This is a genomic window from Phytoamicus setariae (assembly GCF_016722925.1).
In the GTDB taxonomy this organism is placed as follows: domain Bacteria; phylum Pseudomonadota; class Alphaproteobacteria; order Rhizobiales; family Rhizobiaceae; genus Rhizobium_E; species Rhizobium_E setariae.
Genome location: NZ_JAEQNC010000001.1, coordinates 510,632 through 567,575, shown reverse-complemented (window position 1 = coordinate 567,575; position 56,944 = coordinate 510,632). Strand labels below are relative to the sequence as shown.

The 56,944-nt window shown below is 58.8% G+C and carries 52 protein-coding genes, 1 tRNA gene and 2 pseudogenes (2 of these 55 cut by a window edge); 28 read left to right on the top strand and 27 right to left on the bottom strand.

Translation table 11 applies throughout. The features are described 5' to 3' along the window. Together JJB09_RS02665 and JJB09_RS02660 are read left to right on the top strand one after the other, a co-directional pair. Window positions 1-260 carry the final stretch of an ABC transporter ATP-binding protein gene (locus JJB09_RS02665; protein WP_201652735.1) on the top strand. It extends 520 nt beyond the left edge of the window, so 260 of the gene's 780 nt are visible here — the last part of the coding sequence; its start codon lies off the left edge, out of view; the stop codon is at window positions 258-260. 3 nt (window positions 261-263) lie between these two features. Beyond that, on the top strand, window positions 264-1,166 hold the full coding sequence (locus tag JJB09_RS02660) for an ABC transporter permease (RefSeq protein ID WP_201652612.1): 903 nt from the start codon (window positions 264-266) through the stop codon (window positions 1,164-1,166). 632 nt (window positions 1,167-1,798) lie between these two features. Here JJB09_RS02660 and JJB09_RS02655 read toward each other — a convergent pair. Beyond that, a complete protein-coding gene (locus tag JJB09_RS02655) occupies window positions 1,799-2,488 on the bottom strand; it encodes a Crp/Fnr family transcriptional regulator (RefSeq protein ID WP_201652610.1) in 690 nt (229 codons plus the stop codon). A 339-nt stretch (window positions 2,489-2,827) separates the two neighbouring features. On the opposite strand from JJB09_RS02655, the gene JJB09_RS02650 reads away from it, so the two are divergent. From JJB09_RS02650 to JJB09_RS26880, 4 genes are all read left to right on the top strand, one after another. Further along, window positions 2,828-3,619, top strand: a complete 792-nt coding sequence (locus tag JJB09_RS02650; RefSeq protein ID WP_201652608.1) for a hypothetical protein — start codon at window positions 2,828-2,830, stop codon at window positions 3,617-3,619. A 152-nt stretch (window positions 3,620-3,771) separates the two neighbouring features. After that, entirely contained in the window at window positions 3,772-4,797 is a 1,026-nt protein-coding gene (locus JJB09_RS02645) for a DUF1254 domain-containing protein (RefSeq protein WP_201652606.1), read from the top strand. Next, window positions 4,794-6,161 carry a DUF1254 domain-containing protein gene (locus JJB09_RS02640; RefSeq protein ID WP_201652603.1) on the top strand — a complete coding sequence of 456 codons (1,368 nt, stop codon included), beginning with the start codon at window positions 4,794-4,796 and terminating at the stop codon, window positions 6,159-6,161. Before JJB09_RS02645 ends, JJB09_RS02640 begins: the two co-directional genes overlap by 4 nt. A gap of 425 nt (window positions 6,162-6,586) precedes the next feature. Next, on the top strand, window positions 6,587-6,712 hold the full coding sequence (locus tag JJB09_RS26880) for a hypothetical protein (RefSeq protein WP_281431809.1): 126 nt from the start codon (window positions 6,587-6,589) through the stop codon (window positions 6,710-6,712). 241 nt (window positions 6,713-6,953) lie between these two features. Here the strand turns inward: JJB09_RS26880 and JJB09_RS02635 are convergent. Then, a pseudogene (locus JJB09_RS02635) lies at window positions 6,954-7,507 on the bottom strand (IS3 family transposase); the annotation flags it as partial. 141 nt (window positions 7,508-7,648) lie between these two features. Further along, window positions 7,649-8,209 carry a hypothetical protein gene (locus JJB09_RS02630; RefSeq protein WP_201652600.1) on the bottom strand — a complete coding sequence of 187 codons (561 nt, stop codon included), beginning with the start codon at window positions 8,207-8,209 and terminating at the stop codon, window positions 7,649-7,651. A gap of 907 nt (window positions 8,210-9,116) precedes the next feature. Here JJB09_RS02630 and JJB09_RS02625 point away from each other — a divergent pair. Both JJB09_RS02625 and JJB09_RS02620 read left to right on the top strand, forming a co-directional pair. Beyond that, complete coding sequence (locus JJB09_RS02625) at window positions 9,117-10,829, top strand: arylsulfatase (protein WP_281431808.1); 1,713 nt, start codon at window positions 9,117-9,119, stop codon at window positions 10,827-10,829. Window positions 10,830-10,895: 66 nt separating this feature from the next. Beyond that, entirely contained in the window at window positions 10,896-11,894 is a 999-nt protein-coding gene (locus JJB09_RS02620) for an HAD family hydrolase (RefSeq protein WP_201652597.1), read from the top strand. Window positions 11,895-11,911: 17 nt separating this feature from the next. Here the strand turns inward: JJB09_RS02620 and JJB09_RS02615 are convergent. Further along, a pseudogene (locus JJB09_RS02615) lies at window positions 11,912-12,542 on the bottom strand (tyrosine-type recombinase/integrase). 569 nt (window positions 12,543-13,111) lie between these two features. Here JJB09_RS02615 and JJB09_RS02610 point away from each other — a divergent pair. Then, a complete protein-coding gene (locus tag JJB09_RS02610) occupies window positions 13,112-14,089 on the top strand; it encodes a L,D-transpeptidase family protein (protein ID WP_201652595.1) in 978 nt (325 codons plus the stop codon). 353 nt (window positions 14,090-14,442) lie between these two features. Here the strand turns inward: JJB09_RS02610 and JJB09_RS02605 are convergent, their stop codons facing one another. Further along, window positions 14,443-17,412, bottom strand: coding sequence for a hybrid sensor histidine kinase/response regulator (locus JJB09_RS02605; RefSeq protein ID WP_201652592.1), 2,970 nt, complete (start codon window positions 17,410-17,412; stop codon window positions 14,443-14,445). Window positions 17,413-17,611: 199 nt separating this feature from the next. Between JJB09_RS02605 and JJB09_RS02600 the strand changes: the two genes are divergently transcribed. From JJB09_RS02600 to JJB09_RS02585, 4 genes are all read left to right on the top strand, one after another. Then, on the top strand, window positions 17,612-18,103 hold the full coding sequence (locus JJB09_RS02600) for a hypothetical protein (protein WP_201652589.1): 492 nt from the start codon (window positions 17,612-17,614) through the stop codon (window positions 18,101-18,103). After that, window positions 18,100-18,810: a response regulator transcription factor gene (locus JJB09_RS02595; RefSeq protein ID WP_201652586.1), complete on the top strand. Its 711-nt coding sequence runs from the start codon at window positions 18,100-18,102 to the stop codon at window positions 18,808-18,810. Before JJB09_RS02600 ends, JJB09_RS02595 begins: the two co-directional genes overlap by 4 nt. A 9-nt stretch (window positions 18,811-18,819) precedes the next feature. Continuing rightward, window positions 18,820-20,172 (top strand): sensor domain-containing phosphodiesterase, encoded by a 1,353-nt coding sequence (locus JJB09_RS02590; RefSeq protein WP_201652583.1) that lies wholly within the window; start codon window positions 18,820-18,822, stop codon window positions 20,170-20,172. 456 nt (window positions 20,173-20,628) lie between these two features. Beyond that, window positions 20,629-21,024, top strand: coding sequence for a GFA family protein (locus tag JJB09_RS02585; protein ID WP_246748534.1), 396 nt, complete (start codon window positions 20,629-20,631; stop codon window positions 21,022-21,024). 54 nt (window positions 21,025-21,078) lie between these two features. Here the strand turns inward: JJB09_RS02585 and JJB09_RS02580 are convergent, their stop codons facing one another. Next, the gene (locus tag JJB09_RS02580) at window positions 21,079-22,005 is read right to left on the bottom strand and encodes a LysR family transcriptional regulator (protein WP_201652580.1); all 927 of its coding nucleotides are present in this window, start codon (window positions 22,003-22,005) and stop codon (window positions 21,079-21,081) included. A gap of 131 nt (window positions 22,006-22,136) precedes the next feature. Here JJB09_RS02580 and JJB09_RS02575 point away from each other — a divergent pair, with 131 nt between their 5' ends. From JJB09_RS02575 to JJB09_RS02560, 4 genes are all read left to right on the top strand, one after another. Continuing rightward, window positions 22,137-22,616, top strand: a complete 480-nt coding sequence (locus JJB09_RS02575) for a carboxymuconolactone decarboxylase family protein (protein WP_201652577.1) — start codon at window positions 22,137-22,139, stop codon at window positions 22,614-22,616. Between the two features lie 75 nt (window positions 22,617-22,691). Continuing rightward, window positions 22,692-23,444 carry an SDR family oxidoreductase gene (locus JJB09_RS02570; RefSeq protein WP_201652573.1) on the top strand — a complete coding sequence of 251 codons (753 nt, stop codon included), beginning with the start codon at window positions 22,692-22,694 and terminating at the stop codon, window positions 23,442-23,444. Window positions 23,445-23,482: 38 nt separating this feature from the next. Next, on the top strand, window positions 23,483-23,905 hold the full coding sequence (locus JJB09_RS02565; protein ID WP_201652571.1) for a cupin domain-containing protein: 423 nt from the start codon (window positions 23,483-23,485) through the stop codon (window positions 23,903-23,905). A 76-nt stretch (window positions 23,906-23,981) separates the two neighbouring features. Then, entirely contained in the window at window positions 23,982-25,010 is a 1,029-nt protein-coding gene (locus JJB09_RS02560; RefSeq protein WP_201652568.1) for a mechanosensitive ion channel family protein, read from the top strand. Here JJB09_RS02560 and JJB09_RS02555 read toward each other — a convergent pair. Continuing rightward, window positions 24,993-25,481, bottom strand: coding sequence for an RrF2 family transcriptional regulator (locus tag JJB09_RS02555; RefSeq protein WP_201652565.1), 489 nt, complete (start codon window positions 25,479-25,481; stop codon window positions 24,993-24,995). The two genes, JJB09_RS02560 and JJB09_RS02555, sit on opposite strands and share 18 nt — an antisense overlap. A gap of 220 nt (window positions 25,482-25,701) precedes the next feature. Then, window positions 25,702-26,001 carry a hypothetical protein gene (locus JJB09_RS02550; RefSeq protein WP_201652562.1) on the bottom strand — a complete coding sequence of 100 codons (300 nt, stop codon included), beginning with the start codon at window positions 25,999-26,001 and terminating at the stop codon, window positions 25,702-25,704. 457 nt (window positions 26,002-26,458) lie between these two features. On the opposite strand from JJB09_RS02550, the gene JJB09_RS02545 reads away from it, so the two are divergent. After that, window positions 26,459-26,830: a nuclear transport factor 2 family protein gene (locus JJB09_RS02545; protein ID WP_201652560.1), complete on the top strand. Its 372-nt coding sequence runs from the start codon at window positions 26,459-26,461 to the stop codon at window positions 26,828-26,830. A 208-nt stretch (window positions 26,831-27,038) separates the two neighbouring features. Here JJB09_RS02545 and JJB09_RS02540 read toward each other — a convergent pair whose 3' ends face one another. The 8 genes from JJB09_RS02540 to JJB09_RS02505 all read right to left on the bottom strand — a co-directional run bounded on the left by JJB09_RS02540 (window position 27,039) and on the right by JJB09_RS02505 (window position 36,532). Next, window positions 27,039-28,451 (bottom strand): DUF1254 domain-containing protein, encoded by a 1,413-nt coding sequence (locus tag JJB09_RS02540; RefSeq protein ID WP_201652557.1) that lies wholly within the window; start codon window positions 28,449-28,451, stop codon window positions 27,039-27,041. Between the two features lie 116 nt (window positions 28,452-28,567). Then, window positions 28,568-29,611: an alpha/beta fold hydrolase gene (locus tag JJB09_RS02535; RefSeq protein ID WP_201652554.1), complete on the bottom strand. Its 1,044-nt coding sequence runs from the start codon at window positions 29,609-29,611 to the stop codon at window positions 28,568-28,570. Next, window positions 29,578-30,987: a DUF1254 domain-containing protein gene (locus tag JJB09_RS02530; protein ID WP_201652551.1), complete on the bottom strand. Its 1,410-nt coding sequence runs from the start codon at window positions 30,985-30,987 to the stop codon at window positions 29,578-29,580. Before JJB09_RS02530 ends, JJB09_RS02535 begins: the two co-directional genes overlap by 34 nt. A 630-nt stretch (window positions 30,988-31,617) precedes the next feature. After that, window positions 31,618-31,932, bottom strand: coding sequence for a hypothetical protein (locus JJB09_RS02525; RefSeq protein WP_201652548.1), 315 nt, complete (start codon window positions 31,930-31,932; stop codon window positions 31,618-31,620). A gap of 492 nt (window positions 31,933-32,424) precedes the next feature. Beyond that, window positions 32,425-33,198, bottom strand: coding sequence for an ATP-dependent metallopeptidase FtsH/Yme1/Tma family protein (locus JJB09_RS02520; RefSeq protein WP_201652545.1), 774 nt, complete (start codon window positions 33,196-33,198; stop codon window positions 32,425-32,427). Further along, window positions 33,189-35,171, bottom strand: a complete 1,983-nt coding sequence (locus tag JJB09_RS02515; protein WP_201652542.1) for an ATP-binding protein — start codon at window positions 35,169-35,171, stop codon at window positions 33,189-33,191. The genes JJB09_RS02520 and JJB09_RS02515 overlap by 10 nt, the downstream gene beginning before the upstream one ends. A 3-nt stretch (window positions 35,172-35,174) precedes the next feature. After that, complete coding sequence (locus JJB09_RS02510; protein ID WP_201652539.1) at window positions 35,175-35,579, bottom strand: hypothetical protein; 405 nt, start codon at window positions 35,577-35,579, stop codon at window positions 35,175-35,177. Between the two features lie 80 nt (window positions 35,580-35,659). After that, the gene (locus tag JJB09_RS02505; RefSeq protein ID WP_201652536.1) at window positions 35,660-36,532 is read right to left on the bottom strand and encodes a hypothetical protein; all 873 of its coding nucleotides are present in this window, start codon (window positions 36,530-36,532) and stop codon (window positions 35,660-35,662) included. 23 nt (window positions 36,533-36,555) lie between these two features. Here JJB09_RS02505 and JJB09_RS02500 point away from each other — a divergent pair, with 23 nt between their 5' ends. Continuing rightward, a complete protein-coding gene (locus tag JJB09_RS02500) occupies window positions 36,556-36,702 on the top strand; it encodes a hypothetical protein (RefSeq protein WP_201652533.1) in 147 nt (48 codons plus the stop codon). 435 nt (window positions 36,703-37,137) lie between these two features. Here the strand turns inward: JJB09_RS02500 and JJB09_RS02495 are convergent, their stop codons facing one another. From JJB09_RS02495 to JJB09_RS02480, 4 genes are all read right to left on the bottom strand, one after another. Further along, entirely contained in the window at window positions 37,138-38,256 is a 1,119-nt protein-coding gene (locus JJB09_RS02495) for a hypothetical protein (protein WP_201652530.1), read from the bottom strand. A 547-nt stretch (window positions 38,257-38,803) separates the two neighbouring features. Then, window positions 38,804-39,094: a helix-turn-helix domain-containing protein gene (locus JJB09_RS02490; protein ID WP_201652527.1), complete on the bottom strand. Its 291-nt coding sequence runs from the start codon at window positions 39,092-39,094 to the stop codon at window positions 38,804-38,806. A 70-nt stretch (window positions 39,095-39,164) separates the two neighbouring features. After that, window positions 39,165-41,189 (bottom strand): site-specific integrase, encoded by a 2,025-nt coding sequence (locus tag JJB09_RS02485; RefSeq protein ID WP_201652524.1) that lies wholly within the window; start codon window positions 41,187-41,189, stop codon window positions 39,165-39,167. A 142-nt stretch (window positions 41,190-41,331) separates the two neighbouring features. Further along, window positions 41,332-41,406: transfer RNA gene (locus JJB09_RS02480), tRNA-Gln, on the bottom strand. Between the two features lie 215 nt (window positions 41,407-41,621). Between JJB09_RS02480 and JJB09_RS02475 the strand changes: the two genes are divergently transcribed. Continuing rightward, window positions 41,622-41,918: a cupin domain-containing protein gene (locus tag JJB09_RS02475; protein ID WP_201652521.1), complete on the top strand. Its 297-nt coding sequence runs from the start codon at window positions 41,622-41,624 to the stop codon at window positions 41,916-41,918. Between the two features lie 2 nt (window positions 41,919-41,920). Further along, the gene (locus tag JJB09_RS02470; protein ID WP_201652518.1) at window positions 41,921-42,829 is read left to right on the top strand and encodes an MBL fold metallo-hydrolase; all 909 of its coding nucleotides are present in this window, start codon (window positions 41,921-41,923) and stop codon (window positions 42,827-42,829) included. Window positions 42,830-42,918: 89 nt separating this feature from the next. Here JJB09_RS02470 and JJB09_RS02465 read toward each other — a convergent pair whose 3' ends face one another. Next, window positions 42,919-43,818 (bottom strand): DUF1499 domain-containing protein, encoded by a 900-nt coding sequence (locus JJB09_RS02465; RefSeq protein WP_201652515.1) that lies wholly within the window; start codon window positions 43,816-43,818, stop codon window positions 42,919-42,921. A gap of 310 nt (window positions 43,819-44,128) precedes the next feature. On the opposite strand from JJB09_RS02465, the gene JJB09_RS02460 reads away from it, so the two are divergent. The 3 genes from JJB09_RS02460 (at window position 44,129) to JJB09_RS02450 (ending at window position 46,821) form a co-directional block, all read left to right on the top strand. Next, a complete protein-coding gene (locus JJB09_RS02460) occupies window positions 44,129-44,527 on the top strand; it encodes a hypothetical protein (RefSeq protein WP_201652512.1) in 399 nt (132 codons plus the stop codon). A 177-nt stretch (window positions 44,528-44,704) separates the two neighbouring features. Then, on the top strand, window positions 44,705-46,168 hold the full coding sequence (locus tag JJB09_RS02455; RefSeq protein ID WP_210341634.1) for an amidase: 1,464 nt from the start codon (window positions 44,705-44,707) through the stop codon (window positions 46,166-46,168). Then, on the top strand, window positions 46,153-46,821 hold the full coding sequence (locus JJB09_RS02450) for a TetR/AcrR family transcriptional regulator (protein WP_201652507.1): 669 nt from the start codon (window positions 46,153-46,155) through the stop codon (window positions 46,819-46,821). The genes JJB09_RS02455 and JJB09_RS02450 overlap by 16 nt, the downstream gene beginning before the upstream one ends. Here the strand turns inward: JJB09_RS02450 and JJB09_RS02445 are convergent. After that, complete coding sequence (locus JJB09_RS02445; RefSeq protein WP_201652504.1) at window positions 46,799-47,374, bottom strand: OmpA family protein; 576 nt, start codon at window positions 47,372-47,374, stop codon at window positions 46,799-46,801. The two genes, JJB09_RS02450 and JJB09_RS02445, sit on opposite strands and share 23 nt — an antisense overlap. Window positions 47,375-47,395: 21 nt before the next feature. Beyond that, a complete protein-coding gene (locus tag JJB09_RS02440; protein ID WP_201652723.1) occupies window positions 47,396-47,821 on the bottom strand; it encodes a hypothetical protein in 426 nt (141 codons plus the stop codon). A gap of 435 nt (window positions 47,822-48,256) precedes the next feature. Between JJB09_RS02440 and JJB09_RS02435 the strand changes: the two genes are divergently transcribed. Further along, window positions 48,257-49,174 carry a DMT family transporter gene (locus tag JJB09_RS02435; protein WP_201652501.1) on the top strand — a complete coding sequence of 306 codons (918 nt, stop codon included), beginning with the start codon at window positions 48,257-48,259 and terminating at the stop codon, window positions 49,172-49,174. Between the two features lie 12 nt (window positions 49,175-49,186). Here the strand turns inward: JJB09_RS02435 and ppdK are convergent, their stop codons facing one another. The 4 genes from ppdK to mutY form a co-directional block, all read right to left on the bottom strand. Then, on the bottom strand, window positions 49,187-51,859 hold the full coding sequence (gene ppdK / locus JJB09_RS02430) for a pyruvate, phosphate dikinase (protein WP_201652498.1): 2,673 nt from the start codon (window positions 51,857-51,859) through the stop codon (window positions 49,187-49,189). Between the two features lie 259 nt (window positions 51,860-52,118). Then, entirely contained in the window at window positions 52,119-52,484 is a 366-nt protein-coding gene (locus tag JJB09_RS02425; RefSeq protein ID WP_201652495.1) for a nuclear transport factor 2 family protein, read from the bottom strand. Next, window positions 52,484-53,095 (bottom strand): HAD family hydrolase, encoded by a 612-nt coding sequence (locus JJB09_RS02420; protein WP_201652492.1) that lies wholly within the window; start codon window positions 53,093-53,095, stop codon window positions 52,484-52,486. Before JJB09_RS02420 ends, JJB09_RS02425 begins: the two co-directional genes overlap by 1 nt. Window position 53,096: 1 nt before the next feature. Further along, window positions 53,097-54,194, bottom strand: a complete 1,098-nt coding sequence (mutY, locus tag JJB09_RS02415; protein ID WP_201652489.1) for an A/G-specific adenine glycosylase — start codon at window positions 54,192-54,194, stop codon at window positions 53,097-53,099. 70 nt (window positions 54,195-54,264) lie between these two features. Between mutY and JJB09_RS02410 the strand changes: the two genes are divergently transcribed. The 3 genes from JJB09_RS02410 to JJB09_RS02400 form a co-directional block, all read left to right on the top strand. After that, window positions 54,265-54,768, top strand: a complete 504-nt coding sequence (locus tag JJB09_RS02410; protein ID WP_201652486.1) for a DUF721 domain-containing protein — start codon at window positions 54,265-54,267, stop codon at window positions 54,766-54,768. Between the two features lie 136 nt (window positions 54,769-54,904). Then, window positions 54,905-55,672 carry a DsbA family protein gene (locus tag JJB09_RS02405; RefSeq protein WP_201652483.1) on the top strand — a complete coding sequence of 256 codons (768 nt, stop codon included), beginning with the start codon at window positions 54,905-54,907 and terminating at the stop codon, window positions 55,670-55,672. Between the two features lie 75 nt (window positions 55,673-55,747). Next, window positions 55,748-56,944, top strand: partial view of a chromosome segregation SMC family protein gene (locus tag JJB09_RS02400; RefSeq protein WP_201652480.1) — the 5' portion only. 2,262 nt of this gene lie beyond the right edge of the window; only the first 1,197 of its 3,459 coding nucleotides appear in the window; it begins with the start codon at window positions 55,748-55,750; its stop codon lies off the right edge, out of view.

Genomic DNA, 56,944 nt, shown 5'->3' with positions numbered 1-56,944 from the left:
AGCATACGGCCGCACTTGACCCGCGCACCGCCGATCTCGTCATGACCATGACGCGCCGCCTCGTCGCTGAACAGGCGCTGACGACGCTGATGGTAACGCACAACATGCGCCAGGCGATCGAGACCGGCAACCGGCTGGTGATGATGGATGCGGGCCGCGTGCGCGACGACATCCATGGCATCGAGAAGTCCTCGCTGACCCCCGCAGACCTTGTGGACAAATTCAAGATCGAGAACGATCGCATGTTGTTGGGAAGCTGACCGATGGATCTCATCCACGCATTCCTGAACCTGGTGCCGGTGACGCTGTCGCAAAGCCTCATCTATGCCTTCGTGGCGCTCGGCATCATGATCCCGTTCCGGCTGCTAAGCTTTCCCGACCTGACCAGCGAGGGTGCATTCCCGTTGGGCGGCTCCGTCTGCGCGGCATTCCTCCTCGCCGGCCATACGCCGCTGCTCGCGACCGTCGCCGGCGCGCTGACGGGCGTTGCGGCCGGCGCTGCGACAGCGCTGATCCATCTGCGCTTTCGCATCAACCCGTTGCTTTCTGGTATTCTGGTCTTTACCGGCCTCTACAGCATCAATATGCGGGTGCTGGGGCGCTCCAACGTGGCGCTCTTCGGCGCCGACAACATCTTCGCCCGGATCAATCCCGACATATTGACCAATGTCGGCCTGCAGATCGTGACGTTTGCCATCATTCTCAGTGCCGCCTTCCTGGCCCTGCGCTGGTATCTGATGACCCGGTCCGGTGCGGCCATGCGCGTCATCGGCATCAATCCGGAACTCGCGCCCTCGCTCGGCATCAATCCGTGGACCTACACGATTGCCGGCCTCGGCATCGCATCAGGCCTCACCGCGCTTGGCGGAACTCTGGTCGTACAGTTGCAGGGCTATGCCGATGTCGGCATGGGCGCCGGCATCCTGATCAACGGCCTCGCCTCGTTGGTGATCGGCGAAACCCTGACCGGCCGGCGCACCGTTCTGAGGCAGTTGCTGGCGCCCGTGGTCGGCGCCATCGTCTACTATCAGCTCCTCTCGCTGGCGCTCTCGCTCGGCCTCCAGCCCAGTGACCTGAAGATCGCTACGGCGGCACTCGTTCTCGTTACGCTCGGCTTGCCTCTTGCCCGTGGGCGCACCGCGATGCGCGAAACGATGCAGGCATAGGGGGAAGGCACCCGCGACTGCGCGGATGTCCGGCCCTCCAGGTCTTCGACCCCGTAGGCCAGAAAGCGATCATACCAACCGTAGAAAAGTCGGCCGGGGAATGCCGAGCGGTAGCCGACAAGGTGATGTCGCGCCAAGCTGTCATGCCAGCTGTACGGCATGCGCGATGCTGAAGCGCTGAGAAGTTTGCGGCGCAGATCCAGACGAATGGCTACCGCGTCAGCATGGCCGAAAATGCCACGCAGGTTCGCCAGAAATTCTCGGATTCAATCGACCTCATCCTGCTCGATCTCGGCTTGCCCCATGATGACGGTTTGACGCTGGCGCCATATCCGGGCCTTTTCCAAGACCGCGATCATCATTGTCGCCGGACGAACGGACGACATGGATCGCATAATCGGACTGGAGGTTAGTGCAGACGACTACATTTCCAAACCGTTCAATCTGCGCGAAGTGCTTGCCCGCGTCAGGAGCGTACTGCGGCGGACGCAGGCGGCAGGCCAGCATGTCCGCCATGGGGCCGGAAGCGGACTGCCGGCGATCAGCCGCAGGAACATTGAAAAATGTCATTCGGCTGCTGACCCAATCTTCAAAGCCCTCACACAAACCCGGGTCCAGTTTTCCGCTGCTCCTTACTCAGTTCCGTCGCCTTCAGAAAACTGCCCCAGCGCCTGGGGGTTGGTGACTGTGACCGATCGATAGGTGTAATCCACCCAACCGGCGGCAGCAAAGCGCCGCATGGCCATGTTGACCTGCTGCCGCGACGCATTCGCCATGACGCCAAGTTCGCTTTGCGACAATGGAATGGGCACGTCGCCGAGCCAGCCAGCCCGTTGGAGGACAGAGGCAATTCTCCGACCGACGTTGCGCTTCTGCAAGTCATGAACGATGCGAATGAGAGCATCGACGGTGAAAACGGTGTTCAGTCCCACGGCACGCAATACGTTGGGATCGCGAGTCGCCATCTGCTCCAAGGCATCGAGCGGCACATGCATCATCCAGGAGTCGCCAAGGGTCCGTAGTTCGATCCGGCGTGGCTGGCCGGTTAGGAACGGGCCTTCTCCCGTCCATGCACCAGGAATCCCGAGATGGATCAGACGAGGAACCGCGTCAGGTGGCGCGGAATTGATCGTCAGCGAGCCAGCGACAAGCCCGTACATCCCGCCGGTCGGATCACCATAACGGTAAATGATCTGATCGGGAGCGAAGCGCTGCAGCCGAGCATTGCGCATCAACTCCGTCCGGAATGGCTCAGTCATGTTCCCGAGCCAGGTGCCCGCGCGCATGATTTGCTCGGCCTTCTCCCGCGTCAAATCCAACATCGCTCCTCCATATTTTCAGAATTCCCACGACATATCTTTGGCAGATCCGTTACAAGACAGCCAAGTATACGCACAGTTCCGTCATGACCGCACAAAGACAACCCGCTCGACCGGATTCTTGATGTGGCAATCTAATATTTTGCAGATTGTCCGGATTCAGACAATCCTGCCCTATCCAATATGCAATCTCGTCGCCACCGATGATGATTGGCGGCGGTGACCCGCAAGTGTTGATCCCGGTCAGAAAGGCTTGGTCTCGGACTGACAATCTCGTTGGACGGTTTCCGCGGCGAATGCGCGCGGACCGGGATTGATATCTGATGGCAGCGAGTCCAGTTGATGAAAGCTCATGCAATAGTTGCAGTCGCATTACTGTCCGGCGTTGTCGCGGGTTCATCCGCAAGGGCCGCCGATCTCCAGCAGCCCTTCATCGTTCCCGAGGCCAAGCCGGCTGAAGATGGCGGCTGGACGTTCGCCGTGAGCCCTTACTTCTGGGGCGCCGGCGTCTCGGGCGACGTCGGGCAATTCGGTCTGCCCGCGATACATCTCCAATCCGACTTCAGCGATATCCTTAAAGATCTCGACTTCGGTTTCATGGCTGTCGGCGAAGCGCGTTACGACCGCTTCAGCGTCTTTGGCGATGTAATTTATACCAAGGTATCGTCCGGGGGAGCCACACCGCTCGGCATCGTCGCGGGCCGTGTCGATGTGACGTCTCAGACGTTCGCCGGACTTGCCGGTGCGGGTTATGCCATTTTCCAGGACGGGCGCAGCAATCTCGATGTCGTGGCAGGCGCGCGCCTCTGGCATGCCAGTACGGAAATCTCCTTCTCCGGCGGTCTGCTGGACGGCGCTTCGGGCCGGGATAGCGCCACATGGGTGGATGCAATGGGCGGTTTTCGCGGGCGCTATTTCATGACGGGCAACGTCTATCTCAGCGCCTGGGGGCTGCTCGGTGCCGGCCAGGCCGATCTTGACTGGGATGTCGCCGCCGGCGTCGGCTACGAGTTCAATGAAACGATCTCGGCCGTTGCCGGCTACCGTTCACTCGGCGTCGACTACAGCAAGGACGACTTTGTCTTCGACGTGGTGCAGAAAGGTCCGATTTTCGGCCTTGTCGGGCGCTTCTGAAGCAGGCGGTGGAACTTTGGGATAGCGGCCTCCAGCTTTGACGCCTGTTCTTCAAATTTCTCCGAAAACCGGCGGCTCGCTTTCGACAGAAACACGCCACCGTTCGTTTGCCTAACTGTGAGGCTTTAGTGTCCAACCTTGGAGGACTTTCAATGTCTATTGCCAGATTGAATGTGTCGACGATCGCCATCGCAGCGCTTTTTGCCGCGCATGCAGCCGCAGCCGAACCGGTTCAGGTCAACAGCGACAATTTTGTCCGCGCCGAGAGCGACCTGTATTTTTCGGCCGTGGCTGCCCGCGGCCGCTTCGGCAAGTTCGGCCACGACCGCGAGATGACGCCGCTGGACAAGCAGGCCATCATCCGTATGAACCGCGACACACTCTACTCCTCAGCCGTGTTCGATCTTGATGCCGGGCCGGTGACGGTCACGCTGCCAGAGACCGGTGGGCGGTTCATGTCGATGCAGGTCTTTGATCAGAATCATTATACCCATGGCGTCTATTATAAGCCCGGCACCTACACCTTCACCCGTGAGGAGATCGGAACGCGCTATGTCTTTCCGGGCATCCGCATCCTTGTCAATCCGGAGGACCCCAAGGACATGACGGCCGTGCACGAGTTGCAGGACAAGATCACCGCGGAACAGCCTGGTGGCCCCGGCGAGTTCGAGATCCCCGACTGGGATAGCGCCAGCCGCGACAAGACCCGCGCAATCATCCTGCAACTGGGCGAGCCGCTGCCGGATACGCGGGGCATGTTCGGAGCCAAGGATCAGGTCGATCCAGTTCGTCATTTCATCGGCTCGGCCATTGCTTGGGGCGGTAACCCTGAAGAGGACGCCTTGTACCTGAACCGCACGGTGGCCAAGAACGACGGCAAGACCGTATACGGCGTCAGGGTCGCCGATGTGCCGGTCAAGGGCTTCTGGTCAATCAGTATCTACAACGCCAAGGGACTTTACGAACCGAACACGTTGAATGCCTACACGATCAACAATCTCACCGCCGCCAAGGACGCCGACGGTGGCGTGACCGTCCAGTTCGGCGGCTGCGATGGCAAGATTGCCAACTGCCTGCCTACACCGGAGGGATGGAACTACATGGTCCGTCTGTATCGGCCCGAGGCGAACATTCTCGATGGAAGCTGGAAGTTTCCTGTTGCGGAGGAGCTGAAATGAAGCGCCGGACCTTTCTGGCGGGCTCCGCTGCCCTGATCGCATCGTCGCCGTTTCCGGCCACCGCGCAGGATGACATCAAAGCAGCAGCCCGCGAGGCTTACATCTACACCTATCCGATGGTGAAGAACTACCTCACCATGTATCAATACGCGTTGGAGCCGGGCGGCAGCCAGTACAAGGGCCCCTTCAACACGATGGCCAGCATTGCTCGGGTCTATGCGCCCGAGGACACGGCTATTATCACGCCGAATTCGGACACGCCCTATTCCTTCATTGTCTTCGATCTCAGGGCGGAACCCGTCGTCGTGACGATGCCGTCGATTGAAAAGGAACGTTACTACTCGCTGCAATTGATCGACCTCTATACCAACAATGTCGACTATCCGGGGACGCGCGTCGACGGCAATGAAGGCGGCGATTTCCTGATCACCGGCCCCGGCTGGAAGGGCAGTGTGCCGAAGGGCATCAAGCGCGTCATCGAAATGCCGACCGCGCTCGCCATCGGCATCGTCAGGACGCAGCTCTTCTCCGCTGCCGATCTCGACAAAGTGAAGGCAATTCAGGCAGGCTACAAGGCCACGCCCCTCTCGGCCTATGCCGGCGGCCAAGCGCCCGCGGCTCCACCGTCGGCCGATTGGCCGCCGATCTCTGACGAAAGGATGGTTTCCGATTATTGGTCGATTGCCGCCTTCCTGCTTGCCTTCGCTCCCCCTTATCCGGGCGACGAGGCGCAGCGGGAGAATCTCGCCAGGCTCGGTATCCGGCAAGGCGTGAAGTGGCCGGGAGCGGATGTGCCGCCCGATAGGCTGGCATTGATGAATGCGGTGGCGGTCGCGACGGAGAAGGAAATTCGTGACAATGCCGGCCGTCTGACGGATTCATCCAAGCTGTTCGGCACGCCGGAGATCATGAAGGGTCAGTACATGGTTCGTGCCGCCGCCGCGCAAGGTGGAATCTACGGCAACTCTGTGCAGGAAGCGCTCTATGTCATCTATGTTTTCGACGCAAAGAAAGCGGCGCTCAACGGTGTAACGGGAAAATATACCCTGACCTTCACGCCGGAGACGCTTCCTCCGGTCGACGCGTTCTGGTCGCTGACTATGTACGACAGGCCAAAACAGTTGCTTGTCGACAACCCTATCGATCGCTACCTGATCAACTCTGCGATGCTTCTCGAACTCAAGAAAGACGGCAAGGGAGATATCGTCCTCTATCTGCAGCACGAAAGCCCCGGATCGTCATTGGAAGCGAACTGGCTTCCCGCCCCGAGCGAAGCTTTCTATGCCGTCATGAGACTTTACCTGCCCAAGGCCGAAGCGCTGGACGGACGCTGGAAACCGCCGCAGATCGAATTCGCGCACTAGCCATCTTTGGCGCTTGGTCGCCAACGCTCACTAATCTAATGCGCCGCACCTGGATCATGTATCCGCTGTCGGCGCAATCGCGACCCGCATCGTCACTGCGTCATGTCCGCTTTGCAGCAACAGCGACCGGTAGCTCGATGACCATTATGCGGGCGCGAAGCGGACATATGTGCCAAGAAGCGGAAATGATTTCCGCTTCCGAGCCGGTTACTTCTCTGAATTTGCAAGTCTCTGTGGACTCAGGCCCGAGCCCTGAACCTGGGATCAATGCGCGTGCCTGGATCTTATTTCCGCTGCCGGTCCGAAGACTATGTTCCCACGTCGGAGTTGTTAACGGCAGCTTCGCACCAATAGCGGACGTCGTTCCTGATGATCCGGCCGGATAGCAAAACGCTTGTAGTTCGCAGCGTTGCACAGAGACCTTAATGCAACCGGGTGGCAACACCGATCCGGGCGAGACACCCGAGATGGGACTGGCACGAGAGAACTCGGTCTCGATGACGATCACCTCCTATTCGAAGCTCTCAGGTGGTTCGAGGCAATGGTCGTGAACGAACCGGGGAGTGCTCGGCTGACAGATGAATCCATGATGCGAACCAAAAGGCGGTTCATCTATCCTGCCGCCTAAATTGAGGAAGCGGTTTGGGTCTAGCCATTCAAACCCTCAGATATAAACTCGCCCCGCTCACGGAGCATCATATTTTCCCAAACTACCGATCGCGGATCAGACGAGCAGAATAGTCTGAGTTTCTGCGGAGATGAATAGCCCCGAGTTTCGTAGACACCCTCAGGTTACGTTTTCTGCCGCTTTTCGAACTCGACGGGCGACAGCATTCCGTTTCTGACATGCTTGCGCTTCGGATTGTAGAACATCTCGATGTAGTCGAACACATCCTGCCTGGCTTCGTCCCTTGAGCGGTAGACCTTTCGGCGTATCCGCTCTCGCTTCAGCAGATTGAAGAAGCTTTCAGCAACTGCATTGTCGTGGCAGTTCCCGCGTCGGCTCATCGAATGAACCAGATTGTGGTGCTTCAGGAACGCTGCCCAGTCCATGCTGGTGAATTGTGAGCCTTGATCGGAATGGACCAGCACCTGTTCCTTTGGCTTTCTCCGCCACACCGCCATCAGCAATGCCTGCAGCACGACATCGGTGGTCTGACGGCTCCGCAGCGACCAACCGATGACACGGCGGGAATAGAGGTCGATGACGACGGCCAGATAGGCGAAGCCTTCACCGGTCGGATGTAGGTGATGTCTGTGACCCAGGCTTTGTCCGGAGCCTCGACGTCAAATTGCCGATCCAGCGTGTTGTCGATGACAACGGAAGGCCTGCCGCCATAAATTCCAGTGGTCACATGATCGAGCCCGAGGAGGGGAAGGAGCGATGGCTTGACATCAGATTGGGGCTCACAATTTTTGTTCCCTGAACATCGCTGCTACCGATCGTGGAGCGACTTGGCAACGCGCCAATGCGTTGATCGAGACTGTCAGTCGTTAAACTGCTTTTGCAAGAACTGCTGGCCGCGCGATAGAGCGCTGGCTACAGTTTCTCCATCCCAAGAGAACTGAAGCAATTTCTGATGCCCGTTCTTGGTAACGCTTAAGGTCATGACATTGGGCTCAACTCTGGTGGAGCTCCAGTCGAACGCGTAACCATCGCCAGTCTTCCTGCCAGCGAAGATCTCGTTGAGGTGACGCTCAACGGTTCGTCCCACCGGCTCCCAACTGTTGTCTTTGACCAGCGTGGCGACGAAGCTGTCGAAATGCTCTGCATCGAAAACCGCGGACTTTCGATTGAGGCACGACCATTCCACTGAGTACAACTTCCTCTGAACGTCAACGACAAGATCATCGCATCCCAAGACCCCGCAGCCGCAGCGGCCTATTGTGAGGTGGTTTCGATGCTCTCTGGTAAGCTCTCTGACGAGGTCAGGTGGATCGAGACCCAAGTGACCCGCTTCTATCCAGTCTATGCCATCAACGAACAATCTCACCTCATGGGTGTTGTCGTCCGGATTAGGAAGAATTTGATACGATAGGTTGCTCATGATGAGGTGACACTAATTGCCCATCTCTATGCCTGCAATAGCGACGCAGGGCCACCGCACGTACTCCACGAAGGCTTAGGACTTGAGGTACGCAACGAGGTACGATCAGGGGCACGCATCACCCTGTAAGTTATTGAAAATGTTATATTTCTTAAGGATGACTGGGGCGCCAGGATTCCCAGCTAAGAAAATCGGCCTCTTTCAAGCCTCTGAAAAGGCTTTGCTATCCGGAAAGCCTGATATTCAGGTAAGACAGTCAGGTAAGACAGTCAAGCAGACAATTTTCTGCTCTGCGTTGAGCAAGTGCCGAAATATGTCCAATCGATTGGGGATAGCGCCAGGCGACTCGAGGTTGGACTGAAAAGCCACGGTGTCGGAACCGGAAATGATTTCCGCTTCGCGCCACGAGCGGTCGTCGGTTGGAACCAAATGCGCCGATCGATTTTCTAAAAACCGGGTGCAAAGCTTGGAGCCACCATGATCCAAATAGACATATATACTTCATCGGGTGGAGTGGCACATACCAACCGCTACCAAACGGACTGAATTGCGAATGTTTGTCGATTAATCCGGTAAGCTAGTGCCGAAGGCAATCTCCTGTCCGAACTCTCACCGCGTAATGGCAGCGGCTTTCAATCTTGAAGAGCAAGTCTTTTTATGAAATAACCCTAATATTAAACCTAGGGCGTGGACTTCAACCCATAAAAATAATCGAGGCGATGCGCTGGTCTCGCGACGAGACCCGCATACCGACTTCGGGGGCGCGTCCTCTTTCCGTTGACTGCGGTGACAAAGGAGGGTGCGAAAGACTTCAAGCACAATTGAGCCAAACCGAACACCTGTTTGGGCGGATTGCCGCCACGTCCCACGTCCGGTTTTTTCTCGGCGACATGGAGGGAGAAAGCAGATGAAGCACAAATTTGGCAATTGCAGCGCCGTATTGGCAACGTTTGCGGCAGCGCTCTTGGCCGGAGCTAGCCCGGCCGCCGCTCAGGAAACACAAAAACCCAACATCCTGTTCATCATGGGCGATGATATTGGCTGGATGCAGCCCAGCATCTATCATCAGGGCCTGATGGTGGGCGAAACGCCCAACATCGATCGCATAGGCAAAGAAGGTGCGAAATTTATGACCTATTACGCCGAGCAAAGCTGCACGGCTGGTCGTACCGCCTTCCTAACTGGCATGCAGCCCGTGCGAGTGGGGATGGTCCTGCCGGAAATTCCCGGCAGCCCATCATACCTTCGGAAAGGCACACCCACCCTTGCTCGCTTCCTGCACGATCTCGGTTATAACACTGGGGAGTTCGGCAAGAACCACCTCGGCGACCACACGGAGTCTTTGCCAACCGCACATGGCTTTCAGGAGTTCTGGGGTTATCTCTATCACCTTGATGCCATGCAGGGCGTGAGCTTCCCTGACCTCAACAAGACGCCGACCGAACAGACCCTGGCGCCGCCTTGCAGGAACACGCCGATACCAGGGCTTAAAGAAGATCCAGCAGCAGTAGACCCGGCTACCACTACTTGCCTGACGCCTCCGCGACCGATGCTCGCTTGCATATCCTCCGACGGCACGCCGGAAAATCAGACATGCAAGGACGAAGGGCCTCTTACACTCGATCGCTCCAAGACGATCGACGAAGAAATCTCGGCCAAAGTCATAGATTTCCTCGACAGGAACGACCCCGAGAAAACCAAGAAGCCCTTCTTCGTTTGGTACAACCCGGCACGCATGCACATCACCACCGTGTTGTCGGACAAGTACCTGAACATGGTGGGGGAACCAGGCGGCAAAGATTGGGGCGTCAACGAAGCCGGCATGAAGCAGATGGACGACAACATTGGCTACGTGTTGAAGAAGCTCGAGGAGATGGGTGAACTCGACAATACCATCGTTGTCTTCACTACCGACAACGGCGCAGAGACTATCACCTTTCCTGACGGCGGCACCACGCCATTCAAGGGCGGAAAACTGAGTACCTGGGAAGGCGGAATGCGAGCCCCGCTCGTGGCACGCTGGCCTGGCCACATTGAACCGGGAACAGTGAAGAACGACATGTTCGCTGCGCTCGATTGGTTGCCCACATTAGTCGACATCGCCGGTGGTCCCAAGGGCAATGAACTGAAGGAAACGCTCGAGAAGGGCGAGTATCCCGGCCTCGCAAAAACTACGCTCGACGGCGTAAACCAGCGCGCATACCTGGAAGGAAAGTCCGACAAGTCGGCACGGGACTCATTCCTTTATTATTCCGGCAAGGAGCCGTCTGCGGTCCGCTATAAAAACTGGAAAATGTACTTCGCCATGGTGTCCGATGATCCGGCCGGGTTCATAGCTGGCGTGCAACCCTACTCTTGGACACAGGTCGTCAACATCAAGCGTGATCCGTTCGAGACTTCAGTCGGTCAGCAAATCAAGACACTTTTCGGTATGGGAGGCGCGATCGCCTCTCCGTCGACCGCCTATGTCTATGACTGGAACATGCTCCCAATCGGCCAGCAGTTATGGCTGAGACATCTTGAGACCTACATCAAGTTCCCGCCGATGCAAGACCCGGCAAGTTACAATCTTGAACAGGTGATGCAGCAAGTTCGACAGATGAAGACAGGACACGACTGACGTCCCATTGGAACAATAACGTCACGACGGACGCCTTCGGGCGTCCGGTTGGTGAGGGAGGCCTAGATGTGCAGGTTTACTCTGAAATGGCTGATCATATCAATTGCCTTCGCCTTGGTAACCGCTCCTTTGGGGGCCTTGGGCCAAGAAATCCTGCCGTCGTGGAACGATGGCGCGACCAAGGCTTCTATTGTGGCGTTCGTCAAAAATGTGACAACTGAAGGCAGCAGCGCATTTGTTCCTGCCGAAGACCGCATTGCAGTGTTCGACAACGACGGCACGCTCTGGACCGAGCATCCGATCTATTTTCAGCTCGCCTTCGCCCTCGACCGGGTCAAGGCCATGGCTCCGCAGCATCCCGAGTGGAAGGAAAACGAGCCTTTCAAATCCATCCTCGCTGGCGACATTGAGGGACTCGCGGCGACTGGCGAGAAGGGCGTCGTCGAAGTAATAATGGAAACTCATGCCGGGATGACGACGGAAGAGTTCAACTCGATCACAAGGGATTGGTTTGCGAGCGCCGAACATCCGCGTTTCAAGAGGCACTATAATGAACTGACCTATCTGCCAATGCGCGAACTGCTCGACTATCTCCGCGCCAACGGCTTCAAGACCTATATCGTCTCGGGCGGCGGCGTCGAATTCATGCGGCCGATGACCGAGAGCATGTACGGCATTCCGCCCGAGCAGGTGATTGGCAGCCGCATCGTCACGAAATATATGTTGAAGGACGACAAGCCGGTTCTAATGCGTGAGCCGAAGGTAGATTTCATCGACGACAAGACCGGCAAGCCCGTGGCGATCAATTCGATCATCGGCCGCCGGCCGATCTTCGTGGCAGGCAATTCAGACGGCGACTATGAAATGCTGCGGTGGAGCACGGCTGGTGACGGCCTTCGCCTTGGCGTCATCGTTCATCACACAGACGCTGTACGCGAATACGCCTATGATAGGGATACCCATTTCGGCAAACTCGACAAGGCGATGACGGAAGCCCCAGAACGCGGTTGGGTTCTCATCGATATGAAGACCGACTGGAAAGCAATATACCCACCTGCCAAATAGGCGGACCCGCTCTTTTGCTAGATCTCTGTGTGCTCCGCGAGTTCCAGAGCATCCTCAATGTCCACGCCCAGGTACCTGACCGTGTTCTCGATCTTCGTATGTCCGAGCAAGATCTGTATTGCACGAAGATTTCCCGTCGCCTTGTAGATCATCGCGGCCTTCGTACGTCGAAGTGAATGCGTGCCGTAGTCTTGGCGTCTTAGACCAATCGCTGTCACCCACTCGTCAACCAGTCGGGCATATTGGCGAGTGCTGAGATGGCCAGCTTGGTCGATTCGACTTGAAAAGGCATGATTGTCAACTTCCACCTCTTCTGCGAAGCCATGCCAGCAGGCTTGCCCTGACGTCGGCGGTGATCTCGAACTGCACGGGACGTCCTGTCTTTTGCTGGACAACCATGGCGCGGGTTCGAATTTCCTGCCCTGTGACAAGGGTTCCGATCTTGATCTTAACAAGGTCGCATCCTCGGAGTTTGCTGTCGATCGCTAGATCGAACAATGCGCGATCTCTCATGCGTCCTTCCCGATCCAGGAAGAACCGAATCTCCCAAATCTGGCGCTGCTTCAGCGGCTTCTTAACGCCCCCCTTTCGGCCGGCAGTCCATGCCGGACGTCCCAGTGCGGCAGGATCGTATTGTGCCACACCCATTTGAGTTCTCCTTTGGCCACCATTGGCCGCGAGGAAAACGCCTCATCTCAAAGGTTTCACATGGCCCTGATCAGGCGTAAAGGAGCCACGAGGTCTTGGCTGCTTCTTGGCAAAAACATGCCGCCTCGCCAGTCCACTGCATTGTCTGCTTTCGAGCTGCCGCTTCGCGGGCTCTATGACCGACTTGGGGGCGCGAAGCCGACCTTGGCTAAGCGCATCCTCCATGGCTGCTTTGGGCCAGAAGCGGTAATCATTTCCGCTTTGCGCCCCCATTTCCTTTGGACTGCGGTGCCGCTTACCCCAGAGCTGCCCTTCAGTTTCGGCCGGCAGATTGCGATGAAGGGGTGGAAAGCGGACTGACTGTTTTAAGATGATTTGTTGCGAAAGGCAGACATAGGTGCAGGTCAGTCTATGGGTAACCGGTGTCCTGCCCCCACGCGGCATGCCAGCGTTGTCGCATAAGTCTGGCGGGCGGCGTTCGTCACGCTACTCCGGTTGGCATCGCATACTATGGGCATAATTTACTTATCAGGCGCGGAACATCTGATGGGTTGAGGTCTTCTATCGCCATGATGGAAAAACTGGTGCTCACCTCACTGTTTGCGCTGACCTTCTTCAGTTGGGCTCATGCTCAAGAACTGTCGCCTGACGCGATAAACAACATTGATATCGGCTCTATCGCTGCGGAACACACCGAGCAGAAGCCGCCCGTCCCCGATCCATCGATCATCCATTTGCAGGTCTTGCTGGATCGTGCTGGGGCATCACCTGGCGTAATTGACGGCTTCTATGGCGACAACGTGAGTAAAGCGGTTGCTGGCTTCGAAGCGATGCGGCACCTTCCTGTAGATGGAAAACTCGATCCGGAAGTCGTCGCCCGCCTGAACAACGACAAACACGTCATCGGACCGTATATAATTGCGCCCGATGATGGGGACGATCTCGTCGAGCAAATCCCCAAAGATTATGCCGAACAGGCCAAGATGAAGCATCTCGGCTATACCAGCATTGCGGAAAAGCTCTCGGAGCGGTTTCACATGGATATTGATCTGCTTCACGCCCTCAATCCGTCAGCGAAATTTGTTCCGGGCGAAACTATTTCCGTGGCTGTGATCGGAGCCACTCGCACAGGCATCGTGAAAAGGATTGAAGTTCGGCGCAATGTAGGGCAGCTTTTCGCTTACGCCGACAACGGCGACATTCTTGCCGTGTATCCAGCGACGATTGGAAGCGAGGACAACCCCTCACCTTCCGGCAAGCACAAGGTCAATGGTGTCGCTCGAAACCCGACGTATGAGTATAATCCCAAAATCAATTTCCAGCAGGGGAAGAACAAGAAGAAGCTCACTCTCCCGAGCGGGCCAAACAACCCTGTCGGCTCGAAATGGATCGATCTATCGCAACCGACCTACGGTATTCACGGAACGCCCGAACCCTCCCTAATCGATAAGGCTGGTTCCCACGGGTGTGTCCGACTGACAAATTGGGACGTCGAAGAGTTGGCGGGCATGGTCAAGCCCGGCGTTATCGTTGAATTCGATAAGTGACAAACCGGGGTCGTGTCCTCTGATGCGACATCCAGACACGCCAGACGCGATGTCCTCGTCAGGTCCAATGACTTGTAAGCTGCCTGGCACTCTCCCCTCATAGTCGCCACGCCCGGATTTCGGTTTCTTGCTCTGGCCAGCTTCCGGAGTTTCTCAGAAGGTTTCCACCTAAGTAGCCGGTAGCTGAAAATATCGTAGATTCCCGACGCTGTATGCGGCTTCCATAACTCCCGCGCCGGTTTCCGTTCAGTGGATCAGCTTCCTTATACCTACTAAGGTAGCCACGTCCGGAACGCGCCCCATTCCTGACGTCGGACGTTCCTCTTGCATGTGCCGAAAGCTGCCCTTCCCTCCTACTCTTTGACTGCCGTTTCAGGATCGTGATGGATCGGCTCCATTAAGGATAGCCGCGCTGGCGACGGCTTAACGCTGAGCTGTGCCGTACTGTGGAGCCGCCTCTTCGTTAGACCATGAGCGATGAAGAGCTCATCGATTGCGCGCGAAGCGCCAATCGCCTCCCGCAAAGCTTCCGCAACCTGCCGTCGAGTATAGGGCTTTGCAAGGGGCCGGAATCGCGACGTGGCACTGATGCGTTCGATATCGGCATAACCGGTGGTCAGGACGACCGGGAGGTTCGGATACTGCGCCGCAATCTTGCTCGCCATGGCGCGGCCATCAATCGGACCGGGCATGACCACATCCGAGAAAACCAAATCGAACGAACCGTCCGTTTCCAGTATCTGCAACGCTTCCGATGCGTCGGCCGCGGATGTTACGGAGTAGCCGAGAGAAATGAGTGTTGCGGCGGCGAATTCACCGACCATTGGATCGTCCTCGACGACGAGAACGCGCTCACTGCCACCATCCAATACTCCGTTCGAGAAAGTCTCAGCAGGAATATCCGTGGGCGCCAGTCGGGGAAAATACAGGGAAACGGTGGTTCCATTTTCTGGCTCCGACGCAATTTCGATCCGCCCCCCAGATTGCCGCACGAAACCGTACACCACGCTGAGTCCCAAGCCGCTACCCTTGCCGAAGGGCTTCGTGGTGAAGAATGGCTCGAAGGCCTTCGCGCGCGTCTCCGAGTCCATACCGAAGCCTTCGTCCGAGACTCTAACCACTGCATCGTTGGCGTTTCGCGCCGTCGAAATTGTCACCTTGCCACCCTTGGGCATTGCGTCGTGGGCATTGATGCAAAGGTTCATGATAGACGCTTCCAGTTGCGCCGCATCCGCTCTTACGTGACCTGCTGCCGGATCAAGTTCAAGATCCAGGATGATCGTTTCGCCAAGTGCAGCAGACAGCAATCCCTCCATGTCCCGTATGGAACTGTTGATACTCAAGGTCGCTGGTTCGAGGGGTTGCCGTCCCGCGAAAGTGAGAAGTTGGCAGGTAAGGGCGGCGCCTTGCCGCGAGGCCCTGTGGTTCAGCTGCGCCAGCGCGGAAAGTCTCGGATCGGCAATCTCGTCGACCAGCGTTTCTGCAGTTCCGATGATGACCGTCAAGAGGTTGTTGAAATCATGGGCGACGCCACCCGTCAATTGGCCGATCGCTTCAAGCCGCTGTGCTTGCAGTCGCTTTGCCTCGTTGAGCCGAGTCTCGGTGATATCGCGGACGCCGCCTACCATGCGCGTCGCCTTGCCTATGGAATTGCGGATGATGTGACCCTGATCCAGAACCTCAGCATATGTCCCCGCTCCGCGGCGGAAGCGAAATTCTTCGCGCCACGTTTCGGCTCGCCCATTAATTGCGGTAAGCACGCTTGACACGACGCGTGCGCGGTCGTCGGGGTGAAGCTTGGCTTCCCATTCCCGAAAACCATCCTCGACCGGTACGTCGTTGTGTCCAAAGACGGACGCGATGTTGCTGTTCCAATGCACGCGGCCGGTCGCGATGTCCCAGTCCCAGATGGCATCCGTCGTCATCTTAGCGACGATTGCGAAGCGTTCCTCGCTTTCGGCCAGTCTCTCCTCCGCTCTCTTTCTCTCTGTTATGTCACGACCAGTCGCGACGTAATGGGTCGCTTTTCCATCGGAATTGACAATGGGTGCGATGCTCATGTCCGCCCAGTACTCACGGCCGTCCTTAGTGTAGTTGAGAAGTTCGACATGGATCGGCTTCGTCTGCGCGATCGCCCGATCCATCTTCTTGATTGTGGCGATGTCGGTACGGTTGCCTTGTAGAAGACCGGGGGAACGTCCGATCGAATCTTCCTGGGAGTAGCCCGTGATCCTGACGAAGGCGTCATTGATGTAAACGATCGCATGCGCGTGACCAGGCTCCGATGTGGCCGTCGTTATAATGACGAAGTCCTCGATTCTTGAGATGGCCATTTCCAGCAGGTGCAACTGTTGGTCCGCTGCTCGCCGTTTCGTTATGTCACGGAAATAGACGGTCAGCCCCGTCGGCCCCGGATAGGCAGTGACCGAAAACCAAGCGTCGAGCGACTCATAGAATACTTCGAAGTCGGCCGTCCTGCCTTCGCGGACGGCGCGTTCGTAATGCTGGCGGACAATGCCCGAGGAGGCCTCTGGGAATTCCGGCCAGATTAGGCAGCCCAGAAGCGCCGACCGGGAGCGCTCGAGCAGACGTTCGGCCTGATGATTGAGGTAGGTGAAACGCCAGCTGGTATCGAGCTGAAAGAAAGCATCGCTGATGTTCTCCATTGAATCGGCGAAGCGCCGTTCGAGATCACCGGCGGTCTTCTCCAACCGCTTGCGTTCATCGATATCCTGGAGGGCACCCTGGATTCGGGAAATGCGCCCCATGTCATCGCGAATCGCCACCCCGATCGAGCGAACCCATTTCCGCCGGCCCGTACCCGCAATTATCTCCACCTCGGTATCGAAGGCCAGACCGGTCGCCACACAGGATTCGAATTGCCGAACGATCTCCCCTCGCCATTCTGGTGCGAAATAGCCGAGCCCTTCTTCGAATGTCACTGTTTCGCCAGTTCTTTCGTGGATCGCCCACGTCTCATCCGACCATTCAAGTCTCCGGTCCGGCAGGTGCACCACCCATCCGCCGAGCTTCGCGGTCTTGCCGGCGATTTCGAGAAGGGCCCGGTTCCGATGGAGATCGTGCGACGCTCGGCGAATGTCGCGAGGCAGGGCCACGTCTTGACGGAGGCGCCAGGCGACGATCAGCGTTGCGCCGACGACCCAGAACCATGCACTTGTCGGGAGCCAGGCAACGACGAAAGCTGAGATGCCGCCAGCAAGCAATCCAGCGGAAAGCCGATCCGTTGCACAGTGCCTGAAACCGGTCACCAGGGTGCGAAAGCCTTTGCCAGCGATTGTGCTTTCCCGTTGCATGGTCTGCATGTCCTTAGCCGTCGTTGATTTCAGCCTCTCGATAGTCTTAAGGGGCGCCCTAATCCATGAGGGATCGCTAAATTTTACCTTTTTTAAATTTGACGCCGCGGTCGCTTAATGGTGTGCCGGTCTAATCGATGCCACGAACTGCCGCGTCCCTTGCCTCCCGCCGGCGAATAGGATTTCGGCGAGCATCGAGGTAAACCCATTGAAGCCCACAAAAAGAACCACCTACCTCAGTCGTGTCGAATCCGACTACTTCAGCCGTAAATGGTACCGCCGCAGCGTCACGCTGTTCTGCAATCTGCTCTTCACCGGCAAATGGATGCGTGACGCGCGGATCATTCGTTGTCTCATTGTTGAGATCAGTGAGGGCGGAGCGACAGTGCGCATAGGGAACTCGCAGGTTCCAGATCATCTCTATCTTGTTCTAGGACGGTTTGATGTGGTCGTTGGCAGCATCGTCGTTCAGCGAGATCCCGGGCACTTGCATCTCTGTTTCGTCAGACAGCTGAATCCGGCCTTCGTCAATCGGCTGGCGCGCATGACCTCCCCGTTTTCCACCTTGGAAAGCCTCACCCCAAAAACCATATTGGAGAGTGAGAACGTGCAGCCAGCACCGCGCCCGATGCCACCAGCGCTCTATGGCGCTCAGGAAGGAGGCTTGGGCCAAACAACCAAGCAATCGAAGAAGCCATGAACATAATGATCATCGAAGATCAGCGAGACGTCGTTGAAATGTTGCGCCTAAACTGGTCGGATTCGCGCGACCGGCTCGACTGCCTTGCATCCGTGAGACAGGCGAACCGCTTCATTCAATCGAATGAACTCGCTGCTTATGACTGCATCCTTATCGATATCAACCTGACAGACGGGAGCGGGCTGGAACTGCTTCGCGATGTGCGCTCACGCTCCGACGTCCCTATCATCATGATCTCAGGTGCTGGTGATGCCGACAGCCGGGCGGATGCGATCAGCGTCGGCGCAGACGACTACGTGATGAAGCCGTTCAGCGTAAAGGAACTGCGCGCCCGCGTGCATCGCCTGCACGAGGCGCGGTTGGGCCGCAGCCCTCTGCGTCAGAACGCCGCTTTCAGGATCGGCAATATTGATTGCGACATCGGGCGCCTGTCGATGCACTGTGACGGCGCGAGTCAGCCGCTGACCGCACTCGAGGGCAGAATACTGCAGGTCCTTCATGCCAGTGCGGGTGAGGATTGTCCCAAGACATGCATTGCACGGCAGGCGCTCTTTCGTGAGCACGACCCGCGCGACAAGACAATCGACGTCTACATAAACCGGTTGCGCGGCAAGCTTGCAGAACTCGATGCCGCCAGTGGTGCTGCCATAAAGACGATCCGCGGTGTTGGCTATCGCCTCAGCGATACGCCGCAACAGGGTAAGTAGAGGAGCCGCATGCGTCAGCGTGTTCACCGTGAAGTGATTCTTGCGACAAAGGTCAAACCCATGGAACCTGCGCTGGACGAATCGGCTCGTCTGAAACGTCTGAGTGAGCTGTCCATCGATTTGATCAGCCCAGATCCTGTGCTCGACGCGCTGGTCGATGCAGCTTGCCTCGCAGCCGGTACGCCGGTCGGCCTGATCACGTTGCTTGACAGTGAACGCCAATGGTTCAAGTCGAAGCGGGGCATCGAAGGGGAAGGCTCCGCCAGGGAAGACGCCTTCTGCCACTATACAATTCGATCATCGAAACCTTTCGTCGTGCCGGATGCCGTTCGCGATGTCCGCTTTGCCGAGAACCCCTTCGTAACTAAAAGCGACGGGATTCGCTTCTATGCTGGCGTACCGCTCGAGATCGAGCCGGGGCTTCGCCTCGGCTCGCTATGCGTTCTCGATCGGGTGCCGAGGCGCCTCGGGGCCGACGTGCGCGGCTTGCTGGATCGGCTGGCGCGCTGCGCTGTGGAACGCCTCCTGCAATTCGAAGACCGGTATTTGCTTTCGCGGATCGATACGGGCCGACTGGATCGCGCTAAAGCCGACAAGGCCGCATTGGCGCTTGCGGAAGAGGCGCTCGCAAATGGCTTGTTCATGCTCCATTATCAACCGAAGGTCGCGCTCGATACGGGACGGCGCATTGGCTTTGAGGCTCTGTTGCGGCTGCGGAGGCCTGATGGATCGGTATTCGGTCCCACGGCCTTTTCGGCGGCTCTCGAAGATCCCATAGTTTCCAGGCGGATCGGCAATCACGTGCTCCAGACCGCCATCGTACAGGCCAGGGTGTGGGAGGCGGCCGGGCTCGATTTCGGGCACATCGCGATCAATGTTTCATCGTCACAATTTAGTGCACTGCCAGGCAGTCCTTGTCTGGTCGATGAAGTCCTAGGCGCAACCCGGTCGGCAGGGCTGTCGCCCCGGCGTATCCAGATCGAGGTCACGGAAGGTGTGATGCTGTCAGAGCAAGACGGCGATATTGGGACGCAGCTTGAGGCGCTACGGGCGGCTGGCTTCATCGTTGCATTTGATGATTTCGGTACCGGCTTTGCTTCCCTCGTGCATCTGAAGCAGTTTGCCTATGACCAAATCAAGATCGATGGCTCCTTCGTGCGTGCGATGACCCACTCAAGCGCCGATCGGGCAATCGTGAAGGCCATTATCGATATGGCAAATGCGTTGGGAAAGCGTGTCGTCGCCGAAGGTGTGGAAACTATTTCGGAACGCGTCGCACTTCAAGAGCTCGGCTGTCAGTATGGCCAGGGGTTCCTTTTCGGCCGGCCCGCCAGCGTATCTGAATTACGCTTTTTCTTGTGATCAAAGTTCGGTAAGATGACCCGGCTATTGTGCAGCCTGCTTGTGTCAATCCTTCAAGCTTGCCACGACAACTTCCACCGATAGGGGGACGACAAGGCGGTTGGAGAGGCCTCAACCTGTTGTCTCCTTGGCCAAGTCGTCGGGCCCACGCGTGACCTTTTTGGCAGGCCCAAGAAAGCTGGCTCGTAGAAACCGCAAGCCGGGATCTCCTTGCCATCAAAAAAAGTATGGCTCGACCCGACTCGTATCGAGGGTCCGCACTTGGTCTATCGGAGCCAAAAGCTGCCGTTCCGCTCACGGCCCAAAGTCGGTCGTCTATCGCGGGCCCGTGGACGTCCGCCTATGGCGCGCGGAAATGATTTCCACATTTGCCCGCGATTGGCCCAAAGCAGTCCTTGCAACGCGCCGCATGTTCACTTAATGTTCCGCATGACTTAGAATTTAAAGGAATATTTTATGATTGAAGGCAGCTGCTGTTGTGGTGCTGTGAAATTTGAACTGTTGGCTGCGCCATCCATAATGGGGACGTGCCACTGTTCCCGATGCCGAAAGGCAGGGGCCAGCACCATCGTTTTTGTGAACCGTGACGACCTGAAGTGGCATCAAGGCAAGGAAAATGTGGCGACCTATAAGCCGGATGCCCCTTACAAATATGGCCGCTGCTTCTGCAAGATTTGCGGAACGTCACTTGGAGAAATCCTCTCCGAAGATGCGACTTTCCCCATCGCGGCAAATGCTTTGGATACAGACATCGGCCTTAAGAACCAGTTTCACGAATTCACTTCGGAAAAGCCGAGCTGGTATGAGATTTGTGATGATGCCCCACAATCGGAGGGCCACCCAGCATCATAACCTCTCGGAGGGCGACCGTCCGCATTTGGCGGCGCGAAGCGGACATCCACACACTCACTGTGGGATTTGTTCAGCATCATCCAATGAGGCCATAAGTGGATCATCGCGCACCGCCTCCGCGAGGAAATCGAGAACGGTGCGGACACGCAATGGCATATTCCGGCGCGAGAGATAGACGACGTTGATCGGCAATCGCGTCGGAGGAAAATCCGGCATAAGTTGGACCAGCCGTCCGCACTGGATGTCAGGACCTACAAGGATGTGCGAGAGGACGGCGACGCCGCTTCCTGCAAGCGCAGCCCGATGAACGGCGACGGAATTGTTTGCTATGAGACGCGGCGATATCTGCAGGCGCTCTTCATCCGCGCCGTTGGAAAACGACCATGTTTTTTTGTCGCCCGCGCGGCTATAGCAGATGCAATCGTGGGAACCGATTTCGCTAAGCGTCTCGGGTGCACGCCGCGTTTCCAGATAAGATGGCGCAGCAACGAGGTAGGCAGTGGTCCAACCTATCCTGCGGCATATCAAGCTGTTGTCGTTGACCTGACCGAGGCGCACCTCAAGATCAATGCCTTCTTCGACCATGTCCGACGCCTCCTCGCGGAAGATCAACTCCACCGACAGGCCAGGATGGCCGCTTAGAAGCGCATTGATGCGTTCGCTCATGTAAAGCCCAAGCGGCGCAGGGAGGCTGAGCCTCACTTTTCCCGAAACTGTCGGCCCTTCAGAGGAGTTGCCTTCGCCCAGCGCCTCAACCGCCTCGATCACTTTCAACGCCATTGGGATGGTCCGCTCGCCCTCGGCCGTCAGCGCGATCGCACTGGTCGTACGATGGAGAAGCCTCAGGTTGAGATGCGCTTCAAGGCTGGAGACCTGTCGCGAGACGGCTGGCTGGGTCAAACCGAGATCGGCAGCCGCCGCCGAGAAGGAGCGGGTTTCGGCGACCCGCAGGAACGTTCTCAACGCTGACACGATGTCCATTGTCGCCTCCCCATACTTTTTGACATAGGCCTTATGTCTCAACCGTAGACGGAAAGCGCTTTACTGTCCAGTTATTAAGGATATCTGATATCCATAAGGATGTTATGTATCCTTAATTGAAGGAGAGAGAAATGACACAGCGCCTCAACTATGCCCAGCAATCCCCCGAACTTTTCAAGAAGCTGTCTGACCTCAGCATGGCCATGAAGGACAGCGTGATCGAACAGAAGATTCGCGATCTCGTGAACATCCGTGCCTCCCAGATCAATGGCTGCGCGTTCTGCCTCGACATGCATGTCAAGGAAGCCAAAATTCATGGCGAGAGCGAGCTTCGTCTCTACCATGTCGCGATCTGGCGTGAATCCAAGCTTTTCATTCCCCACGAACGCGCAGCACTCGCTTGGACGGAAGCCGTCACGAGTCTGGCGCAAGGCGGCATTCCGGACGAACTTTACGAGCGCGTTCGCGGCCAGCTCTCGGAGAAGGAGGTCTCGGACCTGACCTTCTCAATCATGACAATCAACGCCTGGAATCGTGCCAGCATCGCCTTCAAGGCCGTGCCCGGCTCTGCCGACAAGCTTTACGGCTTGGACAAGGCAGGACTAAACTAAGCCCCCGATCCTACACCCCAGCATCTGATTTTTTTGCGCAGTCGCAACGTGGCTGCCGACCGACGGAGAAACATTATGAAAATCGTCATTATCGGCGGAACCGGCCTCATCGGTTCAAAGACTGTCGAACGTCTGCGTGCCAAGGGCCATGAGGTGATTGCCGCTTCGCCAAACACGGGCGTCAACACCATCACTGGCGAGGGTCTTGCCGAAGCGCTCGCAGGCACCGAGGTCGTGCTCGATCTCGCAAATTCGCCCTCATTCGAAGACAAGGCGGTGCTCGAGTTCTTCGAGACGTCCGGCCGCAATCTCCTGGCTGCGGAAAAGGTCGCCGGCGTTAAGCATCATATCGCGCTTTCCGTCGTCGGCACCGAACGCCTGCAGGAAAGCGGCTATTTCCGCGGCAAACTGGCCCAGGAAAAGCTGATCAAGGATGCGGGTATTCCTTACACGATCGTTCATTCGACCCAGTTCATGGAATTCCTCGGCGGCATCGCCCAGTCCGGCACTGTCGGCGATCACGTCCATCTTTCGCCCGCCTTCGTCCAGCCGATCGCATCGGACGACGTGGCCGATGCCATGGCCGACGTGGCTTTGGCTGCTCCCGTCAATGGCACGATCGAAATCGCGGGCCCGGAGCGTTCGCGTCTGAGCGATCTCGTCGCCCGCTACCTGAAAGCAATCGGCGACGCGCGCACGGTCGAGGTCGATCCGGAAGCCCGCTATTTCGGAGCGCGGCTCGATGATGGCTCGCTTGTCTCCGACAACGATCCCCGCCTCGGCAAGATTACGTTCGAGCAGTGGTTCGTCACGTCGCCACGCAAATGATCCTAAACACCATGTGAACACATGAAAGGAATATCGAGATGATGAAGTCCATCCTGTCGGTGCTGGCATTCGGCGCCCTGTTGCCTGGAATCGCCGCAGCCCACGACACGGCGACTGGTAACGTTTCCAAGGTCACGCTGGTGTTCCAGCATGAGTTGCCGAATGTTCCTGGCAAAAGCATGAAGGGCGTTCTGGTCGAATACGGACCGAGCGGCTTTTCCGAAGCGCATACCCATCCGGACTCAGCGTTCATCTATGCGACGGTTCTGGAAGGCTCGATCCGAAGCCAGGTCAATGACGGCCCCGTCAAGGTCTACAAGGCTGGCGAGAACTTTGCCGAAATGCCGGGTGATCGCCACGGTGTCAGCGCGAACGGCAGCAAGACCAAACCCGCAAAGCTTCTCGCTGTTTTCGTGGTCGACACCGACCAGAAGGAGCTGACATTTCCGATCAAGAAGTGAAGACATCAAGGACCGGACGCGAACGCACGCATCCGGTCCTTCACATTCTGTCGCCACTCCACCCTGAGGCAGTCCCATGCTCGCTTACCCCACCTTTCTTGCCCTTGTCGCAGTCAATATACTGGGGGTGCTTGGCATCATCGTTTGGCATCTTCAAGGCCGCCAAAGGCCAACAGCGCGGCTGATCGTGCAGATCCTGTTCTTCGCGGCGATGACCATAGTCTTGGTCTTGAGTGGCATCATACCGTATCGCGTCTACGGAGCCGGTGTCGCGAGCGGCGGCGGTCTTCTCGGCACGTCAGCGCGCGTACTTTGGTGGGTTCACCTGGCCTGGGCGACCATCGGTTTCGTACGTCTCTATATCGTCCTCGATCGCCGCCCTCAGGAGGCCAGGCTTTTCCAGGACCTGATCGTCGCCGCCGTCTATCTTGGTGTCACCCTTTCGATTGTCGGCTTCGTGTTCGGCGCCCCGATCGGTACCTTGGTCGCCACATCAGGTGTGGTCGCCATCATTATCGGTCTCGCGCTGCAGAACACGTTGGGTGACTTGTTTTCCGGTGTCGCGCTGACGCTAGGCCGACCATTCTCCATCGGCGACTGGATTCAGCTTGCTGATGGAACGGAAGGCCGCGTCGTCGAAAACAACTGGCGCTCCACTCACGTTCTCACGCCAGCCCACAACATCGTGGTCCTTCCCAACAGCGCCCTTGCTAAGATCGCGCTGACAAACCTGACGCGCCCGGACGAATCCCATCTCATAGTCCTGCCGCTGCGGATCGCCGCTATACATCGCCCGTCAATCGTCCATGAGGTGATCCTGACGGCATTACAGACCTGCTACTGCATCGTTCAGGATCCCGCACCGATCGTGGCCCTCAAGAGCGTGGACGCCATTGCGATCGAGCTTGAACTTCAGTTCAGGGTAACCAGCCCGACCCAACGCACGCCCGCCAGAAATGAAGTCATCGATGTTGTCTACGGGCAGTGCGCCGCGAACGGCATTGCTTTCGCACCGCCGGTGCAGAGTTTGATCCATTGGATAGCAGGGACTCCCGGCGGTCAGACAGCGACGTCAGGTACTCAGTCGCTATCCGGCGCGCTTTAGGACCCACTCGAAGGTCCCACTCCAGATTTGCGGCGGAATGTCCTTCTTGAGAGCCTGTCCCAAGTCGGCGAGCGTCACGCTGCGCAGCTTGCTGCGCCAGGCTTCGTCCGCCTCCCACATGATGCGGGCGACGGCGCAGGGGCCGACTTCACAGTAGCCCTCGGGGCGACATGGGTTGTTGGCGCGAATATTGTTGCACACGAACGTTCGCCCGCTGCCTTCGACGGCCTCGACGATATCCAGGAAGGACACCTCAGCGGGCTTCTTTGCTAGACGATAGCCACCGGATGGTCCGAGTGTCGTATGAACCAGCCCTGCTTGCGACAGGCTCTGCAACGCTTTCGAGAGATATTCCTTGGGCAGACCGTGCAGTTCGGCGAGCGCCTTGGTCGACAGATAGCGGCCCTCGGGCAGACCCGAGAGGATGGCGCAACAGTGTAGCGCCCACTCAACCTGACTTTTCAAGATCATTGATTCTCACTCGTCATGCGACTCCACGAAATAAGGATACACAATATCCGTATTAATTTCGGATGTAAATGGAGGGAGGCTTGACCCAAGTGGTTTCGACATCGCCCTAGGCGAACGTTCAAGTCGTTTGCAGACTGATTTCATAAGCAGTGAATGCTCGGCTTTGCTCGCTTTCTGTGGCATTCCTCGTCCGCTATCGGCGCTATCCGGAAGTGAGCGCCTAAATTCCCGACCCATCGAGTTCGCTGGCATCTTCGCCCTCCCATGGGGAGGGCAATATCTGGAGATTGGCTGAAGGCATCGGCATCCAGCACTTCAATTCTGGCTCGGCATATTCGATAATTCTGCCTGGCGCGGAATCAGACGACCGCCAGGCTTCTCCGCCGAATTGATCACCATTCGACCAGTACGCGAGGTCAACTGCGGCTGGCCCCTGTTCGGAGGGACGGATTGTCACGAGGATACGACTGCCGTCCCTCGGCGCGCTCTGCATATGTCGCCAACGGTCTGGTTCGTCCAACTTTCCCTCCTGTGTCACTACAGGAAGGAGTGTCGCCTCGCGAATGAGCGCGGTCAACGCAAACGTTACAGAACGTCACTCATAAACTACCATGCGATTGCTCGTGTCGCGCACACCGATAGCGCCATTGAACACTGTAGATATTTCATCATCCTGATGCCAAGCATCGACCAGTGGAAACTGCTAGATCCGTCAGAGGTAGGTCTCGAAGCTTGGCGAATTCGAAACCGTAGTCGTCGGAATGGCTGACTAGACGCAATGAGTGGAACTTCGACACGTTTTGGAGACCTGAATTGGCCGTAGGTCGGTTCGACCACCACGATTTCCGGATCATCGTCGCCGAGATAAGCGACCGCGAAGTGGGGCTCTCCGTCAATTCGGGGCGGAAGAGTAGGTTCATGCATTTAGAGAAACCTGCTAGAAACATCAAACGCTTTCGCTACTGATGGAGACCGTGATGGATTTGCGTCGGCAACTGACAGATCTGTGCAATGCCTTCAACGCACACGATCTCGATCTTCTTATGACTTACTTCGCTGAAGACTGCATATTGGAGATGCCAAGAGGACGCGATCCCTGGGGTTCTCGCTTCGAAGGCAAGACCAAAGTGCGAGAGGCGCTGGCGACGCGCTTTCAGGGTCTGCCTGACGTCACCTACAACAACGCTGAGCACTTCGTTGATGAAGCATCCGGAACTGGGATATCGAGATGGACCCTCATGGGTACGTCGCTCAGCGGGACAAAGACGAAAGTCCAGGGTTGCGATCTTTATACGTTTCGGAATGGCCAGGTGATCCGCAAAGATTCCTATTGGAAGATCGTCGAGTAGCCACAAGACCAGATGTGGACGCTTTTGAGGTGCCTCAGCTATGAGCCGTCGGCCAACTTCCGGCTCCACAACGGAAATGATTTCCGCTTCGCGCCAGAAGCGGCCATGTGGGTTGAAGCAGGCCCAACTGTTCTACCGCTGTCAACACGTCGATCGGCGGAAGGCTTCGAGTTCAGGAAGCGCGAGTTCCGATGGCCGCGCCGAGCGTTCACTGTGTCTTCGTCATCGGCGGCTGCTTCCATGTGCCGTCGATCGCTGCTTCCTTTGGCCAATAGAGGCGCAGCGCAATGAGGAATGGGCCTTTGGGCGCAGGCAGCCAGTTCGGCTCCTTGTCTTTGCCCGGCGACTCGTTCTGGACATAGAACGTCAGGCCGCCGTCTGCGTCTTTCACGAACTGCGGCAGCATCGGCGAGTTGAGCAGATAGCGGTCGATCGGATTGGCGACGAGCAGGCTTTGCGGCAACTCATACATGGTCAGCGACCAGAACGCGTTGACGGGCGGTAGCTCGTTCGGGGCAAAGTGGACGCTGTACTTGTTCGCTCCGTCGAGCTTTTGACCCTCGGCGTCGACAGCATACGCGGGATACATCGCTTCCTGTTTCGAATTGCCGTAGATGCCGAGCACGGCGGCCGCCATGCGATAGAGGTAGTTGTTCTTCAAATAGGCTCGCGTACCGAACACGTCGCCGGAGGTCACCTTGCCCGTGTCGAACTTCTGCTTCACGACGGCGAGATCAGCCCAGGCTTCGGCCACTCCCTCCTCGAAGGCCGCCTTGATTTCGGGTGAGAGCGCGCCAACGTCTATGGTTTTTCCTGCACCGACCCCGATCTTGGCGAACCGCGCCATCAGTTCGGTCTCGGAAGGCACCGTCGGGGTGAACTGCAGGACGAAGTTCAGGATGTTGAAAAACTCGAGCGACGTCTTTTCTTCGTCCGGCGAGAGCGGCTTGATGAAATCGATTGCGGGCGCGAGCGCCGGCGCGGGCTGGCCCAGAAACGCCGAGAGAGGCTCTATCTTGTAGCCGGCCTGGACTTTCTTCACATTGTCGAGATCGGCCGGATTGAAAAGCTGCGTGCGGTAGGCGGGGAACACAAACTGGGTCTCCGAATGAAATACTTCCTTGACGCCGGCGGGCGTCTCGCCCTTCCAACCTGGCCCGGCGACGAGGTAGCTGCCGCCATCATTACCGGTCGCGCGACTGCCGATGTAATCGAAATTGAACGTGTACCAATCGATGAGCTGGACGCTGAAATAGCGATCCTTCTCGATTGGCGGCACGGTGAGAACGAAGGGTTCGGCGCGCAGATCCAGGCCCGCGAAGGAGTAGGGCGTATCAGAGTTGGGCGTCTGGATCGCCGTGTCGGCCGGTGTGTAGACACGCGGAATGTTGACGAGGGTGTTCCAGGGTCCCTTGTACTCGGGATTCTTGCTGTCCTGGAAATAGGCATGCTGGATGCGGTAGTTGTCGACCATCGGGAAGCCGTAGATATAGGCTTCCTTGGCGATGGCGCGGGCGTCCGCCGCCGTCACGTCCTGAGCCTGGACGCTGGTCGATCCAAGACCTGCAAGACCTGCGGCAAGCACAGAACCTATCGTGAAATCGCGTCTGTTCATTTTCATCGGATCCTCCAAGTGTTAGGTGTTCAATGGCATCAATCCGGAACACGCAGTCTCGATACGATCAAGCTCCGTGATCTAGCTCAGGCAATGGGCGTTTGCGACCGTGTAGCCTAATCTCAAGGCTTACTGCCCAGTGCTCGAATGAAATCAATCACGTGAGCCGCAGTCGTCCCTGGCTGCTCTAGCGGAAGAAAATGAGCCGCGCCCTGCACGTTGACCAGCGTTGCCCGATCGCCCAGCTCCTTCTGGAGCTCGACACCGTTTTCGGGAGGGGCGATCTGATCCTCCGCGCCCTGCAAGATCAGGTATTTCGTGTCGCCAGGAGGTGCCCACCATGCCGAAAGTGGCGTGGATTCCGAAGCCGCCTTTTCGATGCTGGCGGCTCCCGGCGCGCGCGATAGTTTGAAAATTGCCCAGATTTTAGCGCTGTCGGCCGGGTTGGACACGAAGTATGGCATCTGCGCCAAAATCTCTGCATCGGTAGAAGTCGGAGTAAAGATAACCTCCAACGCAAGGAAAGCCGCTGGCTTGGGCTGAATTTTGCCGCCCGCCGCTAACAGGATGACACTGCGCGTCAAATCGGGATGAGACGCCGCAAGCATGCGAGCCACGCGGTTTCCGAAGTCGTTTCCAGCCACATGAGCCGGCGCCAGATTCAGCGCCTTGATTACTCCGGCCACGTCGTCGGCCATCGTCTGGAGTGTGACGCCTTCGCTCGAACCCGTGCTCCTGCCTGAACCGCGGAAGTTGATGCCGACCACCCGATAGCCAGCCTTCGCCAATTCGTCTGCGAGGCCGTCCAAGTAGCCCACTGTCAGCGTCCCGCCTGGCAGCAATACGATCGCTTCACCTGCGCCTCGGCTAAAATATTCAATGTTGGAGTCAGCGAGTTTCACCAAGCCCGTCTCGACAGTTTGTGCGTGCGCAAGAGTTGCGAAAGTTGACGACACGAGACCGGCTACGAACAGTGCGATCAATGCGAGATGCTTTGTCGGTTTCACGATGGTCTCCTTGTTGCGGGCTAGGGGCTTGGGATCATCAGTCAGCTCACCGTGGCTGTAATATCGTCGGCTGCAATATCGTCGCCCCGTCGAGCGGCGATATTTGGTCCATGCATGAAGCGCACTTACCGCGCCTTCGTCATCGGTGGCGCTTTCCACTTGCCATCAAGCGCTTCTTCCTTCGGCCAATAGAGGCGCAGGAAAGCAATGAACGGAACTTTGGGCGCAGGCAGCCAGTTCGGCTCCTTCTCCTTGCCCGGCGACTCGTTCTGGACATAGAGCGTAACGCCGCCATCGGCGTCCTTCACCAATTGCGGCAGCATCGGCGAATTGATCAGATAGCGGTTGATCGGATTGGCGACGAGCAGGCTCTGCGGCAGCTCATACATCGTCAGCGACCAGAATGCGTTTACCGGCGGTAGCTGGCCAGACGCGAAGTGGACGGTGTACGTGTTGGCGCCGTCGAGCTTCTGACCCGCAGCGTCAACGGCATAAATCGGATACATCGCTTCCTGCTCCGAATTGCCGTAGATGCCGTTCACGGCGGCGGCCATGCGGTAGAGGTAGTTGTTCTTCAGAAACGCCCGCGTGCCGAACATTTCGCCGAAGGTCACTTTCCCCGTATCGATCTTCTCTTTCTGCAGATTATCGAGCTCCGTCCAGGCGTCGGCCATACCCTGCTCGATGGCGGTTTTCATTTCGGGCGAGAGCGTGCTCGCGTCGAAGGTCTTCCCTGCGCCGACCCCGACCTTGGCGAACCGCACCATCAGTTCCGTCTCGGATGGATCGGTCGGGCAGAACTGCAGAATGAAATTCAGGATGCTGAAAAACTCAGGCGACTTCCTCTCTTCGTCCGGTGTCAGCGGCTTGATGAAATCAACCGCCGGCGCGGCGACCGGCGCGGGCTGGCCGAGAAACGCCGAGAGCGGCTCGACCTTGTAGCCGGCCTGGATTTTCTTCACATTGTCGAGATCGTCTGGGCTGAATAGCTGCGTACGATAGTTGGCGAACACAAACTCGGTCTCCGAGCGGAAGGCCTTCTTGATGCCTGCGGGCGTGTCGCCTTTCCAGCCCGGCCCGGCGATGAGGAAGCTGCCGCCGTCGTTGCCGGTCGCGCGGCTGCCGATATAGTCGAAGTTGAAGGTGTACCAATCGATGAGCTGGACGCTGAAATAGCGATCCCTTTCGATCGGCGGAATAGTGAGCACGAACGGTTCGGCGCGCAGATCGAGCCCAATGAGCGAGTAGAGCGTATCCGAGTTGGGCGTCTGGACCGCCGTGTCGGCCGGCGTGGCGAGACCCGCCATGCTCATAATCTGGTTCATGGGCGCCTTGAATTGGGAACTACCGCTGGCTACGAAAAAGGCGTACTGGATGCGATAGCTGTCCACCATCGGAAAGCCGTAGATATAGGCTTCCTTGGCGATGGCGCGGGCTTCCTCGGGTGTGGCGTTCTGGGCGCACACCGCACTGAAGCGGAGCGCGGGCAGCACGGCAATTCCGGACGCAAAGAGTCTTCGTGTAATGGCTGGCATAGTTGGATCCCCCACATTGCTGATGTTGAATGCGCTAGGCGAATTATAGGATCGCGGAACCGATGGATCACTGGAAGAGGGCAACGCTGGCCACTCAGATCGCGTCGGGAAGATTGAAGACGCCTGCAACTGCTCTTATAAGTATTAGGAATACATTATATCATCGACGCTACAAGTACGTAACGGTAACATCATCGAATATGTGAGCCATGCCTCGCTAAGCATATCCCCAAACACCAAAGGCGTCGAATAACCCCTGCTACCCTCTCTTCCGGAACGAGAAGCGAGCGGCCGCTTTGGGCCAAATGCGGTCATTGGCGCCGGGGCGTCGAATGCTGCATTCCGCAGGAGACGAGGCATCGGCGATGCCCGAAAGCTCGCTATCTTCTCCATCTGCCATCAAGCCGGATGATGCGGCGAACGCGGAAATCATTTCCGCTTTTTCATCAGTAATCCGCGATTCCTCGGCAAACACCGTTTTCAGAAGTAATGGGGGGAGATACCTTACGAATGATTAAACATCGTTTGCACGATGGGCACGGATACTGGGTAGATTGATCCTACAGTCATTCGGCATCAGCGCCTGAACCAGACCAGAAGCACGAATCCTTGTATCCGACAGCAATCCACCTATCCTAGATGCCGTTTGATCCTGAACGGCATTATTCCCTTGGCATAACGGACGACGAGGTCCTCGAACACCTCCTCAGATTCCCGGCCATCGAAGCCCTGCACTTGCAGTACATCGACAATCTGGTTGCGAAGAGTGTCCAATGCCGCACGCGGGTATTGATATCTCGTCTGGAAGCCATGGATCGTCTGCCAAAGAAGAACACGAGCGATGTCGTCACGTGACGGCCTGCCGCGCTCCTTATTCTCAGTCCGGTTTCTGTCAGATCGTTCGCGCTGTTCGGCGTTGCGTTGCTTGCGAGATTTCCGGGCCATGGGGTTCCTCCTGTGCTCGGCCTTGGCTACTCAAAGCCTGCATCGGCCGGCCGCAAGCGACAAACGGCGTTTTCAGAAGAATCCCGACTCCGAACCTCGCAACCGCGGAAACGCCATCCTGAATCGCAAATTCAGATTTCGGAATCGCATCAGCGTAAATTGAGATGACTTAGGACGATGTGCCGGAAACTTGTCTCGGATCGCGCTGGTGTGCGGGAGAGGCATCCCGACCTGGAACGCCTCACCCCGCGTCTCGCACCGATCCGCAAGCACCCGCTTGTGGTCTTCCAGGCGCGTCATCCGACGGCACCGCGCAAAGATCGCCAGTTTCCCGTCAGGAATCGCGCTTTCGGATTCTGGAATCGATCCACGCGCTTCTGGAATCGGAGTGAACGTCAAAGGAATCGCCGATTTCAGCTTTGGCATCGCGGGTTGGCCGTTCGGAATCGAATTATCGCAAATCAGAATCCAATGCCCGCAATGCCGACACGATCATTCAGACTTCTGAATCGCAGTTTCAGACGCCGTCGAACCATCGTCGCTACCTACAATCACCTCAAGGACTTCAATTCCTTCCATCACGCGGCAACCGCAAAGCCGCTTGGCGAACGACAGGATGATATCCCGGTGTCGTTCGAGAATGCCGAGTGCAATCTGTTCGGCCGCCTCGAGCCTTCGGTTGACGCGACGGGCGAGGTTCGGGTCATAGTTCAGCATGTCCGAACCATTCGACGGCGGTCGATAAAGGAGCGGCATCTCCTCGCCCAGTCCAAGCGATGTTTCGGCTTCGAGCGCCAGCTGGGTCGCGCGAGCCAGATCGCTGTCGACCGTTCCGCCTGCCCCAATACCGACTTTTCCCAACACGATTTTCTCCGCGGCGCGTCCGGCCAGCGTCGCCGCGATAAGTTTCATCAGACCGTCTTCGTCCTGAAGCTCGGTCACGTCGAGGTCAGTATCGACCTGTCCACCGCGGCCACCGATGCGGATCGTCGACACGGTGCCAATGCCAAGGACGGTACAGACAACTGCATGGCCAAGCTCGTGGACAGCGATCTGCCAATCAAGCGTCGCATGCGGCGGTCGTGCAGAGGCCGTCATGGACCGTTCGATATCCTGCCAGGTCAGCGACCGCCGCTCGCGGCGTGCCCTGGCCCGCGCTTCGCGGACAAGCCGCTCGATGTCGGCGCCCGTCGAGCCTGTGGCGAGCAGAGCCAGAGGGCGAAGAGCCTGTGCATGATCCAGGCGATCTTGGGGTGTTACTGGCATGCCCGTTCTCCTTTGGTCAGAGCTTCTCCGATTGACCGGGTGCCATCGGCTGGATCGGCATCCGGTTCCGCATGAATGGAGTCGATCGCTTCCAACGCGGCGGCTTCCAGCGACGGACGGCTCGCCAAAACATGATCGAGGTCGCCGCCAAGATGATGGACAAGGATACCGACCAATGCATCGGTATCTGGAGGACTAATGACGACATGCTTCTCAAGACGACCAGATCGCAGCAGCGCGCTGTCGATGCGATCGGGGTGATTGGTCGCACCGACCACGACAACGCCGTCGTGGCGGTTGGAGCCATCGAGCAGTTCAAGCATCCGGTTGATGAGCGAATCCCAATAGTCGGAGTGCTGGCTTGAACGTCCGCGGCTACCGATGTTGTCGAGCTCGTCGACGAACAGGATACAGGGTGAATGTGACTTTGCGGTCTCGAACGCCGCGGTCATCGCCTTGAGAACGTCTCCGAGATATCCAGGCTCGAGCCAATGGGCGACCGACGTAGCGATCAACGGCACACCGAGTGTATTGCGAAGCGCCTTGGCAAACGTGGTCTTGCCTGTGCCGGGTGGCCCGGAGAGAAGCAGCCTTGTACTCAATTCCGACCAGTCGAGCTGACCCTGGCGCCAGAGAGCGAGATCGGCCTTGAGATCGAGTGCCCAAGTCGCGGCCGCGCCATAGCCGTTGAGTGTCTCGACAAGCACGGGCGCACGCTGAACGATCACGCCCTGTTCCGGCTTGGGTGACCCGGCGTTCACTTCTGGCGGCATCACATCGAACCGCACCTCGGACTTCGCGGTATTCTTGCCAGTCTTGTCCTTGCCCGGCTTCGTTTCCTTCACCTCCTCTTCCTCGTCCTCCGTGTCGCGCGCACCACCCTTGCCGATAGCCTTGAGGATGTCGACGATGCGATCGACGCTGCGGCCGGGACGGATTGCCAGCATCAGGTCGTCGAGACCGAGACCACGCGGATCGAGGCCGACGCGCGCCATTGCTGCAAACGCTGCCTTCGGCGCAATGCCGGCGGAGAGTTGCAGCAGTTCGGCGATCAGAGTCCGGTCGACATGCTCAAGCGTGATGACCAGATCGGCCGCAGCGGTGATCCTCACGGGAAGTTTGCCAGCACCTTCATCGGCAACGACGATCGGTGCATCGGCGAATGAACGTGCCCTGGCAAGCGCTGTGCGTACGACAGGCTCACTCTTCTGCCGCAGCGAGAGACCACCGAAGGTGATCATCCTTGGCAATTTCGCAGGCACATCACGATAACTTCCAGACAGAGCATAGTGGCCAAAGCCGTCGGCTTGCGGCATCGTCGAACCCAAGATCAGCCCGGCTTCAAGCATGGTGCCGAAGCGCTGCTCGAACCCGTCGATCGGCACCCGGACAACGACCATGGCATCCGGCTGCCGCAATGTCTGGAATAGCTGTTCCAGACTGCCGACACTTTCGCCTACGGCGCGTGCCAGCAGCAGTGCTGCCGCAACATCGCCAACGTTCAGCGGCGGAACCATGGAACGCAGTGTCCGCAGAACACGATGGCGACCGGGATCGCACATTCTGTCCGTCGCAGCAGCACGGAGAGCGTGTTCGGTCGAGACTGGTTCCCGCGGCGGCTTGCGCGTGCTCCTGCTTGTCTGTGATACACGAGCCCACTCCTCCTGTTCGCGACGGCGCTTCGGCATCGAGCGCGGTTGGTCGTCGTCAAAGCTGATCTCCCCATCAGCGGGCGACCGGGTTGATCGTGGCGCTCGAAGGAGCCGGGCAATCTGTTCACGATCGGCGATGTCGTCGCCCAAGAGCGTGATTGGCGTTGTCGATGACAGAGACCAGATCAGACCGGACTGGTTGTCGCGGTTGGTGCTTTCAAGCAAACCGGCCTCGGCGGCACATTCATAGAGATCATGGATCGCCTGCCGGCGAAGGCGGGCAAGCAGATAGCGGGTGAGACGGTCGGTGATCGTGGTCATTAATCAGCCCTCCCCATCGGCAAACGCACTGATGGCGCGACGATCGGTTTCGGGGACTGCAACTTCAAAGCCCGATTTGCAGTCGATCCAGTCGCGCAGCATCCTCGCGGTGGGATCGCCCTGCTTGCAATGCCGATCGAGATCGGCAGAGATCAACGCAGGAATCCTCGACGGCCGGCGGCCGAGGCGCTTGCAGCTACGCAGGATGATGGCGACGATCTTTTCGATCGCGAGGATCGGTTCCCCTTCCTCTGTCCTTGCACCGCCGGCGATCGCCATCGCGATTGCGACGGCATTGTTTTCCACGCCGATGGCTTCGCGCTGATCGTTGCGGGAATGCCGCGTTTCGGCTGGCGCCAGGTGTTTGCGCGTTGGGGCTGAGGGATGGAGCTGGATGATTCTGGGCATGATGCCTCCTGGCATGCCGGGAGCTACTCGACCGGCTGCGCAACAAATCGTGGGATGGAGAAGCTGGTCGGCATGCCAGGTCAGCGCGAACTGCCGTCATCGGGAAGGCGGGCAAACCCGATGGTGATTTCGCCGGGACGGCTGCGTCGTTGACCGCAGGCACCCCCACCAGTCGTCCCGCTGTGCCGGCGTAGTGCGGCGACGCGCTCACGGACTGCATCTTCGATCAGCACCTGCCTTGCTGCCGCGAACTGCGCGGCGACGCGCCGCGCAAAAGTCTTCCGTATCGCTACGATCATCACCGCTGCATCTGGCACGCCGATCAGGTGGTCGAGTTCCGCAAGCGACCAGATGCCTCGGTCGATGTCCGGCCTGACACCTTCGATGTTGACAACGGCGATGCGGATATCTCGGAGCACCACCTGTGATCCGGCCTGACCGAGCAGATCAGGAAGGCTGATCCCGGCCGCCAGCATGCGGCGCCGGAGGTGCGCAATCCGGACCGCGTCATAGGAATCGAGGCTGCGCTTGATGTCGATGAGATGCGCGGTCCCCTTCTCGCCGTTGATGACCAGAAGATCGGGCCGATAGTGATGCCGGGTCTGTCCGCTTGCCGCAGCCTTGAGCTTGCCGATGAGCTCAGTCGGCATCGTTCTGATCCTTTCGACAAAATCCGGATCAAGCGGCAGCCGGCAATCGGCAAACACGCTGACATCCGGATTGGCGGACGCGAGAACGGTGATCGCCTGCTCCAGCAACTGGCCTTCGGCGACGGGCGGCAGATTGCCGAGGCGCGCATAGTCACGCGGGTCACCGCGCATCAGCTCGGCGATCCGGGCAATCGGCAGGGCGGTGGCAAATGCGTGATCGATAAGCTGGTCGAGGTGAGCCTTGACCGTCTTCAGGTCGATCGGGGCCGTGGCGCCAAATGCGCATTTGGTTTTTTTGGTCATGGTGGTTCCTTTGAAACGCCTTGATGTCCCGCGCTCTGCACGGCGGACGATCGCTCGGAAGCGCGGAAGTGAATTCCGCTTCGGCTGCCATCGGGCAACTTGATCCGACGATCGAAGCCGACTGGCGCGAACGGTTGCTGGTCAGCCTGCCGGGTGCGGCAAGGCGGTAGCGGCATGGAGCGCTGCAAGACGGCAAGCGGGATGGCCGCAGGTCGCGGCTGCGCCGAAGCCTGCCGGATCGCAGCGGAACCGATCGGACGTTTTCCGGGGAGAAAGACGGGAATACTCTTCCGGGTGGGAAGAGGAGAAGTTATGGCTCGTCATAGCCTGGGTCCTTTCAGAAGAAGGATTGCGGGTCAGGCCTCCGTCTGGTGTTGGTAGCACCGGCGGAGGCCGCTTCGTCCGTCCGGCTTCGATCGCCTTCCGGTGATGATCAAATAGCTTACACGCGGCAAGGTTGCAATTGCAAAAGGAACGTATCCGGAACAAGAACGCCGGCATGGTTAACGGCAGACGCGTCGGCAACAAAAAACCCCGCACGAGGCGGGGTCAAAGACGTTGATCGAGAGTGACATACGGCGTTCGCCGTGAGGTGCCTGAACCAGTCAGGCCTCCAGAGCTTCGGCCACCATCCTGACCTGTTGCCGCTGGGGAAGTTCGACAACATTGCCAGGCTGCGGCTCAGGCGGATCGATCCTGACACGGCTCATATCAAGGGCTTGCCGTTCGGCGGCATGGATCGCCGCGGCTTCCGCGGCAGTATCCACCGCCTCGCCATCGATCGGCATCCCACCTGCGACTGGTTCGCCGCGAACCGCGAACTTGAGAAGCGGATACACTTCATCGACAATCCAGGTCTTGAACGCCGCATTGGTCGGCCAAACACCAGAGCCTCCAAGTTGATGCAGTGCCGCCTGCAGGCGCCCCCATGTCGAGCTCTGACCATAGCGCGATGAGCTCCAGTTCACGCGGGGGTGTTCCGCGTCCATATAGAGGGGGGCCAAGGTGAGCCCGAAGAGATCGCTCGCATGTCGAGCATCAAATTCGATCGCCTCGGCAAGCCCGCTCTTGGTGACACGCTCGCCGCTGTCGTACTTGGCGACGGCTTCTTCGACCGCGACCAAAATCTTCGCAAGCAGATCGGAGAACAGCCCGATATTGGCTTTCATCCGCTGCTCGGCGATCTTCACGCACCCGGCGCGACCCGGCATGTCAAGCACATTGACCGCAGGCGCTTCCGCCTTGGTCTCTGCCCCGACCATCGTCTTGATCTTTGCCACTGTCAGCCGCTCACCGGTCTCGATGGTATCGAGCACGCCCTCGATCGCCTGATCGTCGGCTCCCAGGAGCGCGAACATGGCAGTCGAGGCGACGGCTGACTTTTCCAGCCGTTCCCGGTAGCCCGACAGCTCCTTATGGACGCGGGTATAGTTTTTGGCGGCCTTGGTGCTGATGCCGGCATTGGTCTTCAGCCAATGGCCGAACTTCTTGTCCGGCAGAATGGCCTGCACCATCGCAAGCTCCTCGCCATATTCAAAGGTCTGTTCCGTAGACTTGCGCCCGAGCGCCCTGATGCGTTCGGCGCAGTGCGCAAGCGTCTGCTCCTGCTCCGGTGTCAGCGGAGGCTCGACCTCGAGGGCCTTCGGCACCCTTACGGCTGTCGATGCCTTCAACTCGGCTGTCGTTGCGGCTGCCGCCTGCGTCTTATGCGTGTTCTTCTGCACTCGGAAACTCCTTGTTCCATCAGTGATCACCTCGATCAACCGTGAGACAATAATGACATAACTGGCGCATGAGCGTTACAACCGACATATATCAACATACTGAATATTCTATATATAATTCATTTTCAGAAGGTCAGTCCCTGATTCTCTTGGGGGAATGTTCAGCAGGATGGCGTAAAAGAAATATTCGTTTCGTATGCGGAATTATATGTTTGCTAATTTAACTTAAAATTGAAGATGACGCTTTTTTTGCTTCCGCACCTGGGTGCATCCAGGATTCTGGTCAATGATGGTTCAGCTTGGCTTGGCAGCTAACCGAACGACAATTTCGATCAAGAACTGCGCCGCAGCGGGTCGATCAGGCACTTGCGTGCGGCGCCGTTGCACTCCGAGACCGCATGCTCGACGTCAGCCTGCGGGCACCGTCCAAACGATTGCCGCTTTCACACAGTGACTTCCATAATGACGGAAATGATTTCTGCTTCAAACCAGACTGTCCCTTAGTCACGTTTTGGATACCGGTTGTGGCTTCGCAGATCAGAGCGCCTCAAGCCAATGGGTAAACATGCAACGCGATTAGTATCCTGGGGGTGCCCAGGAAAATCATCCTCGCCACCATCATTGGGGATAGGGCGGTCTTGGTATCGCCGAGTGCAATGCCGACCACTCTTGCTGCAACGATCGATTGTTCGAGCTGACAGGTCGGCTTGCCGCCTTCGAGTTCGACGATGAACCTTTCGGCCGTGCCACATCGCTCGGCGAGTTGGGCCTGCGTCCAGCCCAATGCCCGTCGTTTCGCGCGTACCCGCGCGCCGAATTGAACCGCCGACTTGATCATAGCGCTTACCGTACGGGAAGTTTTGTGACCCAACAACCAAAACTTCCCGATCGGGAAATCAGTGTCGCGATCAGCTGCCTTTTCGTTTCCTGGATTGCCTTGGAATGTGATTGGTCACTGCTTCGGATAGACGGACCGGAAAAGGGGTCAGGTGAGAGGTTGGAGTTGGCAATGTCGTCAACGACAACGCCATCAACTCCAATGACGCGGGGTCAGAATAGCGCCCAGCATTGACGTCGTCACCATTGCTATGACCAATGATATCCCTTCTGACTTCCAATGACACGCCCGCCTGCTTCATCGCATTGTTGCACCAGTGGCGGATCGAATGCAGGACCTTTCCTTCGGCCTTGGCATTGGGAAGTGCTGCCGAGCGCATCTTCTCCCACTCGTCGCTGAAGACATCCCCCATTGGCGTACCTTCGGCCGCGGCCTTCAACTCGGGAAACAGATAGATGTGGCCAGCGGAGCGAAGAGCCTCCACGTAGTCCAGGAAGCCCAAGCGGATGAGTTCAGTATGCAACGGGACGCGCCGCTGCGACTCTTCGGTCTTCAAGTCACGGATTGCGCTATTCTCCAAACGTAAGCAGTGGACACCCTCGAAAGTCTCAACTTCCGACAACAGAAGGCCGCAGAATTCTTCTCTGCGGCTTCCCGTGTACATGGCCAAGAGCGGCCCCCAATAGGTCGCGTCGTGAATGACAAGATTGCCGGCCAGCAAACGCTTTTCCTCATTTTTGCAGCCGTGCCAGATTGGAAGACTGCACAGCGTTTGAAGCTCCGCCGTTTCGAAAGCCGGACGCTCCTTGCGTGCGCTTCCCCTCTTCCGGGTTCTCAGACGTTCTACGCCTTCAAAGTCGGCAAATGGGTATCCCGCTGCCTCGCAGATTTTCACAATGTTGCCCATCTGCGTCATATGGCGGTTCATTGTTGAAGCAGACAATCCGACCTTCTCTTTCGGCATCTCGGCCGCCCGAGCGAGGATTTCGGGAATAGTTCGCGCAAAATCCTTTGGCGACTTGCCGTAGTTCTTTGGGAATTTGACCAGCGCCGCCCGAAATTGAGCGATGTGTGTCTGACGCATTTTACGAGGATTGCCGTGGCCGACGAAACGTACAAACAGCCTTGCCAATGAATTATGTTGATCGAATGTGTCCTTGCGCCATTCCTTCATGACGAGATTGATTTCTGCCGCTTCGGCGACAATCTCAACGAGGCTGCGGAAATCCTCGTCGACTGCATCATCGTCCTCTTCCTCGATATCGTCATCGAAAGTCTTCACCTGATCCAGCGTCATCTTCACGTCGACCCGGTCCGACATATCCATGATTGGTTGCGGGGCAGGCAACTCATTGGGGGAGGCTGACAGCAGACCAACCGGCTGCTTCGTGGACTTCGAATTAGACGGCACGGGAGACGATGCTCGATCGAGATAAGCCTGCTGTAGCAAAGCGTCATCGTCAAACCGAACCCCTGTCCAACGCCTCTCCGTGTCAATCAACGCGGCCGCCATACCACGAAGGTAAAGCTGCTGCGCGTGCTGAAAATGACCGTTGGTCGGAGTGATCCCGAACTCCTCCATCAGGGTCAGGATTTTATCCGGCGCAGGAGAAAATGCACCCTTACGCCGGAGTGTCACTATCGTTTGTTGGACTTGAGATATGGTATCGTCGTCAAGCCCGCTCGACCGCATGGCACGGAGCTCATGCTCTCCTACATTGGCGTTCTTGCCATGCGCCGCAAACAGACGGTATGCCCATCCACTGGCTACATCCGCTCTTCGTGACGACTCAACGTCAGCGCCATAGGCAATCTCGTTGGCGGCGACTGCGTCGAGCTTGGCACTGTGGGCGAGCGCAACCTTCTTGAGTATCTGCCTTGCGTGGTCTTCCGATATCATCTTGTCTCTCAGGAGAGGTATTATCTTCTCGCTCGTGACCGTCAGCTCCGCTGCGATCCGCTTTGCCTCGTCCAAATTTTTCGTGTTCAAACTGATTTCCGTGGACACCAAAGCACGAAACTCGGTTCCATTCGGTAAACGACGGCGCCACCAATAGACTGCGCCGCGTTTGAAGACGTATTGAACTGCACCCATTTTCGATCCCTTTCTGTGAGGGCAATCAAGATGAGCAGCCTTTTCAGGTCAGACAGTCGAGTCAGACAATGTCTGACTTGGGATTCCCAGCTAAAATGAACATGCTGGAAATCTCGACGTTTTTGACTTGAAAGAGAAGTCATGGCTGGGGCGCCAGGATTCGAACCTGGGAATGCCGGTACCAAAAACCGGTGCCTTACCGCTTGGCGACGCCCCAATGCCTGATTGCCGGATGCGGTGGAGAGGTTCCGGCGTGGGATTGCGAAGCGCTCATAGCAAAAGGTATCCGGCGGGGCAACGCCCATAACGAAAAAACCGCAAGATCATTTCAGCGCGGCGATCCTTCACCTGAATTGTCCAACCGATTTCAAGTTTTGACTGGACGCGGCGGCAGACTTTTCTAAGGTCTGGCCAACGCATGAGGAGAAACATATGCCTGGATTCAAAGCCCGTCCGCCCGCCGAACCGACCGTGCTGCTTGATGACGCCATGGTGCGCATCACGCGCTGGGATTTTTCGCCCGGCGCCGATACCGGCGTGCACACCCATGGCTGGGGCTATGTCGTCGTACCGATGACCGATTGCAAAATGCTGATCGAGGAAGATGCTGGCAATCGCGAGGTCGATATCGCGCGCGGCGCCGCCTACCGGCGCGAAGCGGGCATGACGCACAATGTCGTCAATCGTGGCGAAGAATTGATGTCCTTCATCGAGATCGAGTACAAGTGAACATGGCCGATGCCGATTTCAACAGGGAGTTCTCGCCATCCTATGGCGAGGCCGTCCCTGTTGCGCCCGGGGTCGAGCGGCTGACTGTCAACAACCCGTCCGCCTTCACCTTCTACGGCACCAATTCCTACATTGTCGGCAATCGCTCGGTCTGCGTGATCGATCCCGGGCCGGAAAACGATGACCATTTCCGGGCGCTGATGGCCGCGCTCAAGGGTCGCGAACTGACCCATATCGCCGTCAGCCATACCCATCGCGACCACTCGCCACTGGCCCGGCGCCTGAAAGCCGAGACCGGCGCGATCATCGTCGCCGAGGGGCCGCATCGGGCGGCGCGACCACTGCACAACGGCGAGACCAACCCGTTCGCCGAAAGCTCCGACACCGAATTCATGCCCGACATCGCGCTGGCGCACGGGCAAAAAGTGGAAGGCGACGGCTGGAACCTGACAGCGCTGTTGACGCCCGGCCATGCCGCCAATCATGCCGCCTTCGCGCTCGATGACGACGGCGTGGTGTTTTCCGCCGACCACGTGATGGCCTGGGCGACCTCGATCGTCGCACCGCCCGATGGCTCGATGAGCGATTACATGGCTTCGCTCGACGTGCTGCTGGCGCGCGACGACCGCATTTTCTTTCCCGGCCACGGCGGGCCGGTGATGGATCCCCCGGCGTTCATGCGCGGCATCCGCACCCATCGCCGGATGCGCGAGCGGGCGATCCTGGAGCGCATCCGCGCCGGCGACCGGCGGATACCCGACATGGTCAAGGTGATCTATCGCGAGACAGACCCGCGGCTGCATGGGGCAGCGGCGCTTTCGGTGCTTGCACATATCGAGGATCTGGTGGGGCGTGGCGCGGTGACCACCGATGGTCCGCCGCTGCTAGCCGGCATCTACGAGCCGGCCTGAGGCGATTCAGGGGATCGCGGTTTGTGAATATACGACGTTGCGGCCGCGGCGACGTCGTTCACACCGCGCACATCCGGCGAAGTTTGGCCTCAGTCCCCGGCGATGCCCAGCAATTCCGCATCCAGCGCCCGGAGGTACTTCTCGATGAAGGCCGCGCCGCTGCCAAGATCGTGCTGCCCGTAACGCGATGCGACACGGATATCGACGAGTGTGGTTTCCGCCTCTTCCCGCATCCGGATCACCACGTCCTGCCGGAAGCCGAAGACCAGTGAGCGATGTACGCCCTGTATGAAGGCGTCGCCAACCGTGACGGGCTGTCCCATTTCGTATTCCGGGCGTGGCAGTGGAACAGGGACGTTCTCGGGCGCATCCGGCACGGCTTCATCGGCGGCTTTCTTGCTGTCGACCCGCGCCTCGGCAGGCGCAGTCTCCGGCCCGCCGCGTTGTTCGGTGACGGTAATGCCCATAGCGTCAGCTACTTTCAGGGCAGCGGTGTAGACACGATCGAGCGCACCGTCGTAACGCCGGCCGGAAATCGTCCGATAGGCATTCTGTTCCGCCTGACGTTCCTTTGCCGTCTCCGGCTTGCGCTCGCCCAGCCAGGACTGATCGGCCTTCACCTCCTCGATCCATTGCGGAGGATCGGCGAGATCGCTGCTAATGTCGTAGATCGGCGGCAGGTTCACATAGTTCGATGCTGCAAACGCCAGTGGAACCAACGGCAGGATGACCAGCAACAACGCTTGCCCGGCTGCCTTGCCGCCCTTGGCGCCCTTTCTCCACAACATGGCCAGCCCGACGATTGCCAGATAGAACGCCACAACGGCGAGACCCGCGGCAACCAGTGCGATGGCAAGGAAAGAGGGCGTTTCCAGCGGCCCAAAACGATGCAGGCCCCATCCCAGGACGAACATCGCGAAAGCGAGAAGTGCCAGACGGCGTGCGAAATAAGCCGAACGGGAAATAGGGCGTTCATAGCGGACCGTCATTCGCACCTCAGAACAGGGCTACTTGCAAACCATTTTTGGATACGCCGACTGGCGGTTGCGGGCAATGGCCTTGGTCGAAAAGAGTGGGAAAACCACAATGTGTCAACCATCGAAGCAGCTCGGTTGAGGCTGCAACATCGAGCACACGCGCCCGTCGTTTTCCGGGCGCACCGAATGCGCTGGGCTGCATGAGCCGCGCATGGGCCGGGCCCAAGCACCGGAACGCAATCGCGCGACACCGCTCGCCATAGATTTGCCTAGGTTTACCCTACACTTACCCCAGTGGGGGCACGAACTGGAGAACAGGATTATGCGGGCACCCGAAAAGCATGTTGAAAAGGCCAGGCACACCAAGCCTTCCAAGACGAAGGGCGATACCGCACCGGTAGAGTTCATCGAGGTGGGGCTCAGCCTGGAATTGCTGCTGGACAGCCATCCTGTCTTTTCCGACGCAGTGCGCGCTGCGATCCTGCCGCTCGATGGCGAGTTCCTGTTCGACCTGCCTCATGGCACCGACCCCGACAGCAAGGGCCGCGTCGCAGCTGTGCGCCTTGCCTATGCCGGCGTCGACGAACCAAGGCTGGCTTTCGTTTTCCTGTCCGACGACGGTACGGAAACCAAGGTGGAAGGTGCTGACGGCCAGGCCGAACATCTCATCAATTTTGCAAATTCGTTCGTCGATGTGCTGGAGAAGATCGGCCAGCATTGAGCTCGCCAGCCCAGCTCCTCCGCTTCTAATCTTGACGGTGGGACCTGCGGCCCTCCCGTCACTCCCTTTATGACGACTTGTAACCGCCGGGATGCTCATCCCGACATTCGCCATCGTGGTCTTGACTCTGAATAGAGAATATACAATTCTCTATTCAGCGCGATTGGAGGAAATGCGATGACGACGTCAGCCCGGACTGCGGTGGCAGTTGATCACGATGCGTTTGCGCAAATGGATGCCACCGAGCAGGCAATGCTCGTGCGCCGCGGAGACGTCAGCGCCCTGGAATTGGTCGATGCCGCAATCCGGCGGATAGAAAAGCTGGAGCCGCGCATCAACGCGCTGGTTTCCGAGAATTTTGCCCTCGCGCGGGAGCGTGCCCGCAATACGTCGCGAGACGGCGTTTTTGCCGGCGTGCCTACTTTGATCAAGGACCTGACGGCCTATCCGGGGCATGCAGCAGGCTTCGGCACGCGGATGTTCCATGGGCAGGTCTCGCCAGCCGGCTCGCAATACACGGAAGCACTGGACGCTGCCGGTCTCATTGTTCTCGGCAAGAGCGCCACATCCGAGTTCGGATTGCTCGGAACGACCGAGACCCTGGTAAACGGCGCAACCCGTAATCCGTGGAACCTTTCGCTCTCGCCCGGCGGCTCCTCCGGAGGTGCTGTCGCGGCCGTGGCTTCGGGCATGGTGCCAGTCGCTCACGCATCGGATGGCGGCGGCTCGATCCGCGGACCAGCGTCATTCGCCGGCCTGTTCGGTTTCAAGCCCAGCAGGGGGCGAACGGTCCTTTCGGGTATTCCCGCCGAAATGCCGACGGCGCGGCTGATCAGTGACCATTGTGTCAGCCGCTCGGTGCGCGACAGCGCAAACTGGCTTTTGGCAACGGAGCAACCCGGCGTCAATGCGCCTCTACCAACGGCGACGGCACTTGCCGGCACGGCGCCCAAACGACTGCGCATCGGTGCCTACCGAAACGATTGTTTCGGACGACCGCCCTCAAAAGACGCCCTCTGCGCATTCGAAACCGCAATGCGATTGTGCGAACAACTCGGCCACGACGTGGTCGAGATCGCAGGCCCGGCTATCGACGCCGAGGCAACCGGCAAGGCCTTCTTCGCCCTGTCCGGAATTGCCATCGGAGGCATTCTGGAACACGTCAAGCAGGTGATGGGGCAAGCCTACGATCCCTCGCTGCTCGAACCCTATACAAGCGAGATCGTCCGGCGCGCGCAGACGCTTTCGCCCGCCGACTGGCCGGAGATGATGGGCGCGTTTGCCGCTGCGGAAATCGCCGCCGACCGGGCCATGTCCGGCTATGACGTGCTTCTCAGCCCCACTGTGCCGTTCGGCCCCTGCCCCCTCGGCATGCATGGTCCGAACGAAGACGCCGACGCAGCCAATGCGTTCACCCAACAGTTGGCGGGCTACACGGTCGTCGCCTCCCTCGCCGGCTGGCCAGCCATGTCCGTTCCCCTATACTGGACTGCCGAGGGGCTTCCCATCGGTTGCCACTTTGCGGCTGCGAGGGACGAAGATGCGCTGTTGTTTTCGCTGGCATTCCAACTGGAAATGGCAGCCCCCTGGCGACATCGGCTGGCGGACCTGACGGAGACGCTGCTTTGCCTCAACGACTGAAGCAGGAGGTGCGCGAGCGCATCGTCGCAGCAGCAGCCGCCATTTTCGCCGACCAGGGCTATGCCATCGCCAAGCTCTCCGATGTGGCCGAGCGCGCCGAAACCAGCACCAGCAACATCTACAAGTATTTCGCCAACAAGGAGGCACTGTTCGACGAGATCGTGACCCCTGCACTGGCCGGACAGCTCTTGAAGCTGCTGCGCACGCGCATTCGCGAGCTGGGACAGCTGGACAGCTGGACAAGCGCGGATGCGGCGGGATCTGACCACGCTCGCGCGCTGCTGTCGTTCTGGGTCGAACACCGCCACGTTACCCTGGTGCTGCTGCGTGGCGCCGAAGGCACCCGCTTTACCCACTTCCGAGATCTCATTGCGCGCGAAATGGAACGACTCGCCGCCGACTACATCAGCAGGACCCGGGGCGAGCAAGCGCTGTCCCCGGAACTTGCTTTCGTGCTGCACAAGCTTTTTGTCCGCACTGTCGACATGCTCGCGGACATCCTGACCGAGTACGATAAACCAGCCGCTATCCAGCAGGCCTTCGCCCATTTCTGGCGCTATCAACTGGCCGGATTGCAGGCGCTGCTGACTTTACAGAGCGCACCGCAACCCGGTCCTCCAATCAGCTCGACTACTTCACGAGCCCCAGATTGATCAGTTGGACTCGCCTGTTGACCGCCGCGGTGGGTTGTGCCGCATCGATCGGCCATTCCTCACCGACCCCGATGGCGAAAAGCCGATCTGGCGAAACCGCGAATGTCGTCGCCAGCGCCACCCTGATCGCATCGGCGCGCTGCTGGCTGAGCTTGAGATTGTGCCTGGCGTCGCCGGTGGAACTGGTATGGCCGATGATCAGGAACTTGTAGCGAAACAGGTTGGGATGATGCATCGCATCGGCAATCAACCCGACCGCCCGGTATGAATTTGGCTCGATTGCTATCGAGTTGTTTTCGAAATTGATCTCGAGGATCAACTGCGAGAGCTTGGCCAGCCTGCTCCAGTCCGGCAGCGTGGAGACACCCTTTCCGACATTGTCCGATGCCTGTTGAGCGAGCAACGCCACATCGATAACGGGGGCTGCGCCCTCGACCCGCCCGAGCGTCGTGACCATTTGCCGATGGGTGATTTCCTGCGCCGAGACAAAGCCCGGAACGGCAAGGATGGCCAGTGCCAGCAGTGTGCGTAACCCCCGAGTGCTTTTCTTCATGTTCTCGATCCCGCCCATGGTTCACCGCCATCCTGCATCTGTGATGGTCTGATTGCAGTCGTCGCTTATGTGCTTTGTTGCCTTGATAAGGCAGCCAAGGATGTTTCCATCTCCTCGCATGCCCCGGCAACGCTGACCGATGGCGTGCCTGCAGACCTTCGCGTAAGACATCTGGGCTGTCTGTCGCAGCTGGATCGACGCCAACACGCTTGAAAGCGTTGAGTTGCAGGTTGGCGACACCTTTGCCGCCTTCTGCTCAAGGCAGTTCTGAATCGCCCCGTTCCCCAGGTTGAGGCCGCGACAATGCTTCTTGATGTCGGCGCCGCAATCCTTGGCAAGAACAGTCACGGCATCGGCGTAGCTCATGGTGTCGGCGATGCTGGCACCCGGCAAAGCCAGACAGGCGGCCAGAAAGGCCCATCTGAAAGCACTCGGTTTCTTCGACATTCGAAATCCCTCTCCAAACGATAAGGCCAGCCGATCCGGCACCGCGACCTCACAAGACGACGCGCCAGCGCCGGACAGACAGCCCGGCAGGAAGGAGCACACTCGTCGGTGGAAAATACAAGTACGTTACGGTAACGAACACGCAACATGATTGAAAACGCGCCCGTTGAGCACGCAGTTTCAGCATGGTGAAAGGCAGGGGATGCTTTCCGGTTCTTCTCGTTCCGGAGCGTTGCCTGTGCCGCCGCCAGCTTGAAGCCTGGACGGGGGCGAGGCAGCGATCCAGCAAGCGTTTGTGTTTTCCAGCACGAACAGCTTATCGGATTGCAGGACTGCTCATCGACCATAACTGGCCACCGATCGTATGGCGCACCCTTGCATTGTGGGTTCGGATCGCGTTAGAGCCAGTCGCGCAAGCTAAAGCGTAGGTCCCTGATGTCCGATACCAGCCCCTCCCTCCCCTCCCAAACCCAATCTGCGCACGATCGCATCGAATTTCTGGCCGGTATCGCCGCGTTGATCGGGGCGGCTTTCGCGATGAGCATTTCACCGAGCCTGGTACGGTTTGCGGATGTCGGGCCGCTGTCTAGCGCATTCTGGCGTGTGTTCCTGGCGCTGCCGATCCTGTGGATGTGGATGCGCGCCGAAGAAGGGGCACCGACTGGCAAGACCAGAAGCTGGTCGCTGCCCGTCTTCTTGTCAGGCCTGTTCTTTGCGGGCGACCTGCTGCTCTGGCATCTCGCCATCATGAAGACCACGATTGCCAACGCCACCTTCTTTGCCACCATGGCACCGCTCTGGGTGGTGATCTTCGGCTGGCTGGTCCTCCGGCAGAAGGCGGAGAAGTCCACGCTTGCCGGGCTCGGCCTCTGCCTGGTCGGCGGTGGCGCACTCGTCTACCAGAGCATGTCGCTCAATCCCGCCCACGCGATCGGCGATGCGCTCGGCATCGGCACCGGCGTATTCTTCGGCCTCTATTTCCTCGCCGTCGGCGCGGCCCGCAAGGAAACCAGCGCCGCACGCGTGACCTTCGAGATGAGCCTTGTAACGGTCGTCATACTTCTTGCGGCGGCTCTTGTGATCGAAGGGGATATCCTGCCGCATACGGCGCTCGGCTGGGGCGTGCTCTTCGCGCTCGCCTTTGTCAGCCATGCGGGTGGACAGGGCCTGCTGTCGATCGCGCTCGGCCGGCTGCCGACAATATTCTCCTCGCTCGTCATATTTATCGAGGCGATCGCCGCAGCCGGCTTCGCCTGGGTTTTGCAAAACGAGCCGGTTTCGGTAACGCAGGCCATCGGCGGCGCCGTCATCCTCGCGGGGATATGGATCGCGCGACCGAGGGCGAAGGATTAAGGCAAGGGCCCCTCACCGCTTCCTCTCATTCCGGATCGTCGCCTGTGCTGCCGCCAGCTTGGCGATCGGCACGCGGAAGGGCGAGCAGGAGACGTAGTCGAGGCCGGCTTCCTCGCAGAAAGCGATTGAGCTTGGATCGCCGCCATGCTCGCCGCAGATGCCGAGTTTGAGGCCCGGACGGGTGCGGCGGCCGCGCTCGGCGGCGATCTTGATGAGCTCGCCGACGCCATCGAAATCGAGATTGACGAACGGGTCGCGTTCGATGATGCCCTTCTGCATGTAGGTCGGCAGGAATGCCGAGGCATCGTCGCGCGACATGCCGAAGGTGGTCTGCGTCAGGTCGTTGGTGCCGTAGGAGAAGAACTCCGCCACTTCGGCGATCACATGGGCGCGAAGGGCGGCGCGCGGCAGCTCGATCATCGTGCCGACGAGATAGTGGATGGTCATGCCGGATTCCTCGATCACCGAGCGGGCGACCTCGTCGATGCGCGCCTTGACGTAGTCGAGCTCGGCCTTCAGGCCCACCACCGGCACCATGATCTCCGGTTCGACCGCCTCGCCCGTCTTGCGGGCAGCGATGACGGCGGCCTCGAAGATGGCGCGCGCCTGCATCTCGACGATCTCGGGATGGGAAATGTGCAGCCGGCAGCCGCGATGGCCGAGCATCGGGTTGAATTCGTGCAATGCATCGATGCGCTCGCGCAGGTGGCTCGAGGCCATGCCGATGCGGCCCGCGACCTCTTCTATTTCCTCCTCGGATTTCGGCAGGAATTCATGCAGCGGCGGATCGAGCAGGCGGATGGTGATGGGGGTGCCGTGCATGATCTCGAAAAGCTCGACGAAATCCTCGCGCTGCATCGGCAGCAGCAGGTTGAGCGCCGACCGCCGCTCCTCGACGGACTCGGCCAGGATCATTTCGCGCATGACGTTGATGCGGCCGCCCTCGAAGAACATATGCTCGGTGCGGCAGAGCCCGATTCCCTCCGCCCCGAAGGCGCGTGCGGCGCGAGCATCCGACGGCGTTTCGGCATTGGTGCGCACCTTCATGCGGCGAATGCGGTCGGCCCAGCCCATGATGCGCTCGAAATCGCCCGACAGCTCCGGCTGCAGCATCGGCTGGAAACCCTTCAGCACATGGCCGGAGGAGCCGTCGATGGAGATGATATCGCCTTCCCGGAGTTTTACGCCTTGGGCAACAAGCTCGCGGTTGCGCATGTCGACGCGCAGCGAGCCGACACCGCAAACACAGGGCAGGCCCATGCCGCGCGCCACCACGGCGGCGTGGCTGGTCATGCCGCCACGGGTGGTCAGGATGCCCTGCGCCGCCTGCATGCCATGGATATCCTCGGGGCTGGTCTCGGTGCGTACGAGAATGACCTTGCGGCCTTCCTTCTCGGCGGCAATCGCGCCTTCTGAGGTAAACACGATCTCGCCTGAGGCCGCACCGGGCGATGCCGGCAGACCGGTGCCGATCACGTCGCGCCGGGCGCTCGGATCGATGGTCGGGTGCAGCAGTTGGTCGAGGCTCGACGGGTCGATCCTGTCCACCGCATCGGCCGCGGTGATCAGTCCTTCCTCGACCATATCGACAGCGACCCGCATTGCGGCCTTGGCCGTGCGCTTGCCGGACCGGGCCTGCAGCATCCACAACTTGCCGCGCTCGATGGTGAATTCGAGATCAAGCATATCACGATAGTGGTTTTCCAGCCGGTTGCAGACTGCCAGGAACGCCTCGAAGGCTTCCGGCATCAGCTTTTCCATCGACGGCCGGTCCGATCCGGTCTCGATGCGGGCGCGCTCGGTGATGCTCTGCGGGGTCCTGATGCCGGCGACCACATCCTCTCCCTGGGCGTTGACGAGGAACTCGCCATAAAGCTCGCGCACGCCGGTCGAGGGATTGCGGGTAAACGCCACGCCGGTTGCCGACGAATTGCCGAGGTTGCCGAACACCATCACCTGGATGTTGACCGCGGTTCCCCAGTCTGCGGGGATGTTGTGCATCAGCCGGTAGGAGAGCGCACGCGGATTGGTCCAGCTTGCGAAGATCGCGCCGATCGCACCCCACAGCTGGGACATCGGATCTTCGGGGAACGTCTGGCCGACCTCCTCCTCCAGCATTTCCTTGTAGCGGCCGACAACGCCCTGCCATTCCTCGCCGGTCATATCGGTATCAAGCTCGCGACCGAGGCGCGCCTTCTCATCCTCAAGAATTTCCTCGAAGATATCGTGGCCGAGTCCCATGACGACGCCGCCATACATTTCGATGAAGCGGCGATAGGAATCCCAGGCGAAACGTGGATCGCCGGTGTCGTCGGCAAGCGCTGCAACGGTCTGATCGTTGAGGCCGAGATTGAGCACGGTGTCCATCATGCCCGGCATCGACACACGCGAACCCGACCGCACGGCAAGCAGCAGCGGATTGGCCTTGCCGCCAAATTTGCGGCCGCTCAACTGTTCCAGCTTCTGCAGACCTTCGACGACGGCCGCCTTCAGCCCGTCGGGAAAATTCCTGTTGTGGAGGTAGTAATGTGTACACGCGTCGGAGACGATGGTCAGGCCCGGCGGCACCGGCAGGCCGAGAAAACTCATCTCCGCCAGATTGGCGCCCTTGCCACCCAGAAGCTCGGCCATATCGGCGCGGCCTTCGGCTTTGCCACCACCGAAACTGTATACCCACTTGGTCAACTCCGGCCCTCCCCAGGCGGAATTCAAAAAACTGTCACGAACACTGCTATCCTATTCCAAAGGCTTTGAAAACCAGTGTCTAATACAAAATGTTGCAACGCAGCAAGAAAGTTGGCGTGCGCTGGAAAAGACCCCTCCTAAATCCTCCCCACAAGGGGGAGGACTTAACGCGAAACACCCATCGCAGCGGAACTCCGAAGCAGGAAGCATTAGCTGTGGCCTGAGCCCCTCCCCCTTGTGGGGAGGGGAAGCCTTGCGCTCAATAATCCGTCACATCGATGCGGATGATCTTGCCCTCTGCATTGAAGGTCAGCGTTTCCTCGCCGGTGCGCACCATCGGCTGGCCGGTGCGGCTGTCGATGGCATTCAACTTCCACACGGAACGCGCCGCAAGCGGGCCGACATTTTCGACCAGCGTGTCCTCGGCGACCTGATCGGGATAGGCGTCGAAATACTTGCGGAAGGCGATCATGATCGCATCGCGGCCATCTATCCGGCCGCCAACGCCACCGGAGACATAGATGGCATCGTCGGCGAAATAGCGCTCGATCGTCTGGTAATCGAGGGCGTTGATGGCGTCGTGGAAAATGGTCAGGTGTTTTGCGGGGTCGAATGTTTCAGTCATCATGCCAGTCCATAGGTCTTGAGGTCAGAATCGAGCTGGTCGGCGCCGACATAGTGGATCGCTTGCCAGCCGAAAGCGCGGGCGGCTTCGATATTCGGCAGGCTGTCGTCGATGAACAGCGTGTGCGCGGGATCGAGGTCGAAGGCCTCGGTGTGCGTCCGGTAGATCTCCGCATCCGGCTTGATCAGCCGGACACGCGCCGAAACCGTGACCCCGCGCGGCTTGGCGAGAAATGGAAAGATCTCCAGCGCCTGATCGAACGTGTCGTCGGCAAAATTTGTCAGCAGCGTCACATCCTTGCCCTCGGCGATCAGCCGCTCCAGGTGAGCTACGCTGCGCTCATAGGGATGCGGCACCATTTCATGCCAATACTTGCGGAATGCGCGAATATGCTCTTCCCGGTCAGGGAATTTTTCCAGCAACAGCGCCTCCGCCTCAAGCCAGGTGCGGCCGCGATCCTGCTCGACGTTCCAGTCGTGCGTGCAGACGTTCTCGAAGAACCATTTGCGCTCCTCGTCGTCGGGGATGATCCGCTTGTAGGGAAGATCGGGATCGTAATGAATGAGCACCTTGCCGATATCGAAGACAATGTGGCGGATCTCAACGGACATATTATTTCCTTTTGATTCTTTGAAATGCATGCGGAATAGCGGCGGCAATTGCTTTTTTCATGACGGTCGGCAGTGCTTCGCCATCAAGATTTGCGACGGGCTCCCACCAGCCGTTATTGGGCTTGGCACCAGCGCTTTCTACATCGGCACGGTAGACGCTCAACCTGAGTTCGAAATGGGTGAATACGTGGGTGATGGCGCCCGTGGGCTTCCAGTCGCCGGCAAAAGGGGCGGCATTGATGCCCGTCTCCCCGTCCCGGCTGGCGGTCCAGCCTGTCGTCGGCACTTCGGTCATCGCGCCGAGTAGCCCGGTATCGGGCCGTTTGCGCAGCAGCACGCGCTGGCCTTCATCGACAGCGACGAAGGCAGCCCCCTGCCGCACCGGCTTTTCCTTCTTCGCCTCCTTGACCGGGAAATTTTCCGGATCGTCCTGGTGCAGGGCGACACAACTTTCCCGCCATGGACAGAGCGAACAGGCCGGCCTTCGCGGCGTGCAGATCGTGGCGCCGAGATCCATCATCGCCTGGGCAAAATCGCCGGGACGTTCCGCCGGCGTCAGTGTCTCCAGATACGCCTTCAGGATCGGCTTGGCACCGGGCAGCGCTTCGCGGACCGAAAACAGGCGCGAGACGACACGCTCGACATTGCCGTCCATGACCAGCGCCCTGATATCGTAGGCGATCGCCGCGATCGCCGCAGACGTATAATCGCCGATGCCGGGCAGCCTCCGCAGCCCCTCCACCGTTTGCGGAAACGCGCCATCGTGCAGCGCCACCACTGCCTCGGCGCATTTCTTCAGGTTTCGGGCGCGGGCATAATAGCCCAGTCCGGCCCAGGCCTTCATCACGTCCTCGGTGTCGGCGCTGGCCAGATCGCCAACCGTCGGCCAAAGGGACAGGAACTTCTCGAAATAGGCTTTCACCGCCTGCACGGTGGTCTGCTGCAGCATCACCTCCGACATCCAGATGTGATAGGGATCGGCGACTTTGCCATTCCGGCGCATGACGGGACTGACGCGCCACGGCAACTCGCGATGATGGCGATCATACCAGCCGAGGAGTTCGGAAGCGTCGGGATGCGGTAAGGGGGAAAGTTTCATCGGTTGCTGGCAAGCCTGATCAAGGTTATGGTTCAAGCAGTAACAATGTTCGCCCAGTGCTGAAAGCCTCATGTCAACTTTCCAGAGAAAAGGTGCCTTCCAGATTTCGGAAGTCGCCAATCGGCTTATTGACCCTGTGCTGGCGCGCAAGGCGGGTATCAACACGGCCTTGATCGGCTCGTGGGACGAGATTGCCGGTGCGGATTTTGCCGATTGCACCCGCCCGGAAAAGATCACATGGCCGCGGCGCAATGCTGATCTGACCAGCGAAAGTGCGGGCGTCGAACCGGGTGTGCTGACGATTGCCTGCGAAGGGGCGCGCGCGCTGTTTCTCACGCATGCGCAGGGCGAATTGATCCAGCGCATCAACGGTTTCTTCGGTTACCCCGCCATCCGCCAGATTCGAATCGTCCAGAAGCCGGTGGCTCCGCTGCACAAACACCGACGCAAGCTGCGACCGCTGTCGAAAACCGAAGCGATCCGGCTCAGCGAAATGACCACGGAAATCGAGAACGACAAGCTGAAGGCCGCGCTGGACCGCCTCGGCCGCGCCGTCATCGGCAGCCGCAAATAATGGAAATCCTTCGGCTATTCTCCGAGCTCAGCCATTTGCCAGTCACAATTGTTTGAACACATGCGCTTGCCCGCCCACTTGCGGCCTTTGGCAGCGCAGTATATCGAAATTTCATATGCCTTATCGAGGAGCAACCATGCCGATCCCTTTGACGACCCTTTCAATGCGCCTGCTGGCCGCCGTTGCCATTGCCGGTCTCGGCGCGATGCTGACCGCATGCAGCGACGGCACAGACAAGGAAGCCAAGAAGACCGACACGACCGCGACCGAGGTCGCAAAATCCACCGCTGTGGAACCGGTCGACACGATCAAGACGGCTGCGACCTCCGCCAACGTCAAGCTGCCGACAGCCGAAAGCACCGTCGATGTCGCCAAGCTGATGGAGCCGGGTGCGCTTCCGGACATTTCGATCGGCAACCCGGACGCCAAGGTGACCATCGTCGAATATATGTCGATGACATGCCCGCATTGCGCGCGGTTCCATAACGACATCTTCGAAGCCATCAAGACGAAGTATGTCGACAGCGGCAAGGTGAAGTTCGTCCTGCGCGAATTCCCGCTCGACAATCGCGCCGCCGCCGCAATCATGCTGGCCCGTTGCGCGCCCAAGGAACAGTATTTCCCGATGGTCTCGGCGCTGTTCAAGAGCCAGATGACCTGGGCGACTGCCGAAGATGGCCGCGCAGCACTGCTGCAAATGTCCAAGCTTGCCGGTTTTACACAGGAGAGCTTCGAAGCCTGCTTGACGAACCAGAAGCTTCTGGATGATGTGAATGCAGTGCGGGACAAGGCAGCCAAGGAATACGGTGTGGATTCTACTCCGACGTTCTTTATCAATGGCGGCCGCTATACCGGGGAAATGTCTATTGAGGAAATGTCGGCTCTCATCGACGCCGCCGAATAAATTCCTGCCTCTTCTTCGAACGGGCGGTGGCTTCGTGCTGCCGCCTGTTTTCGTTTGCCCCCAGAGGCACGCTGCATGAAATTCACCAAGCTCCGCGTCACCGGCTTCAAGTCTTTTGTGGAACCGTCCGAGTTCCTGATCGAGCCGGGCCTGACCGGCGTGGTCGGCCCGAATGGCTGCGGCAAATCCAATCTGGTGGAATCGCTACGCTGGGTGATGGGCGAGAACTCCTACAAGAACATGCGTGCCTCCGGCATGGACGACGTGATCTTTTCCGGGTCCGGCCAGCGACCGGCACGCAACACCGCTGAAGTCGGCTTGTTCATCGACAACTCAGACCGCACAGCCCCCGCCGCCTTCAACGATGCCGACGAATTGCAGGTGACGCGGCGCATCGAGCGCGAACAGGGATCGGTCTATCGGATCAATGGCAAGGAAGCCCGCGCTCGCGATGTGCAGTTGCTGTTTGCCGACGCCTCCACCGGCGCGCGCTCGCCGGCGATGGTCGGACAAGGCCGTATCGGCGAGCTGATCCAGGCAAAGCCGCAAGCCCGCCGACAGTTGCTTGAAGAAGCAGCCGGCATTTCCGGCCTGCATTCACGGCGGCATGATGCCGAACTCAGACTGCGCGCGGCCGAGACCAATCTCGAGCGGCTGGAAGACGTAACCACGACGCTCTCCACCCAGATCGAGAGTCTGAAACGCCAGTCGCGGCAGGCCAACCGCTTCAAGCAACTCTCTGCCTCCATCCGGGCCGAGGAAGCCAAGCTCCTGCATATCCGCTGGGCGGAAGCCAAGACTGCGGAAGCAGATGCCGACAGCGCACTCAACCAGGCGACAATGGTGGTCGCCGAACGCGCCCAGGCACAGATGGAAGCCGCCAAGAACCAGGCGATCCAGGGCCTCAAGCTACCGGAACTGCGCGATCAGGAAGCGCACGCCGCCGCAACGTTGCAGCGGCTGACGATCGCCCGCACGCAGCTTGAAGACGACGCCAAGCGACTCGAAGCCCGGCGTCAGGAGTTGGAGCGGCGCATCAACCAACTCGTCGCGGACATCGAGCGCGAACGCCAGATGATCGCCGGAAACACCGAAATCCTTGCCCGGCTCGAAGAAGAAGAACTCGACCTGCGGGAAACGCTGGAAAGCTCCGTCGAACGGACGGCCGAACTTGCGGAGGCGCTTCGCGCTGCCACCGAGAGTGTCTCGGAGGCCGAGACACGCATGCAGGCGCTGACCGCCGAACGGGCCGAAGCAGCCGCGGGTCGCCAG

What these genes read in the sequence shown, in the direction of transcription:
- JJB09_RS02660 (WP_201652612.1), top strand. Translation starts at nt 264, where the DNA reads ATGGATCTCATCCACGCATTCCTGAACCTGGTGCCGGTGACGCTGTCG.
- JJB09_RS02655 (WP_201652610.1), bottom strand. Translation starts at nt 2,488, where the DNA reads ATGTTGGATTTGACGCGGGAGAAGGCCGAGCAAATCATGCGCGCGGGC.
- JJB09_RS02650 (WP_201652608.1), top strand. Translation starts at nt 2,828, where the DNA reads ATGAAAGCTCATGCAATAGTTGCAGTCGCATTACTGTCCGGCGTTGTC.
- JJB09_RS02645 (WP_201652606.1), top strand. Translation starts at nt 3,772, where the DNA reads ATGTCTATTGCCAGATTGAATGTGTCGACGATCGCCATCGCAGCGCTT.
- JJB09_RS02640 (WP_201652603.1), top strand. Translation starts at nt 4,794, where the DNA reads ATGAAGCGCCGGACCTTTCTGGCGGGCTCCGCTGCCCTGATCGCATCG.
- JJB09_RS26880 (WP_281431809.1), top strand. Translation starts at nt 6,587, where the DNA reads ATGCAACCGGGTGGCAACACCGATCCGGGCGAGACACCCGAGATGGGA.
- JJB09_RS02630 (WP_201652600.1), bottom strand. Translation starts at nt 8,209, where the DNA reads ATGAGCAACCTATCGTATCAAATTCTTCCTAATCCGGACGACAACACC.
- JJB09_RS02625 (WP_281431808.1), top strand. Translation starts at nt 9,117, where the DNA reads ATGAAGCACAAATTTGGCAATTGCAGCGCCGTATTGGCAACGTTTGCG.
- JJB09_RS02620 (WP_201652597.1), top strand. Translation starts at nt 10,896, where the DNA reads ATGTGCAGGTTTACTCTGAAATGGCTGATCATATCAATTGCCTTCGCC.
- JJB09_RS02610 (WP_201652595.1), top strand. Translation starts at nt 13,112, where the DNA reads ATGATGGAAAAACTGGTGCTCACCTCACTGTTTGCGCTGACCTTCTTC.
- JJB09_RS02605 (WP_201652592.1), bottom strand. Translation starts at nt 17,412, where the DNA reads ATGCAGACCATGCAACGGGAAAGCACAATCGCTGGCAAAGGCTTTCGC.
- JJB09_RS02595 (WP_201652586.1), top strand. Translation starts at nt 18,100, where the DNA reads ATGAACATAATGATCATCGAAGATCAGCGAGACGTCGTTGAAATGTTG.
- JJB09_RS02590 (WP_201652583.1), top strand. Translation starts at nt 18,820, where the DNA reads ATGCGTCAGCGTGTTCACCGTGAAGTGATTCTTGCGACAAAGGTCAAA.
- JJB09_RS02585 (WP_246748534.1), top strand. Translation starts at nt 20,629, where the DNA reads ATGATTGAAGGCAGCTGCTGTTGTGGTGCTGTGAAATTTGAACTGTTG.
- JJB09_RS02580 (WP_201652580.1), bottom strand. Translation starts at nt 22,005, where the DNA reads ATGGACATCGTGTCAGCGTTGAGAACGTTCCTGCGGGTCGCCGAAACC.
- JJB09_RS02575 (WP_201652577.1), top strand. Translation starts at nt 22,137, where the DNA reads ATGACACAGCGCCTCAACTATGCCCAGCAATCCCCCGAACTTTTCAAG.
- JJB09_RS02570 (WP_201652573.1), top strand. Translation starts at nt 22,692, where the DNA reads ATGAAAATCGTCATTATCGGCGGAACCGGCCTCATCGGTTCAAAGACT.
- JJB09_RS02565 (WP_201652571.1), top strand. Translation starts at nt 23,483, where the DNA reads ATGATGAAGTCCATCCTGTCGGTGCTGGCATTCGGCGCCCTGTTGCCT.
- JJB09_RS02560 (WP_201652568.1), top strand. Translation starts at nt 23,982, where the DNA reads ATGCTCGCTTACCCCACCTTTCTTGCCCTTGTCGCAGTCAATATACTG.
- JJB09_RS02555 (WP_201652565.1), bottom strand. Translation starts at nt 25,481, where the DNA reads ATGATCTTGAAAAGTCAGGTTGAGTGGGCGCTACACTGTTGCGCCATC.
- JJB09_RS02545 (WP_201652560.1), top strand. Translation starts at nt 26,459, where the DNA reads ATGGATTTGCGTCGGCAACTGACAGATCTGTGCAATGCCTTCAACGCA.
- JJB09_RS02540 (WP_201652557.1), bottom strand. Translation starts at nt 28,451, where the DNA reads ATGAAAATGAACAGACGCGATTTCACGATAGGTTCTGTGCTTGCCGCA.
- JJB09_RS02530 (WP_201652551.1), bottom strand. Translation starts at nt 30,987, where the DNA reads ATGCCAGCCATTACACGAAGACTCTTTGCGTCCGGAATTGCCGTGCTG.
- JJB09_RS02525 (WP_201652548.1), bottom strand. Translation starts at nt 31,932, where the DNA reads ATGGCCCGGAAATCTCGCAAGCAACGCAACGCCGAACAGCGCGAACGA.
- JJB09_RS02520 (WP_201652545.1), bottom strand. Translation starts at nt 33,198, where the DNA reads ATGCCAGTAACACCCCAAGATCGCCTGGATCATGCACAGGCTCTTCGC.
- JJB09_RS02515 (WP_201652542.1), bottom strand. Translation starts at nt 35,171, where the DNA reads ATGACCACGATCACCGACCGTCTCACCCGCTATCTGCTTGCCCGCCTT.
- JJB09_RS02510 (WP_201652539.1), bottom strand. Translation starts at nt 35,579, where the DNA reads ATGCCCAGAATCATCCAGCTCCATCCCTCAGCCCCAACGCGCAAACAC.
- JJB09_RS02505 (WP_201652536.1), bottom strand. Translation starts at nt 36,532, where the DNA reads ATGACCAAAAAAACCAAATGCGCATTTGGCGCCACGGCCCCGATCGAC.
- JJB09_RS02500 (WP_201652533.1), top strand. Translation starts at nt 36,556, where the DNA reads ATGTCCCGCGCTCTGCACGGCGGACGATCGCTCGGAAGCGCGGAAGTG.
- JJB09_RS02490 (WP_201652527.1), bottom strand. Translation starts at nt 39,094, where the DNA reads ATGATCAAGTCGGCGGTTCAATTCGGCGCGCGGGTACGCGCGAAACGA.
- JJB09_RS02485 (WP_201652524.1), bottom strand. Translation starts at nt 41,189, where the DNA reads ATGGGTGCAGTTCAATACGTCTTCAAACGCGGCGCAGTCTATTGGTGG.
- JJB09_RS02475 (WP_201652521.1), top strand. Translation starts at nt 41,622, where the DNA reads ATGCCTGGATTCAAAGCCCGTCCGCCCGCCGAACCGACCGTGCTGCTT.
- JJB09_RS02470 (WP_201652518.1), top strand. Translation starts at nt 41,921, where the DNA reads ATGGCCGATGCCGATTTCAACAGGGAGTTCTCGCCATCCTATGGCGAG.
- JJB09_RS02465 (WP_201652515.1), bottom strand. Translation starts at nt 43,818, where the DNA reads ATGACGGTCCGCTATGAACGCCCTATTTCCCGTTCGGCTTATTTCGCA.
- JJB09_RS02460 (WP_201652512.1), top strand. Translation starts at nt 44,129, where the DNA reads ATGCGGGCACCCGAAAAGCATGTTGAAAAGGCCAGGCACACCAAGCCT.
- JJB09_RS02455 (WP_210341634.1), top strand. Translation starts at nt 44,705, where the DNA reads ATGACGACGTCAGCCCGGACTGCGGTGGCAGTTGATCACGATGCGTTT.
- JJB09_RS02445 (WP_201652504.1), bottom strand. Translation starts at nt 47,374, where the DNA reads ATGAAGAAAAGCACTCGGGGGTTACGCACACTGCTGGCACTGGCCATC.
- JJB09_RS02440 (WP_201652723.1), bottom strand. Translation starts at nt 47,821, where the DNA reads ATGTCGAAGAAACCGAGTGCTTTCAGATGGGCCTTTCTGGCCGCCTGT.
- JJB09_RS02435 (WP_201652501.1), top strand. Translation starts at nt 48,257, where the DNA reads ATGTCCGATACCAGCCCCTCCCTCCCCTCCCAAACCCAATCTGCGCAC.
- JJB09_RS02425 (WP_201652495.1), bottom strand. Translation starts at nt 52,484, where the DNA reads ATGACTGAAACATTCGACCCCGCAAAACACCTGACCATTTTCCACGAC.
- JJB09_RS02420 (WP_201652492.1), bottom strand. Translation starts at nt 53,095, where the DNA reads ATGTCCGTTGAGATCCGCCACATTGTCTTCGATATCGGCAAGGTGCTC.
- mutY (WP_201652489.1), bottom strand. Translation starts at nt 54,194, where the DNA reads ATGAAACTTTCCCCCTTACCGCATCCCGACGCTTCCGAACTCCTCGGC.
- JJB09_RS02410 (WP_201652486.1), top strand. Translation starts at nt 54,265, where the DNA reads ATGTCAACTTTCCAGAGAAAAGGTGCCTTCCAGATTTCGGAAGTCGCC.
- JJB09_RS02405 (WP_201652483.1), top strand. Translation starts at nt 54,905, where the DNA reads ATGCCGATCCCTTTGACGACCCTTTCAATGCGCCTGCTGGCCGCCGTT.